The sequence below is a fragment of the Rhodanobacter sp. TND4EL1 genome, assembly GCF_054061035.1.
Genome location: NZ_JBSSDT010000002.1, coordinates 113,890 through 168,436 on the forward strand (window position 1 = coordinate 113,890; position 54,547 = coordinate 168,436).

General features: G+C 64.5%; 58 protein-coding genes (2 of these 58 running past the window's edge). 43 read left to right on the forward strand and 15 right to left on the reverse strand.

The annotated features are described in order from the left end of the window. From ACVWWQ_RS07120 to ACVWWQ_RS07135, 4 genes are all read right to left on the reverse strand, one after another. Positions 1-170 carry the 5' portion of a hypothetical protein gene (locus ACVWWQ_RS07120; protein WP_099653373.1) on the reverse strand. It extends 163 nt beyond the left edge of the window, so 170 of the gene's 333 nt are visible here — the first part of the coding sequence; the start codon lies at positions 168-170; its stop codon lies beyond the left edge, outside the window. A gap of 86 nt (positions 171-256) precedes the next feature. Further along, the gene (locus tag ACVWWQ_RS07125; protein WP_133948472.1) at positions 257-925 is read right to left on the reverse strand and encodes a glutathione S-transferase; all 669 of its coding nucleotides are present in this window, start codon (positions 923-925) and stop codon (positions 257-259) included. A 68-nt stretch (positions 926-993) separates the two neighbouring features. Further along, positions 994-1,911, reverse strand: coding sequence for an arginine deiminase-related protein (locus tag ACVWWQ_RS07130; RefSeq protein ID WP_133948469.1), 918 nt, complete (start codon positions 1,909-1,911; stop codon positions 994-996). A 29-nt stretch (positions 1,912-1,940) separates the two neighbouring features. After that, the gene (locus tag ACVWWQ_RS07135; RefSeq protein ID WP_133948467.1) at positions 1,941-3,206 is read right to left on the reverse strand and encodes an MFS transporter; all 1,266 of its coding nucleotides are present in this window, start codon (positions 3,204-3,206) and stop codon (positions 1,941-1,943) included. A 146-nt stretch (positions 3,207-3,352) separates the two neighbouring features. Here ACVWWQ_RS07135 and ACVWWQ_RS07140 point away from each other — a divergent pair, with 146 nt between their 5' ends. From ACVWWQ_RS07140 to ACVWWQ_RS07150, 3 genes are all read left to right on the forward strand, one after another. Further along, complete coding sequence (locus ACVWWQ_RS07140) at positions 3,353-3,655, forward strand: DUF3247 family protein (RefSeq protein ID WP_133948465.1); 303 nt, start codon at positions 3,353-3,355, stop codon at positions 3,653-3,655. A 111-nt stretch (positions 3,656-3,766) separates the two neighbouring features. Beyond that, the gene (locus tag ACVWWQ_RS07145) at positions 3,767-4,507 is read left to right on the forward strand and encodes a hypothetical protein (protein ID WP_133948463.1); all 741 of its coding nucleotides are present in this window, start codon (positions 3,767-3,769) and stop codon (positions 4,505-4,507) included. A 104-nt stretch (positions 4,508-4,611) separates the two neighbouring features. Then, on the forward strand, positions 4,612-5,088 hold the full coding sequence (locus tag ACVWWQ_RS07150) for a DUF6491 family protein (protein ID WP_133948461.1): 477 nt from the start codon (positions 4,612-4,614) through the stop codon (positions 5,086-5,088). A 25-nt stretch (positions 5,089-5,113) separates the two neighbouring features. Here ACVWWQ_RS07150 and ACVWWQ_RS07155 read toward each other — a convergent pair whose 3' ends face one another. Then, the gene (locus ACVWWQ_RS07155; protein ID WP_099653371.1) at positions 5,114-5,530 is read right to left on the reverse strand and encodes a universal stress protein; all 417 of its coding nucleotides are present in this window, start codon (positions 5,528-5,530) and stop codon (positions 5,114-5,116) included. Positions 5,531-5,788: 258 nt separating this feature from the next. Here ACVWWQ_RS07155 and ACVWWQ_RS07160 point away from each other — a divergent pair, with 258 nt between their 5' ends. The 8 genes from ACVWWQ_RS07160 to ACVWWQ_RS07195 all read left to right on the forward strand — a co-directional run bounded on the left by ACVWWQ_RS07160 (position 5,789) and on the right by ACVWWQ_RS07195 (position 10,590). Further along, the gene (locus ACVWWQ_RS07160) at positions 5,789-6,247 is read left to right on the forward strand and encodes a hypothetical protein (protein WP_099652911.1); all 459 of its coding nucleotides are present in this window, start codon (positions 5,789-5,791) and stop codon (positions 6,245-6,247) included. A gap of 100 nt (positions 6,248-6,347) precedes the next feature. After that, a complete protein-coding gene (locus ACVWWQ_RS07165; RefSeq protein ID WP_133948459.1) occupies positions 6,348-6,881 on the forward strand; it encodes a peroxiredoxin in 534 nt (177 codons plus the stop codon). Further along, positions 6,881-7,354, forward strand: coding sequence for a sensor histidine kinase (locus tag ACVWWQ_RS07170; protein WP_133948457.1), 474 nt, complete (start codon positions 6,881-6,883; stop codon positions 7,352-7,354). Before ACVWWQ_RS07165 ends, ACVWWQ_RS07170 begins: the two co-directional genes overlap by 1 nt. Before the next feature lie 109 nt (positions 7,355-7,463). Next, positions 7,464-8,216 (forward strand): DUF2884 family protein, encoded by a 753-nt coding sequence (locus tag ACVWWQ_RS07175; protein ID WP_133948454.1) that lies wholly within the window; start codon positions 7,464-7,466, stop codon positions 8,214-8,216. Between the two features lie 89 nt (positions 8,217-8,305). Continuing rightward, positions 8,306-8,881 carry a DUF924 family protein gene (locus tag ACVWWQ_RS07180; protein ID WP_133948452.1) on the forward strand — a complete coding sequence of 192 codons (576 nt, stop codon included), beginning with the start codon at positions 8,306-8,308 and terminating at the stop codon, positions 8,879-8,881. Between the two features lie 27 nt (positions 8,882-8,908). Continuing rightward, positions 8,909-9,181, forward strand: coding sequence for a DUF2845 domain-containing protein (locus ACVWWQ_RS07185; RefSeq protein ID WP_099652906.1), 273 nt, complete (start codon positions 8,909-8,911; stop codon positions 9,179-9,181). 38 nt (positions 9,182-9,219) lie between these two features. Beyond that, positions 9,220-9,528, forward strand: coding sequence for a DUF2845 domain-containing protein (locus ACVWWQ_RS07190; protein ID WP_099652905.1), 309 nt, complete (start codon positions 9,220-9,222; stop codon positions 9,526-9,528). A 210-nt stretch (positions 9,529-9,738) separates the two neighbouring features. Next, complete coding sequence (locus ACVWWQ_RS07195; protein ID WP_133948450.1) at positions 9,739-10,590, forward strand: mechanosensitive ion channel domain-containing protein; 852 nt, start codon at positions 9,739-9,741, stop codon at positions 10,588-10,590. A gap of 25 nt (positions 10,591-10,615) precedes the next feature. Here ACVWWQ_RS07195 and ACVWWQ_RS07200 read toward each other — a convergent pair whose 3' ends face one another. Both ACVWWQ_RS07200 and ACVWWQ_RS07205 read right to left on the reverse strand, forming a co-directional pair. Further along, positions 10,616-14,203 carry a M1 family aminopeptidase gene (locus tag ACVWWQ_RS07200; protein ID WP_133948448.1) on the reverse strand — a complete coding sequence of 1,196 codons (3,588 nt, stop codon included), beginning with the start codon at positions 14,201-14,203 and terminating at the stop codon, positions 10,616-10,618. Positions 14,204-14,308: 105 nt separating this feature from the next. Next, positions 14,309-15,193, reverse strand: coding sequence for an ABC transporter ATP-binding protein (locus tag ACVWWQ_RS07205; protein WP_099652902.1), 885 nt, complete (start codon positions 15,191-15,193; stop codon positions 14,309-14,311). 226 nt (positions 15,194-15,419) lie between these two features. On the opposite strand from ACVWWQ_RS07205, the gene aceF reads away from it, so the two are divergent. The 4 genes from aceF (at position 15,420) to ACVWWQ_RS07225 (ending at position 20,294) form a co-directional block, all read left to right on the forward strand. Beyond that, positions 15,420-16,796, forward strand: a complete 1,377-nt coding sequence (gene aceF, locus ACVWWQ_RS07210; RefSeq protein WP_133948446.1) for a dihydrolipoyllysine-residue acetyltransferase — start codon at positions 15,420-15,422, stop codon at positions 16,794-16,796. A 62-nt stretch (positions 16,797-16,858) separates the two neighbouring features. Further along, the gene (locus ACVWWQ_RS07215) at positions 16,859-17,884 is read left to right on the forward strand and encodes a mechanosensitive ion channel family protein (RefSeq protein WP_457383345.1); all 1,026 of its coding nucleotides are present in this window, start codon (positions 16,859-16,861) and stop codon (positions 17,882-17,884) included. A 27-nt stretch (positions 17,885-17,911) separates the two neighbouring features. Further along, the gene (lpdA, locus tag ACVWWQ_RS07220) at positions 17,912-19,759 is read left to right on the forward strand and encodes a dihydrolipoyl dehydrogenase (protein WP_133948444.1); all 1,848 of its coding nucleotides are present in this window, start codon (positions 17,912-17,914) and stop codon (positions 19,757-19,759) included. A 187-nt stretch (positions 19,760-19,946) separates the two neighbouring features. Beyond that, the gene (locus ACVWWQ_RS07225) at positions 19,947-20,294 is read left to right on the forward strand and encodes a glycine zipper 2TM domain-containing protein (protein WP_133948442.1); all 348 of its coding nucleotides are present in this window, start codon (positions 19,947-19,949) and stop codon (positions 20,292-20,294) included. A gap of 167 nt (positions 20,295-20,461) precedes the next feature. On the opposite strand, the gene ACVWWQ_RS07230 is transcribed toward ACVWWQ_RS07225, so the two are convergent. Next, the gene (locus ACVWWQ_RS07230; protein WP_133948440.1) at positions 20,462-20,965 is read right to left on the reverse strand and encodes a Spy/CpxP family protein refolding chaperone; all 504 of its coding nucleotides are present in this window, start codon (positions 20,963-20,965) and stop codon (positions 20,462-20,464) included. 134 nt (positions 20,966-21,099) lie between these two features. On the opposite strand from ACVWWQ_RS07230, the gene ACVWWQ_RS07235 reads away from it, so the two are divergent. The 3 genes from ACVWWQ_RS07235 to ACVWWQ_RS07245 all read left to right on the forward strand — a co-directional run bounded on the left by ACVWWQ_RS07235 (position 21,100) and on the right by ACVWWQ_RS07245 (position 24,052). Then, complete coding sequence (locus tag ACVWWQ_RS07235) at positions 21,100-21,801, forward strand: response regulator transcription factor (RefSeq protein ID WP_133948438.1); 702 nt, start codon at positions 21,100-21,102, stop codon at positions 21,799-21,801. Continuing rightward, the gene (locus ACVWWQ_RS07240) at positions 21,798-23,153 is read left to right on the forward strand and encodes a sensor histidine kinase (RefSeq protein WP_133948436.1); all 1,356 of its coding nucleotides are present in this window, start codon (positions 21,798-21,800) and stop codon (positions 23,151-23,153) included. Before ACVWWQ_RS07235 ends, ACVWWQ_RS07240 begins: the two co-directional genes overlap by 4 nt. A 113-nt stretch (positions 23,154-23,266) precedes the next feature. After that, the gene (locus tag ACVWWQ_RS07245) at positions 23,267-24,052 is read left to right on the forward strand and encodes a hypothetical protein (protein ID WP_133948434.1); all 786 of its coding nucleotides are present in this window, start codon (positions 23,267-23,269) and stop codon (positions 24,050-24,052) included. 241 nt (positions 24,053-24,293) lie between these two features. Here the strand turns inward: ACVWWQ_RS07245 and ACVWWQ_RS07250 are convergent, their stop codons facing one another. Continuing rightward, on the reverse strand, positions 24,294-24,665 hold the full coding sequence (locus ACVWWQ_RS07250; protein WP_099652894.1) for a YciI family protein: 372 nt from the start codon (positions 24,663-24,665) through the stop codon (positions 24,294-24,296). 155 nt (positions 24,666-24,820) lie between these two features. Between ACVWWQ_RS07250 and dapB the strand changes: the two genes are divergently transcribed. Beyond that, complete coding sequence (gene dapB / locus ACVWWQ_RS07255; protein WP_133948432.1) at positions 24,821-25,621, forward strand: 4-hydroxy-tetrahydrodipicolinate reductase; 801 nt, start codon at positions 24,821-24,823, stop codon at positions 25,619-25,621. Between the two features lie 4 nt (positions 25,622-25,625). On the opposite strand, the gene ACVWWQ_RS07260 is transcribed toward dapB, so the two are convergent. Continuing rightward, positions 25,626-26,105, reverse strand: coding sequence for a hypothetical protein (locus ACVWWQ_RS07260; RefSeq protein ID WP_133948430.1), 480 nt, complete (start codon positions 26,103-26,105; stop codon positions 25,626-25,628). Further along, entirely contained in the window at positions 26,102-26,683 is a 582-nt protein-coding gene (locus ACVWWQ_RS07265; RefSeq protein ID WP_133948427.1) for a sigma-70 family RNA polymerase sigma factor, read from the reverse strand. The genes ACVWWQ_RS07260 and ACVWWQ_RS07265 overlap by 4 nt, the downstream gene beginning before the upstream one ends. A gap of 117 nt (positions 26,684-26,800) precedes the next feature. Here ACVWWQ_RS07265 and ACVWWQ_RS07270 point away from each other — a divergent pair, with 117 nt between their 5' ends. Both ACVWWQ_RS07270 and ACVWWQ_RS07275 read left to right on the forward strand, forming a co-directional pair. Then, complete coding sequence (locus tag ACVWWQ_RS07270; protein ID WP_099652885.1) at positions 26,801-27,127, forward strand: DUF6249 domain-containing protein; 327 nt, start codon at positions 26,801-26,803, stop codon at positions 27,125-27,127. A 60-nt stretch (positions 27,128-27,187) separates the two neighbouring features. Beyond that, positions 27,188-27,817, forward strand: coding sequence for a trimeric intracellular cation channel family protein (locus ACVWWQ_RS07275; RefSeq protein WP_133948425.1), 630 nt, complete (start codon positions 27,188-27,190; stop codon positions 27,815-27,817). A 35-nt stretch (positions 27,818-27,852) separates the two neighbouring features. On the opposite strand, the gene ACVWWQ_RS07280 is transcribed toward ACVWWQ_RS07275, so the two are convergent. Then, positions 27,853-28,548 (reverse strand): double zinc ribbon domain-containing protein, encoded by a 696-nt coding sequence (locus ACVWWQ_RS07280; protein ID WP_133948422.1) that lies wholly within the window; start codon positions 28,546-28,548, stop codon positions 27,853-27,855. Continuing rightward, a complete protein-coding gene (locus ACVWWQ_RS07285) occupies positions 28,545-29,537 on the reverse strand; it encodes an OmpA family protein (RefSeq protein ID WP_133948420.1) in 993 nt (330 codons plus the stop codon). The genes ACVWWQ_RS07280 and ACVWWQ_RS07285 overlap by 4 nt, the downstream gene beginning before the upstream one ends. 128 nt (positions 29,538-29,665) lie before the next feature. Here ACVWWQ_RS07285 and ACVWWQ_RS07290 point away from each other — a divergent pair, with 128 nt between their 5' ends. From ACVWWQ_RS07290 to ACVWWQ_RS07360, 15 genes are all read left to right on the forward strand, one after another. Next, positions 29,666-30,190: a hypothetical protein gene (locus ACVWWQ_RS07290; protein ID WP_457383346.1), complete on the forward strand. Its 525-nt coding sequence runs from the start codon at positions 29,666-29,668 to the stop codon at positions 30,188-30,190. 122 nt (positions 30,191-30,312) lie between these two features. Next, positions 30,313-31,896, forward strand: coding sequence for a pilus assembly protein TadG-related protein (locus tag ACVWWQ_RS07295; RefSeq protein WP_166669708.1), 1,584 nt, complete (start codon positions 30,313-30,315; stop codon positions 31,894-31,896). Positions 31,897-31,949: 53 nt separating this feature from the next. Beyond that, positions 31,950-32,912 carry a hypothetical protein gene (locus ACVWWQ_RS07300; RefSeq protein WP_133948416.1) on the forward strand — a complete coding sequence of 321 codons (963 nt, stop codon included), beginning with the start codon at positions 31,950-31,952 and terminating at the stop codon, positions 32,910-32,912. A gap of 62 nt (positions 32,913-32,974) precedes the next feature. Further along, positions 32,975-33,847: a TadE/TadG family type IV pilus assembly protein gene (locus ACVWWQ_RS07305; RefSeq protein ID WP_457383347.1), complete on the forward strand. Its 873-nt coding sequence runs from the start codon at positions 32,975-32,977 to the stop codon at positions 33,845-33,847. Next, positions 33,837-34,499: a hypothetical protein gene (locus ACVWWQ_RS07310; RefSeq protein ID WP_133948412.1), complete on the forward strand. Its 663-nt coding sequence runs from the start codon at positions 33,837-33,839 to the stop codon at positions 34,497-34,499. The genes ACVWWQ_RS07305 and ACVWWQ_RS07310 overlap by 11 nt, the downstream gene beginning before the upstream one ends. Continuing rightward, complete coding sequence (locus ACVWWQ_RS07315; protein ID WP_457383348.1) at positions 34,496-34,723, forward strand: hypothetical protein; 228 nt, start codon at positions 34,496-34,498, stop codon at positions 34,721-34,723. Before ACVWWQ_RS07310 ends, ACVWWQ_RS07315 begins: the two co-directional genes overlap by 4 nt. 5 nt (positions 34,724-34,728) lie before the next feature. Then, a complete protein-coding gene (cpaB, locus tag ACVWWQ_RS07320) occupies positions 34,729-35,514 on the forward strand; it encodes a Flp pilus assembly protein CpaB (RefSeq protein WP_133948410.1) in 786 nt (261 codons plus the stop codon). A 113-nt stretch (positions 35,515-35,627) separates the two neighbouring features. Further along, positions 35,628-36,869, forward strand: a complete 1,242-nt coding sequence (locus ACVWWQ_RS07325) for a type II and III secretion system protein family protein (protein ID WP_457383349.1) — start codon at positions 35,628-35,630, stop codon at positions 36,867-36,869. Positions 36,870-36,878: 9 nt separating this feature from the next. Then, positions 36,879-38,600 carry an ATPase, T2SS/T4P/T4SS family gene (locus ACVWWQ_RS07330; protein WP_208321578.1) on the forward strand — a complete coding sequence of 574 codons (1,722 nt, stop codon included), beginning with the start codon at positions 36,879-36,881 and terminating at the stop codon, positions 38,598-38,600. Further along, on the forward strand, positions 38,597-39,445 hold the full coding sequence (locus tag ACVWWQ_RS07335; RefSeq protein ID WP_133948406.1) for a type II secretion system F family protein: 849 nt from the start codon (positions 38,597-38,599) through the stop codon (positions 39,443-39,445). The genes ACVWWQ_RS07330 and ACVWWQ_RS07335 overlap by 4 nt, the downstream gene beginning before the upstream one ends. Further along, entirely contained in the window at positions 39,442-40,332 is an 891-nt protein-coding gene (locus ACVWWQ_RS07340) for a type II secretion system F family protein (RefSeq protein WP_133948404.1), read from the forward strand. Before ACVWWQ_RS07335 ends, ACVWWQ_RS07340 begins: the two co-directional genes overlap by 4 nt. A 35-nt stretch (positions 40,333-40,367) precedes the next feature. Further along, positions 40,368-40,682, forward strand: a complete 315-nt coding sequence (locus ACVWWQ_RS07345) for a DUF192 domain-containing protein (RefSeq protein ID WP_457383405.1) — start codon at positions 40,368-40,370, stop codon at positions 40,680-40,682. Then, a complete protein-coding gene (locus ACVWWQ_RS07350; RefSeq protein WP_099652871.1) occupies positions 40,667-41,185 on the forward strand; it encodes a tetratricopeptide repeat protein in 519 nt (172 codons plus the stop codon). The genes ACVWWQ_RS07345 and ACVWWQ_RS07350 overlap by 16 nt, the downstream gene beginning before the upstream one ends. After that, the gene (locus ACVWWQ_RS07355) at positions 41,182-41,847 is read left to right on the forward strand and encodes a TadE family protein (RefSeq protein WP_133948400.1); all 666 of its coding nucleotides are present in this window, start codon (positions 41,182-41,184) and stop codon (positions 41,845-41,847) included. Before ACVWWQ_RS07350 ends, ACVWWQ_RS07355 begins: the two co-directional genes overlap by 4 nt. Beyond that, positions 41,844-42,494, forward strand: coding sequence for a LolA-like protein (locus ACVWWQ_RS07360; protein WP_133948398.1), 651 nt, complete (start codon positions 41,844-41,846; stop codon positions 42,492-42,494). Before ACVWWQ_RS07355 ends, ACVWWQ_RS07360 begins: the two co-directional genes overlap by 4 nt. A gap of 12 nt (positions 42,495-42,506) precedes the next feature. Here the strand turns inward: ACVWWQ_RS07360 and dinB are convergent, their stop codons facing one another. Beyond that, complete coding sequence (dinB, locus tag ACVWWQ_RS07365; RefSeq protein ID WP_133948396.1) at positions 42,507-43,595, reverse strand: DNA polymerase IV; 1,089 nt, start codon at positions 43,593-43,595, stop codon at positions 42,507-42,509. Positions 43,596-43,906: 311 nt separating this feature from the next. Here dinB and ACVWWQ_RS07370 point away from each other — a divergent pair, with 311 nt between their 5' ends. Further along, the gene (locus ACVWWQ_RS07370; protein WP_133948394.1) at positions 43,907-44,599 is read left to right on the forward strand and encodes a hypothetical protein; all 693 of its coding nucleotides are present in this window, start codon (positions 43,907-43,909) and stop codon (positions 44,597-44,599) included. Between the two features lie 88 nt (positions 44,600-44,687). On the opposite strand, the gene ACVWWQ_RS07375 is transcribed toward ACVWWQ_RS07370, so the two are convergent. After that, positions 44,688-45,593 carry an ATP-grasp domain-containing protein gene (locus ACVWWQ_RS07375; RefSeq protein WP_133948392.1) on the reverse strand — a complete coding sequence of 302 codons (906 nt, stop codon included), beginning with the start codon at positions 45,591-45,593 and terminating at the stop codon, positions 44,688-44,690. Positions 45,594-45,805: 212 nt separating this feature from the next. On the opposite strand from ACVWWQ_RS07375, the gene ACVWWQ_RS07380 reads away from it, so the two are divergent. From ACVWWQ_RS07380 to ACVWWQ_RS07405, 6 genes are all read left to right on the forward strand, one after another. Further along, positions 45,806-47,143 carry an amino acid permease gene (locus ACVWWQ_RS07380; RefSeq protein ID WP_099653366.1) on the forward strand — a complete coding sequence of 446 codons (1,338 nt, stop codon included), beginning with the start codon at positions 45,806-45,808 and terminating at the stop codon, positions 47,141-47,143. A gap of 37 nt (positions 47,144-47,180) precedes the next feature. After that, positions 47,181-49,307, forward strand: coding sequence for an alpha-amylase family protein (locus tag ACVWWQ_RS07385; protein ID WP_133948390.1), 2,127 nt, complete (start codon positions 47,181-47,183; stop codon positions 49,305-49,307). Positions 49,308-49,609: 302 nt separating this feature from the next. Then, positions 49,610-50,230, forward strand: a complete 621-nt coding sequence (gene lexA / locus ACVWWQ_RS07390) for a transcriptional repressor LexA (protein ID WP_099653365.1) — start codon at positions 49,610-49,612, stop codon at positions 50,228-50,230. Further along, complete coding sequence (gene imuA / locus ACVWWQ_RS07395; protein WP_133948389.1) at positions 50,230-50,853, forward strand: translesion DNA synthesis-associated protein ImuA; 624 nt, start codon at positions 50,230-50,232, stop codon at positions 50,851-50,853. The genes lexA and imuA overlap by 1 nt, the downstream gene beginning before the upstream one ends. Positions 50,854-50,865: 12 nt before the next feature. Continuing rightward, a complete protein-coding gene (locus ACVWWQ_RS07400; RefSeq protein ID WP_133948387.1) occupies positions 50,866-52,266 on the forward strand; it encodes a Y-family DNA polymerase in 1,401 nt (466 codons plus the stop codon). Then, positions 52,263-54,547: the 5' portion of an error-prone DNA polymerase gene (locus tag ACVWWQ_RS07405; protein WP_133948385.1), read on the forward strand. It continues 793 nt past the right edge of the window; only the first 2,285 of its 3,078 coding nucleotides appear in the window; it begins with the start codon at positions 52,263-52,265; its stop codon lies beyond the right edge, outside the window. Before ACVWWQ_RS07400 ends, ACVWWQ_RS07405 begins: the two co-directional genes overlap by 4 nt.

Consider the following 54,547-nt stretch of genomic DNA (forward strand, 5'->3'; position numbering starts at 1 on the left):
AGCTGCCGGCTGTAGTCGCGGCGCTTGTCGAAGCGCTGCCGGATATTGCGGCGTCCACGCTCCAGCAGATCCTGTGCGCTGCTGGTGGCGCCGTCGGCGTAATAGCGAGCCCGCTCGCCGGCCCGCTCGGCGGTGTCCTGCAGCTGGCGTCCAATATCGTGTTTGCGCATGGTCATCTCCTTGGCGTCTGAGCACTCAGGCTGGCAGCGACGCCGTGAGTGATGCGTAAACGGAACACTCAGCCATCGGCTTGCGTTCAGCCAAGTTTGTACTCGCCGCCCTTTTCCAGCGCGCGCCGGTAGGCTGGGCGGGCGTGGATGCGCTGCAGGAACGCGCTCAGCCGTGGATGGCTGGCATCGAGCCCGCCGCGTGCCGCGAACGCTTCCAGCGGAAAGCTCAGCTGGATGTCGGCGGCACCGAAGGCGTCACCGACGAACCATTCGCTGTCGGCCAGTTCGCCTTCGAGGTAGTCCAGGTGCAGTCGCAGCTGCGGGTCGATGAACGTGCGCATCACCTTGTGCGCGATGCTTTTGGCAATCGGCTTGACGAAAAACGGCGCCGGCGCGGTTTCCACCCGGCGAAACACCAGCTTCATCAGCAACGGCGGCATCGCCGAGCCTTCCGCGTAGTGCAGCCAGTAATTGCAGCGCAGCCGTGCCGGCGTGCCATGCGCAGGAATCAGCGCGCCGGCGCCGTAGCGGTCGGCAAGGTATTCGATGATGGCGCCGGACTCGGCCAGCACCAGTTCGCCGTCGGTGATCACCGGCGACTTGCCCAGCGGATGCACGCGCTTGAGTTCCGGGGGCGCCAGCATGGTCTTCGGATCGCGCTGGTAACGCTTGATCTCGTAGGGGACGCCGAGCTCTTCGAGCAGCCACAGGATACGCTGCGAGCGCGAGTTGTTCAGATGATGGACGGTGATCATGCGGGCTTCCGTGATGCTGGAGGGGTGACGTCATGCGTCGCCATGCCGGGGTTTACGAAAATCGGGGCTCAATAGATCTCACCCACGCAGCAGCGCAGGCTGCCGCCAGCCTTCTCGATTTCCCCCAGCTCCACCGAACCCAGCGCAAAACCGTATTGACGCAGTGCTTCGACCTGTTCCGGTCGCAGCGACGTGGCGGCGCGGGCGCTCATCCACACGCGATCGTCGGACAAGGTGATCGCATTGCCGGCAAAATCCTGCTTCTGCTCCGGGCTCAGCCAGACCGCGCGACCACCGCAGGCGCTGGCGATCGCCTGCGCGGCTGCCGGGTCCCGAAGTCCGTCCGCCGCGATGATTACCGCGCGGCTGGCCAGCAGGGTCAGGACCACGTTCGTGTGGTACTCGCCCTCGGCCAGCTCGAAGCAGAACATCAGGCGCAGGTTGAAGGCCTTCAACATGGCTTGAGCGCCGGCCATGTCGCAGCGCTCGCTGAGCCCGCAATAGCCCACGCCGCGTGCCCGGTCGATGATCAGCGAGCCGGTCAGTTCGGCGACCAGATCCTCGCAGCCGGACAGATCGATCTCGTCGTAACCCAGCACGTCGCCGAAAAAGTCTCGGATGTCGGTGCGGGTTGCCTCGCGCTGGCGCACCGGGTGGCGCATGCGGCCCACGATCAAGCGGCCTGGCGCCGTGGCGAACACGTTGTTCGGAAACACCGCGTCGGGCGTGGCCGGATCGCCGGGAAACGTAATCACCGGCAAGTCGGCTCGCAAGGCCTGCGCCAAGGCACTGTGCTGGGCCAGCGCCTTCAACGGATCGACGGCCAGATCCATGTCCATGTAACGGTTGTCGCGTGCGGATTCCGCCGCCAGGCTGAACTCGGCCGGTGCCACCAGATAAGCCGCCCGCGCCGTTGCCGAGGCGTCAGGAAGGGGCGGCAGCCTGGCGAAGGCTTCGAGGAATTCGTTCGGCGAGGTGGTGATCACGCAACGCTCCGGTGGTGGCTGTTCGGGTCTCAAAGGATAGCGGGCGGTGAACTTTCCGTCGTGTTTGCTTCCACGTACAACTTCTGACGTCGGCGCAGGCCCGGAAACATGCCCATCCACAAGCCGACCACCATCAGGGTGCCGATACCGCCGACCAGGGTCGCGCCGACCGCGCCCAGCCATGCGGCCAGCATGCCCGACTCGAATTCACCCAGCTGGTTCGAAGTGTTGATGAAGATCGCGTTGACCGCACTGACCCGCCCGCGCATGTCGTCCGGCGTATCCAGTTGCACCAGTGAGCCGCGGATCACCATGCTGACCATGTCGAACGCACCGAGGGCGAACAGCGCAAGCAGCGACAGCCACAGCAGGGTGGACACGGCAAAGACCAGGGTGGCCAGACCAAATCCGGCCACGGAGGCGAACATGATCCTGCCGACATGCCGCTGCATCGCGTGTCGCGCCAGCCACACCGACATCAGCAGCGCGCCCATCGCCGGCGCCGCCCGCAGCAGGCCCAGACCCCAGGGGCCGGTATGCAGGATGTCCTTGGCGAAAATCGGCAGCAAGGCGGTGGCGCCGCCCAGCAGCACGGCGAACAGATCCAGCGAGATCACGCCCAGCACGTCAGGGCGGCGACGGATGAAATGCACGCCGGCGAACATGGTTTTCAACGTCGCTGGCTCGCGCTTCGGTGGTGCGTGCTCGTAACGCAGCCTTGCCATCAGGGTGATCGAGACCAGGTACAACCCCGCGCAGGTCGCATACACCACACCGGGGCCCGCTACATACAGAAAGCCGCCAAGTGCCGGGCCCATGATCATCGCCGCCTGACCCGCCGAACCGTTCACCGCCATCGCCCGCGGCAGCACCTCGGCAGGCACCAGGGCGGGCAGCATTGACTGCAGCGCGGGAAATTCAAACGCCTTGGCGATGCCGATGACGAACACCAGCAGCAGGATCCCGGCCTCGTGGATGCCATGCGCCAGGCTGAGTCCGGCCAGTATCGCGATGGCGATCCATTCGGCCACCTGGCCGAGCAGCACGATGCGACGCCGTTCGAACTGGTCGGCGACATGGCCGGCCGGCAGCGCCAGCAGCACCGAGGGGATGAACTGCACCAGGCCAATCAGGCCCAGGTCGAAGGCCCGTCCGGTGAGGGCGTAAATCTGCCAGCCGACCGCGACGGACAACATCTGGAAGCCGAAGCCCGAGGCGATCCGGGCGAACCAGAACGCGACGAAGGCAGGGTGTCGCCGCAGCGAATCCGCGGCGAGATTGCGGGGGAGAGGCATGGCTTGTCCTTGCGGGGCGGTCATTATCCGGCCATCCCGTACCCGTGGGAAAGCATTGCCGATTCAGCCGGCAGAGGCCGAATTGACGCCGTCTTGCCACTTTGCAGCCTAGCGTCGACGGTAACTTCGTGCGGGAGACCAGGGCGATGAGTCGTCAGGCGGAACGGGTTTACACCGACAAAAGCAGCATTCGTCACATTGAAGCACTGGTGGACGAATTGCCTGCCAACGGGCACGTGGTACTGCTGCTCAAGGATGGCAGCAGCTGCGACGGCGTGGTGAGCACGCGCCCCAATGTGCAGGTCTTTCGCGATGGCGCCGATCAGGAGGGGATCAACGCCACCGTGCAGCTGGAGCGTCCCGATGCGCCTGACTGGCATCGCCGGGTCTGGCTGGACCAGATCGTGCGAGTGGAACATCTCGATTCGACGATGGCCAGCGAGAATTGAAGGAGTCGAACCCGTGCTGAAGGTGCCGCCCAGGTGCCGCGCAACGGTTGCGTGGCGGGCGTGCAAGGCGACAAGCTTCGGTATCCGACTTTCCTTGAAGGCAAGGTACGCATGAAATTTTCCAGCTTCCATCAGGCCGCGCTCGCGGCTGCGGTTGCCGCGCTTCTCGTGGCGTGCTCCGGCCCCGCCGGGGCGCCGGCGCAAGATGCGGGCAAACCAGCCGTGTCGGCCCAGTCGGCGGACGCGGCGCGCAACCTCGATACCTATCGCCAGCTGCTGCGAATTCACAACGACGAGATGTCCGTGACTTTGGGCAAGGACATCGTCAAACGCTTCCCTGACAGTGACGCAGCGAGGGAGGTGCAGCAGACCTTGCCCGACATCGAGAAGCGTTACACCGCAGCGAGCGAGAAGAACCGCCTTGAACGACTGTGGCTGTATCAGGTGTCGCCGATGGCCGGTGGCACGCAGTCCACGGCCACCATCGACAACAGCAAGCCGGCAACCGGCGACCGGGTGCGATTGGTACTGCGTCGGCACACGAGCTGGGGCCAGAGCGTCTTCCTCTATGGCAGCAAGCCGGGCTTCGTGTGTCGTGGCAATTGCAGCATCGCCACCGTCGTCGATGGGCGTCCGGTTTCCATCAAGGCCTTTGCGCCTTCCACCGGCGAGCCGGCGTTGATGATCCGCGACGACAAGGCGTTCATCGCCATGCTGGGCAAGGCGAAGAAAGTCAGCATGGACGTCACCCTGGTCGACGGGGAGAAAAAGCAGACGCTGGTCTATGAAGTGGCCGGCTTCGACCCGGCGAAGTGGGTGACGGTAGCCAAGAGCAAGCCAGGCAAGAAATAGCCCGACCGGGCAGCCTGGCTGCCCGATGAATTGGGCAGCCTCCCACGGTCATCCGTGGCGCCGCCGATGCGTTGGGAGGATCGTGTCCCACGGAGGATCGCACCATGAACCCGTCATCCCTTGTCCCGCTCGGCGCGCTGATGCTGGCGTTGTCGAGCGCCGGCTGCTCGAGCGTGCCGTACGCGCAACGCATGTCGCAACGTCAGTCGGCCTATGTGGCGGCGGCGGGCGCGCCCGTCCACAGCTTTCGCTTTTTCAGCCTGTATTCGTGGGAGCCGCTGAGCGACACCGAGCTGGCCGTCTATACACGGCCGAACGAAGCCTGGTTGCTTGATCTGGGCGGGTGTCAGGACCTGATGTTCACCAACACCATCGGCCTCACCTCGAACCTCCATCAGGTGATGGTCGGCTTTGACCAGGTGCTTGCCGGGCGGCGAAACTTCCCCTGCACCATCACCGGCATCCGCCCGGTCGACGTCAAGAGTCTGAAGGTCGCCCAGGAAAAGCAGCGGAAGATCGAGGCTGCCGCGCGCGCCGAACGGCCGGCCGCCAAACACGCCGAGGTGCCGCGGAGCGGGTGATGGTTCGCGGCGGGGTTGACCCCGCTCAGCGCACCACGGTCACCGGCACGTGGGCGCGCGCCAGCACATTGCCGGACACCGAACCCAGCAGCCATCGGGCAAGTGCTCCGCGTTCGGTGTGACCGATCACGATGTGGTCGATGCCGTGTTGCTCGACCTGGCTCAGCAGCACGTCTCCGGGGCTGCCATAGGCCAGTTCCACGTCGACCATGTGGTCGGCATCCGGGACGATCGAGCGCAGTTCCTGCAGCAATTCCTGCACGCGCAGGGTGCCGGAGTCGGCCATCATCAGTGCGGACATGTCAGCGCCGCCTTCGGTCACCTGCAATACGGACACCACGCGAACCCGACCGCCGGCGCAGCGTGCCAGATCGACCGCGAACTGGAAGGCGCGCTGTGACACTTCCGAGCCGTCGTAACCCACCAGCGAATGCTTCACCATCATGTTCCTTTGTGCTGCACGGCCACGGCGCCGTGGCATCGAGTCTAGGCACGCACGCGCTTCGCTCACAAGCCCGGTGGATGGGTTTTCATGCTGCGAGGCGAAGTATTCGGGAATCTGAATGGGCAGTCATTCATCTGCACGCCTTTATCACGTCGCACTGCACAAGATTCATCGCATCGCACTGATGGCGGCCCGATTCGGGGCTGACAAGGCAGTGCGTCTCAACCGTTGTTCGTACACTCAAGGAGATGAATCATGATCAAGCGTACTTTTGGAATGGCTGCTCTGGTAATGGCCTGCGCGGGCGCCATGACCGTCCTTCCGACGAGCAGTGCACAGGCGGCCGAGGCCACTGTCAAATGCGACCTGGTCTACAACCTGTCCGGCTGGTCGCTGATCTACAAGCATGCTGAAGGCACCGGCATGGTCACCTGCAGCAACGGCCAGAGCTCAAAGGTCAAAATCGCCGTGGTCGGCGGTGGCCTGACGGCGGGCAAGTACCACATCGACAACGGCAAGGGTGAGATCACCAAGGTGCACGGCATTGCCGACGTCTTCGGTGACTACGCCCAGGCGGGTGCCGAGGCGGGCGTGGTCAAGAGCTCGACCGCTCAGGTGCTGACCAAGGGCACCACCTCGCTGGCTCTGGCCGGCACCGGTGAAGGCGTGAACCTGGGCATTTCGGTGGGCAAGTTCACCATCAGCAAGCGCTGAGTACGGTCATTGCCGGATAGAAGGAAGGGCGCCGTCGGCGCCCTTCCTTTTTCGTGCGCGTAAACTGCGGCATTGACCTACTCGATTGGAGAATCTGGCCATGCGCCGTCTTGCCTTTCTGCTCGCCCTGACGGGCTTGTTCGCCATGACCTCGCCGGCGGCTTTTGCCGCCATGCCTCAAACCGGCGATGTGGCACCGGCATTCCGCTTGCAGGACCAGAACGGTCACTGGCGAGCACCGGCAGATTTCCGCGGCACCTGGCTGGTCATGTATTTCTATCCGAAGGACTTTACGCCCGGATGTACCACCGAGGTCTGCACCTTCCGCGATAACATCGCGACCCTGCGCAAGGCCGGTGCCCGGGTCATCGGTGTCAGCCTTGATGACGTGAAGTCCCACGCCGAGTTTGCGCAGAAATACCACGTGCCTTTCCCGCTGCTCGCCGACGAGAATCGTCAGGCGGCAACGCGCTATGGCGTGCTCGATTCGCACGCCGGCGCCCACTACGCGAAGCGCACCACCTTCCTGATCGACCCGCAGGGGCGGATCGCCAAGGTCTATGCGGATGTCGATCCCGGGAAGAACTCGGCCCAGGTGTTGGCCGATCTGGCCAGCCTGAAGGCAGCGCGCTGATGTCGTCGGCAACGGGAGGCGCGGCGTCGGCCAGCCGGCGTTTTGCCGTGTGGGCTATCGGTCCATGGGTGTTGTTGCTGCTGGCTGCGCTCGGCTCGGTGCAATACCTGCGGCATGGCGAATATGTCTATCTCGCGGCGGCCTTGCTGGTCATCGTGGTCTGCGCCGGTTGCATCCTGCGGCAGGCCTGGTCGAGACCGGCGATGCAGGTATTGGCGGTGCTGCTGGCGGCGTGGTCGCTGGTGACCGCGGTGCTGATGTTGCAGCAGTGGGGCGATTTTGCTATCGCCCGTCAGCACGCGCTGGCGCAGCCGCAGATGGGTGAAGTGGCGCTGTGGATGATCGAACGCGCCAAACGCACGTGGCAGGTCGGGATCGCACTGAAACTGCTGGCCGTGCCGGCGCTGCTGTGGCTCGCCTGGCGGCTTGGTCGACCTTCCGTTCGCCTGCAGTTTCGCTCGCGTCCGAACTGAGCGGCGGCGTCTACGGTTGATGCATGTTCCCGTTGTTGCCGTCCGGTGTTCAGCAACGGTTGGCTCACTGGCGGTTATCGCTTGATCCATCGCTTCCAGGAAGGCATCCATGCCAATCCGCACCGTTTTCGCGCTGTTGCTGTCTCTCTCCGCCACCTGCGCGGTCCATGCCCAGGATCTGGCATCGACCTGCCATGCCAGCAGCAGTTATGACGTCACCCTGAAACGCGGCAGCGTCATGTTCGATCGGCCCTCGCCGGCGCCATTTCATGTGGAGCTGCAGCAAGGCGTGCTGCGCACCGATGGCGTGGCGGTGAAATTGAACGCCGAAAATCAGGACCGAATGACTCTGTTTGAGCGGGAGTTGCGCGATCTGGCCCCTCGCGTTCGCACGGTGGCACGCAACGGCGTGGACATCGCGGCGCAAGCCTTTCGGGCCGAGGCCGACGGCATGGGGCTCAGCGCGGACACCCGTGCGGAGTTGCAGCGGCGACTGGACACGCATGCCGCGGAACTGAAACGCCGCATCTCGAGCAGCCAGAGCACACACGACTGGCAGGGCGACGCCGCCAATCAGGCGATGAGCCAGATCGCGGGCGACCTGTTGCCGTTGCTGGCGGCCGACCTCGGCCAGCAAGCCATCAATGCGGCGCTGTCCGGCGACCTGCAGACCGCGGCCGCATTGCGCGATCGTGCCGCCGACTTGACCACCGACCTGCAGCCACGATTGCAAGCGCGGATGCAGGTATTGCGGCCGCAGATCGAGGCGTTATGTCCCTCGATCCAGCGACTGGCGTCGTTGCAGCAAGGCGTTCGCGACAACCATGGGCAGCCACTGAACCTGCTGCAGGTCGGTCACTGAATCGCGCACGGGGATCATCTGTCCGCGTGGTTGCACTGTCCTCATTCGGGCAGGCATAGTCCAAGGTCCCCGTCGCCGATGGATGAACCGTGCAAACCACCGCCCAGGATATCCTCGATTTCTGGTTCGCCGAGGCGAACGCGGCGCACTGGTTTGTTGCCAGTCCCGCCTTGGACGCGCAAATTCGTGAGCATTTCGGTGCGGCGATGCAGGCCGCGGCGAACGGACGGCTGGACGACTGGGTGGCGACGCCATCCGGTTGGCTGGCCCTGCTGATCCTGCTCGACCAGTTCCCGCGCAACGTCTATCGGGATGACCCGCGTGCCTGGGCCACCGACCCCGCTGCGCAGCGCATGGCGTTGTCAGGTTTGGCCCGTGGTGATGACCGGCAACTTCCCGCCATCCAGCGGGTATTCGCCTACCTGCCGCTGGAGCACGCGGAGGATCGCGCGCTGCAGCAACGGTCGGTGGCATTGTTCGAGGCGCTGCAACGGGAGGCAGCTGTCGAGCAGCGCCAGCAGTTCGACAATTTCCTGGATTATGCTCGGCGTCATCGCGAGGTGATCGATCGCTTCGGGCGGTTTCCCCATCGCAACGCCGTGCTCGATCGCGCTGATACGCCGGAAGAAGCGACTTATCTGACTCAGCCCGGCGCCGGCTTCTGACAGCAGATTCCCCACGGAGTTACCACCATGCGCACACTCATTCTTTCCCTGTTGCTGGTTTTCAGTGCGACCGCGCAGGCCGGCCAGACTCTGCGCATAGGTCAGCAGGTGCTGACCGTGGGCGATACCGCGACACGCGCCATGGCACTGCTCGGCACGCCGGGTTACAGGGAGCCGCTGGAAAACAAATTCGGCGCACGCGTGGGTGAGCAGTGGCAATACGCCCGTGAGGGCGGCCATGTGATCGTGCTGACGATCATCAATGGCAAAGTCGGTGATATCGACGACCGGCGCCAGTAACCGTCAGCAAACCGAACCATCAGACCAGGGAGCAGGTCATGCGTATTCTTCTTGTTGTGGCGTTGTTCGCCATCAGTGCCGCGGTGCAGGCATCCAGCACCTTGCGCGTCGGCAATCAGGTGCTGGTTGCCGGCGACAGCCGTGAGCGGGTCGTGGATCTGCTGGGCAAACCAAGCTCGAAAACCCATGCACGCAAGTCGCGCAGTCGCGGCAGTCGCCGCGGCGGCGTGCGAGTGGTGGATCGCAACGAGGGCGGCGAGCGGTGGCGCTACCGGCGCGATGGCCATGTCACCGTGGTGACTCTCGTGGATGGCAAGGTTACCGACATCGAGGACGACCGGCTCTGACGCGAATGGCGCTTGCTTGGGGACCGCCATGCTCGCGAGGGTGCCATTCGACAGCGACGTGGTGCGAGCGCAATGACGGTTGTGGCAGGCGCGACTTGCAGCGATCGCCTGCAGGATTGCCCTGTCCTGGCGCAGCGGCGTCGTGCAGATATCACGCAGGGTTCCCGGCGGTTTGTTAGGCTCGTGGGGTTTTCCGCCTGAGTTCAAGTGATGCAAGATTTCCTCGACAAGCTGCTCGGTACCGCGCTGTCCGCCAGCGTGATTCATGCCGGGCTGAACCTTCTTTTTGCCTTGCTCATCCTGCTGGTGGGGATCTGGGTGGCGGCGCGGCTGGCCAACTTCAGTCGCCGCGCGCTGCAGCGCGCGAGCGTGGACGACACGCTCAGTGGCTTCCTGCGCAACCTGATCTACGGCGTGCTCGTGGCGATGCTGATCGTGATGGCGCTGACCCGTGCCGGAGTGCCTTCGGCGCCGCTGGTCGCTGCGCTTGGTGCCGGTGGACTGGCGATCGGGCTGGCGCTGCAGGGCTCGCTGAGCAATCTGGCCTGGGGCGTCTTGCTGGTGATCTTTCGGCCATTCCGGGTCGGTGATTTCGTCACCGCCGGTGGTATCGACGGCACGGTGCAGAGCATCAACCTGATGCATACCCTGCTGTTGTTGCCGGATGGCCGCGAGGCGGTGGTGCCAAATGGCAAGGTCGGCGCCGACGCGATCGTCAACTACAACCGTCGCGGCACGCGGCGCTTCGAGTTTAAGCTGGGCATCGGCTACAAGGACGACATCGGCGCGGCGATGGCCGAAATCCGGCGCCTGTTCGACGCCGACCCACGCATCCTCAAGAACCCCGAGCCCGGCGTGTGGACGGTCGGGCTCGGCGAGAACTCGGTGGACCTGGTGGTACGCGCGTGGACGGCCACCGGCGATTTCTGGGCCGCACAAACGGACTTGCTGCGTGCGATCCGTGAACACTTCGACGCCGCCGGCATCAGCCTGCCCGCACCGCGCCGCGAATTGACCATCGTCCAGGGCGTCGTGCCGGGAACGGCATCCCGGCAGTCCTGACTTCCGCTCGGCGACCGCGCCGGCCCTATGGCAACGTGACCCCGCGGCGGTTGTCGGTGGAGACCTTGTCGATCAACTCGTTGTAAGGGTCCACGCCCGCCACCGCGGGCTTGCCGTCGACCACCACGGTGATCGTGCTGTCGCCATCGGTCAGCACGCGCTTCTGCAGATACAGCGGCTTGCCGTCCCTGCCGCCGCCGGGCGAGGCGGCGAACACGCCGATCTCGATCGGGATGTCGGGCCTGGCCGCGGTTTCCTTGCCGGCGCCGTCCACGTAGACCTTGCCGGCATGCACCTTCAGGGTCACTGCGTATTTGCCATCCGGCAGCTTCTTCGCGGTCGCGTCGGTGATGCGGTTGTCGAACAGGGTGATCTTCCAGAAGAAGTCATCCAGCATCGACTTCCATGGCGGCCCGGCCGTCTGGTTCAGCGCGTCCATGAATTCCCTCGACGTGGTGTAGGGTGGTTGCTGGAAGCCCTTGTCGATCAGGAATTGCTTCAGCATCGCGTTGAGCCTTGCTTCACCGATGTAATCCTGCAGCGCGTAGAAGATCAGCGAGCCCTTGCGATAGTGGATGTACGGCTGGTTCTCCACCTTCGCCAGCGGCTCTTCGGCCAGCGTCTCGGTGGCGCGGCCGACCAGGTAGGCATCCAGTTCGTATTTCAGGAACTTGTGCATCTGGTCGGCGCCGTACTTGTGCTTCATCACCATCAGCGAGGAGTACTGCGCCAGCGACTCGCTGAGCATGGTCGAGCCCTGCATGTTGGCGCCGATCACGCGATGCGCCCACCACTGGTGCGCCACTTCATGCGCGGTGACATCGTAGACGTAGTCGAGTTTGGAGGTGTCGCGCAGGTCGGCGATGAAGCCGATCGATTCGGAGAACGGGATGGTGTTGGCGAACGATTGCGCGAATGCCGCGTAGCCCGGGAACTCCAGGATGCGCAGCTGCTTGAACTGGTACGGCGTGTAGTTGGCGTCGTAGTAGTCCAGCGAATCCTTCGCGCTCTCGATCATCCGGTCCACGTTCCAGGCGTGCGCCGGGTTGTAGTACACCGAGATGTCCACGCCCTTCCACGCGACGTGCTTCACCTCGTAGCGTGCGGACAGGAAGGCGAAGAAGTTCAGCATCGGCTTCTGCATGGTGTAGTGGAAATAGCGCCGGCCATTGGCCGTCCATTCCTTCTGCAGCATGCCCGGCGCCAGGGCGATCTGGTCAGCGGCGGTGGAAACGGTGGTGTCGAAGCTGATCCAGTCCGCGTCGTTGCTGATGTAGGTATTCGCGCGCGCCTTTTCGTCGCCGAGCTTTGGCATGCGCGGCACGTCGCCCTTGAGACCGTATTTGCGGCGGTCGTTGCGATCGGTGATCTGGTACTGCGTCTGGTAACCGAACTGCGGCAACATGCCGTTGTTGAAGAACGTGCCGTTGTGGACGAGGAAAGTGGCACCGGTATCGTTGGTGAAGCCCTTGGGGGCGTATTCCAGATCAAAGTCGAAATCCATCGACGCGCCCGGTGCCAGCGGGGTCTTCAGGCGATAGATCGTGAAGCCGAGATCCTTGTCTTCGCTGACCGTGTCATGCGGCGCGAATTGCAGCGACTTCACGGTGAATTCGTCGGTGAAGTTCACATACAGTTCGCTGATCGGCGCGTCGTGCTTGTTGACCAAGGTGTAGTGGGCGCGGATATCCAGCGTGCGCTGGTACGGATGGATGTCCACGTCGGCCTTGACCGCAGTGATGCGCGGTTGCGGCAGGTCCTTGTACTTCGCGTATTTCTTTTCGTAGTCGGCGCGTTGCTGTGTTTTCGCGGTGCTGTTGCGATAGGTATTGAGCACGTTGGTGTTGTAGTAGATCCACGCGCCGCTGCCGAGAAAACCGAGTGCGGCCAGCACCAGCACGATCAGGACGGGTGGCCGCAGCCTTGCCCGTGCCTCACGCATGCGGTCGCGCCATGCGTCGTCGGTGCCGCGAGTCCAGAACAGCGCGGCCAGCACCAGCAGCACGATGGCGCAGAAACCCCAGTAGCCGTCGAACCACAGCGCGCCGGTGAGGAAGTGGCCAAAGCCGTTCATGTCCGAATACGGCACGGTGGGACCGCTGCCGTAGTTGTACAGGTTGTGGTCCCAGTGCAACAGGCTGAGCCCGATCGAGCTTGCCGCCACCCACAGAATGCTGAGCAGGTAGCCGAGAAACTTGTTGTTCGACATCACCTGCAGGAACAGCGCCAGGACCGCGATCAGCACGAACGGGATCGCGTTCAGCGCCAGCATGCCCAGGTAAAGCCCGGGCTCCAGGTGGGTATAACCATGCGCCAGCTGCCAGCCGATGCCGACCACGGCGCCGACCAGCAGCATCAGCACGATGACCGCCAGCAGCGCACCGAACCTCGCCATCAAGGGCACCCAGTCGGGCACCGGGAAGGCATCGGTGACTTCCGCCGAGTGCTGGCTGCGTTCGCGCCACACCAGTTCGCCGGCGTAGAAGATCACGATGATGATCAGCGGCAGGCTGAAACTGCCATTGATCGCGGTCAGCACCTGATGCGTCACCGGCCACACCGGCGTGCCATAGACCAGTCCGGATGACATCAGCGAGACCAGCATCACCACCAGCGACAGCGCCAGCAATACCAGCAAGGCCACGCCACGAACGATGCCCAGCGTGTCGAACACGAATTGCGCGCGCAGCTGCTGCAAGTGGGCGCGCCACCCGTGGCCGGTGGTGACTTGCGGCAGGAGCAGGGCGGCGGTGCTGGTCGATGGCCGCAGCATCGGCGGTTCGGCGCGCTTCTTGCGCCGCGGCAGCTGCAGGCCCTCGCGGGTCGGCCGGAACAACAGGTACGCGGCGACCAGCATCAGCAGCGAAACGCCGAGCCACAGCAATCGATTGAACAGCAGCACGCCATCCAGCGCAGGCAGCATGTGGTTGGTCTGTTCGGACGACCAGTAACGGGTGACCAGGCCCAGCGTACGGCCGCCGAACGGATCCAGCATCGCGGCGATCGTGTGGCTGTCGATATTGCGGCTGAGATAACCCGCCACGCCCTGCAGCACGAAATAGGCGATCACGCCGATATAAGTGGCCAGCAGTGAGCGCGTGGTGGTGGCCAGCAGAAACAGCAGCGCGGCCATGAACAGCATGTTCGGTATCACCATCACCCCGAGCGACCAGGCGTAGCCGTGCCAGCTGGCCGGACCGACGCGCGCGGCATCGAGCCACGGCATCGCACCGCCCAGGGCCAGGCCCAGCGCGCAGATCAGCATGATCGCCAGCGCGGCCAGGTAGCCCGCGGCGAAGCGACCGCCCAGATAGGCGCCGCGACTCATCGGCGTGCTGAAGAACAGCTCCGAGGTGCGATGGTCAAAGTCGCGCAGGGCGGCGCCGGCGACGAAGATCGTGATCAGGAAGATGCTCAACACGGTCAGCACGGCAAGCAGGCGCACGATCACCAGCGGTGCATTGCGCAACACGTTGCCGCTGGCACCGCCGACGATCACCATGTCGGTGCTGGCAAACGCGAACGCCAGTGCGCCGAAGGCGGCGGCTACGATCCAGAACAATGGCGCCTTCAACTGCTGGCGCAACTCGAAGCGAAGTATCTCGAAGAACATCGGTGATCCCGGCTGGTGTAGGAGCGCACCCTGTGCGCGATGCCCTGGTCATGTAGCGCGCGAACCAGTGTGCGCAGGCGGCGCTCTGCGAAATTCGAGGTACGTTCAGGCGGCTTTGGTGGTGGCCTGCGCGCGCAGGCGGCCGAAGTAGACGTCTTCCAGGTCCGGGGTGGTTGCTTCGAAGCCCTCCTCCGGCAGCGAATCGGCCAGGACGTGCAGCAGGGTGCGGCCGCCGGCGAGGCGGGTCGACAGGATGTTCATGCGGGCGCGATAGCCGTCCAGGGCGGCTTTGTCGATGCTGCGTCGCCAGACGCGTCCTTCCAGTGAGCGGATCGCTTCGGCCGGTTCGCCGGTGAGCAGCACCTGGCCCTGGCCGATGATCGCCATGCGCGAGCACAGGTCGGTGACGTCCTCGACGATATGCGTGGACAGGATCACCACCATCCGCTCGCCCAGTTCGGCCAGCAGGTTCAGGAAGCGGTTGCGCTCTTCGGGGTCGAGTCCGGCGGTGGGTTCGTCGACGATGATCAGGCGCGGTTCGCCGATCAGCGCCTGGGCAATGCCGAAACGCTGGCGCATGCCACCGGAGTAGGTGCCCAGCTTGCGCTTGCGCACATCCCACAGGTTGACCTGACGCAGCAGGGCCTCGACCAAGTCGCGTCGCTCGGTTTTCACGGTGACGCCTTTGAGCACGGCGAAGTGGTCCAGCATCGCCTCGGCCGACACCTTCGGGTACACGCCGAATTCCTGCGGCAGGTAGCCAAGCAGCCGGCGGGTGGCCTGCTTGTCGGCACGCAGGTCCATCTGGTCCAGGGTGATCGTGCCCGTGTCCGGATCCTGCAGCGTGGCGATCGTGCGCATCAGCGAGGACTTGCCAGCGCCATTGGGACCCAGCAGTCCGAACATGCCGTTGGGAATGTCGAGCGACACCCCGCGCAAGGCCTTCACGCCATTGGCATAGGTTTTGGACAGGTCGCGTATCGTCAGCATGGGTTCCTTCCGGTGCCGCCTGGAGCGGCATGAACGTGGGATCAGACTAAGGTAGAAGGCGGCACCGCGCGTGCGCTCAAGGTCATGGATACGCCCGCGCATGGTGCCCTTCGAAGCCTCGAAGTTACACGATCCGGCATACGCAAGGGCCGCCCCTTCGCTATGATTGGCCTCTTGTATGCAGCCGCCATCCCCGAGCGGCGCGCCATAGACAGCAGGAGTCATCATGGCCGACCTCAAAGAAGCCCACGTTCCCGACATCGGCCACGCAGACGTCCCCGTCATCGAAGTACTGGTGAAGGTCGGCGATCGGGTCGAGAAGGAGCAGAGCCTGATCACGCTGGAATCGGACAAGGCGACGATGGAGGTTCCATCGCCCTACGCCGGCATCGTGAAGGAAATGAAGCTGAAGGTCGGCGACGAAGTTTCCGAGGGCGCCGTGATTGCCGTGATCGAAGCCGACGGCGAAGCCACCGCCACGCCCGCCGCTCCCGCCAAGGCAGAGAGCAAGAGTGAGAGTGCTCAGGCTCCCTCCGCACCAGCTCCCGCTCCCGCTCCCGCACCAGCAGCCGCTTCACCGGCCCCTGCTCCGGTGGTCGGTGAGGGCGTGCAGCCGGGCATCGCACCCGAGGGTGATGTGCCGGCGCAGGTACGCCCTCCCGTGGATGCGCGCATCGTGATGCCTGGTGATGCCCCCTATGCCAGCCCGGCCATCCGTGCGTTTGCGCGCGAGCTGGGCGTGGACATCCAGCAGGTGAAGGGCAGCGGCCGCGGTGGGCGCATCCAGCGTGATGACGTGAGCGCCTATGTGAAGCATGCGCTGGCCTCCGGCGCGCGTCCTTCCAGCGGTGCCTCCGCCTCGCTGGGCGGACTCAACCTGCTGCCGTGGCCGAAAGTCGATTTCGCCAAGTTTGGCGAAATCGAAGAGAAACCGCTGTCGCGCATCCAGAAGATTTCCGGCGCGAACCTGGCGCGCAACTGGGCGATGATTCCGCATGTCACCCAGCATGAAGACGCCGACATCACCGAGCTGGAAGCCTTCCGCAAGCAGCTTGGCGCCGAGAACAAGGAGCTCAAGGTCAGCCCGCTGGTGTTCCAGATCAAGGCGGTGGTGGCGGCGCTGAAAGCCTTCCCGCAGTTCAATGCCTCACTCGACGAATCGGGCGAGAAGCTGATCCTGAAGAAGTACTTCCACATCGGCATCGCGGTGGACACGCCCGATGGCCTGGTGGTGCCGGTGATCCGCGATTGCGACAAGAAAGGCCTGCTCGACCTCGCGCGCGAGCTGGGCGAGATTTCCAAGAAGGCGCGCGACAAGAAGCTCGGTCCGGCCGAGATGTCCGGCGGCTGCTTCTCGATCAGCTCGCTCGGCGGTATCGGCGGCACCTACTTCACGCCGATCGTCAACGCGCCGGAAGTGGCCATCCTGGGCGTGTCCAAGGCGGCAGTGAAGCCGGTCTGGAACGGCAAGGAGTTCGCGCCGCGCACCATGCTGCCGATGTCGCTGTCGTATGACCATCGGGTGATCGACGGTGCGCTGGCGGCACGCTTTGCGGCCTTCCTGGCCAGTCAGCTCGGCGACATTCGCCGACTGCTGCTGTAACAGGCGACCCGGTGCAGGCCACTACTGCAGCGGCAGACGCCGGGCGGATGCAGTCCGCTCCGGTGTCTGCCGCCGTCAGCAAGGGCGCCAATCACCTGAATGCCATGCTGGACCAGGGTTTCAGTCTGGGCGGCATCCGGATCACGGTGGGCTCGATTCTTGCGGGCGTACTGCTGTTCATCCTGTTCCTGCTGATCGCCGCCGCGCTCAAGCGCGTGCTGCATCGATATGGCGAACGCAACGCCCACGTCAATCCGTCTTCGCTGTATACGGTGGAGCGACTGCTGCACTACCTGTTGCTGGTGGTGGGCCTGCTTTGGGGCTTGGGCACGGCCGGCATTCCGATTGCCAAGATGACGGTGTTCGCCGGCGCGTTGGGTGTCGGACTGGGCTTTGGCCTGCAAGCCATTTTCAACAATTTCGTGTCCGGCCTGATCCTGCTGTTCGACCGCAGCCTGAAGGTGGGTGACTTCGTGGAACTGGCGTCGGGCGTGCACGGCCATGTGCGCGAAATCCGCATCCGTGCCACCCTGATCAGCACCAATGACGACATCGACATCCTGGTGCCGAATTCCGAATTCGTCACCGGACGGGTGGTCAACTGGACACTGCGCGAAGTGGCGCGTCGGCAGAAGATTCCGTTTCGCGTGCCTTACGGCACCGACAAGGAAAAAGTGAAGCTCGCCGCGCTGGAGGCCGCCGCCGCCGTCCCGTTCACGCTGAGCATGGAAGGCCCGCGCGAACCGCAGGTATGGCTGACCGAGTTCGGCGAGTCCTCGTTTCATTTCTCGCTGGTGGTCTGGCTGAATGCCGAAGCCACCCGACGCGTCGGCGCCGTGATTGCCGCATACAACTGGGCGCTGCACAGCGCGCTTGAAAAGCATGGCATCCACATTCCGTTCCCGCAGCGCGACCTGCATGTGCGCAGTTGGGTCGGTCCCGATGTACGGCAAGCCGACGGAAAAGCCGCCTCGCCCGGCATGCACCCCGCAGACAACGACGCCGCCCGTGATGTCGAGCGCGACATCGCCGAAGCGGCGATGCTCCGCCAACCCTCCCCATCTCCCCAAGATCCGGACGCCCGCTGACGTCCCGCAACACGAAGGAAACACACCATGGCCAACACCATCGAAATCAAGATTCCGGATATCGGCGGGCACGACAACGTGCCGGTGATCGAAGTGCTGGTGAAGGCCGGCGACACGGTGGCGAAGGACCAGAGCCTGATCACCCTGGAGTCCGACAAGGCGACCATGGAGATTCCTTCCACCGCCGCCGGCGTGATCAAGGAACTGAAGCTCAAGGTGGGCGACGAGGTTGCCGAGGGTGCGGTGATTGCCGTGCTGGAAATCGTCGGCGCCGCCGACACAGCATCTCCTTCTCCCCCGCGGGGAGAAGGGCGGGATGAGGGAGCACGGTCGCCGGGCAGCTCCAACGAAGAAGCGAGCAAGAGTAGCCAGCCTCCCGCAAGCCCCGCCTCACCTCAGTCATCTTCCCGTGGGGAAGAGGAGGCAAAGGTGCCGCAGGCGGCATCTTCGTCAGGAAGGGCCGCCGACATTGAATGCAAGCTCGTCGTGCTCGGCTCCGGCCCCGGTGGTTACACCGCGGCGTTCCGTGCGGCCGACCTTGGCGTCGACACCGTGCTGGTCGAGCGCTACGGCAGCCTCGGTGGCGTCTGCCTCAACGTGGGTTGCATCCCGTCCAAGGCGCTGCTGCACGCCGCCGCGGTGATCGACGAGGCGGCGGCGATGGAGGCGCATGGCGTCAGCTTCGGCAAGCCGAAGATCGACATCGACAAGCTGCGCAGCTTCAAGAACAAGGTGGTCGGCCAGCTCACCGGCGGGCTCGCCGCGATGTCGAAGCAGCGCAAGGTGCGCACGGTCGAAGGCAATGGCAGCTTCGTCTCGCCGCACGAACTGGAAGTGCAGACGAAGGACGGCGTGAAGCTGGTCCGTTTCGAGCACGCGATCATCGCCGCCGGCTCGCAGTCAGTGAAGCTGGGCATGTTTCCGTGGGACGACGAGCGCATCCTCGATTCGACCCGCGCGCTGGAAATGAAGGACGTGCCGAAGAAGCTGCTGGTGGTTGGCGGCGGCATCATCGGGCTGGAAATGGCCACGGTATATGCCGCGCTGGGCAGCGAAGTGACCGTGGTCGAGTTCATGGACCAGATCATTCCCGGTGCCGATGCCGACCTCATCAAGCCGCTGGCCAAGCGCCTTGGCAGCCGGCTCAAGGGCATGCATCTGAAGACCAAGGTGGTCAGCGCCAAGGCTGGCAAGAAGGGCATCGAGGTCGGCTACGAGGGCGACAGCATTCCCGAAACCACCCTGTTCGATCGCGTGCTGGTGTCGGTGGGTCGCTCGCCGAACGGCGGCAAGATCGGCGCGGAGAAGGCCGGCGTGGCGGTCTCCGAGCGCGGCTTCATCAACGTCGACTCGCAGATGCGCACGAACGTGCCGCACATCTTCGCGATCGGCGACCTGGTCGGCCAGCCGATGCTGGCGCACAAGGCCACGCATGAGGCGAAGGTCGCGGCCGAAGTGGTCGCCGGCCACAAGAGCCATTTCGACGCGCGGGTGATTCCGTCGGTGGCCTATACCGATCCGGAAATCGCCTGGGTCGGCGTGACCGAACGCGAGGCGAAGGAAAAGGGCCTGAAGGTCGGCGTGGGCAAGTTCCCCTGGGCGGCCAGTGGGCGGGCGATCGGCATCGACCGCACCGAAGGCTTCACCAAGCTGATTTTCGACGAGGCTACCCACCGCGTGGTCGGTGGCGGCATCGTCGGCGTGCATGCCGGCGACCTGATTTCCGAAGTGGCCCTGGCGATCGAGATGGGATCGGAGGCGGCGGACATCGGCCTGACCATCCATCCGCATCCCACGCTCAGCGAGTCGGTCGGCATGGCCGCGGAAATTTACGAAGGCACGATCACCGATCTGTACATGCCGAAAAAGAAATAGGCGGCGGAGAAGGCACATTGAAAGCCCGGACATGATCCGGGCTTTTTGTATCCCGCGTGACCGGGCACCGTCATGCAGCGAGCGCGGTGTCCGGTCTGTTCCGCATCATGAACAATGGCGGGCGACTTGACCGGTCCGTCACGTTTCTCCGGGTATCTATGGCAATCACCAAGACGGAGAAAACCGCATGAACAAATCATTGATGCTGATGGCCTCGCTGGCCTTGACCGTATCCGCACTCGGCACGATGCCTACGCCAGCGCAGGCACAGGGACGCCACCATCGCGTGGTCTGCGAGAACGTGCGAGTCAAGCACAACGGATCGAAGGATGATCACCGCATCATTGGCACCGGCCTTGGTGCAGTCGCGGGTGGGCTGCTTGGCCATCAGGTGGGCGGCGGCAAGGGCAAGACCCTGGCAACGGTAGGCGGTGCGGTGGCTGGTGGCTATGTCGGCAATCGCGTGCAGAAAAACGCGCAGAACAAGAAAACCTACTACACCACCGAACGTCGCTGTCACAACGTCTACGATTGATCGCTCCGGCCGAACGGATGCCACCGCCATGCCCCACCGATCCGGAATGAGTCGATCCGGCAGATTGGCAAATCGTTGTCCCGGAACATGGAAAGGAAGCGCACAAAAAGAAGCCCGGGTCATCCCGGGCTTCCCGTTGACAGGCGCCAGCAACGAGCGCTGACGAATTACTTGGCGGACGGCTGCGGGTGCTCCGCCCGGAACTGCTTCCACTGGGCGCGACGAGCCTGCGACTGGGCCTTGAACGTGGCGGCCTGTGCCTGCTGGGCCGGCGTCAGCACGGCGTAGATCTGCGCGCGCAGGTTCGCCATCTGCTGCACCCGCACCTGGGTCGCCTGACCTTCGGCCTGGGCCAGGCGGCTGGCAGCAGCCTGGTAACCGACCTGGTTCGGCGTCATCGCCTCGAACGCACTGCGCTGTTTCCGCAGCGCTTCGCGCGCCGGCTTGTTCTGTTCACGGCTGGTGCTGACGAGCTGCTTGACGCTGGCTTTCTGTGTGTCGCTGAGGTTGAGCTTGCCCAGCATCATCATCTGGCCGTGGCCGCGATGACCATGTCCGCCATGGCCGAAATCGCCATGTCCGGCGCCGCCGGCAGGTGCGGCCAGTGCCACGGAGCTGCCAATGGCCAATGCCGAGGCCAGAGCCAGGCCGAGGAGAGTGTTCTTGCGCATGACGTGTACCTCTGTGGGGGGGGGAGTTGTACGCCATCATTTGACGACATCGCTGCGTATATGTTCTTTGCGTATAGGTAAAGATCGGTAAAGAACGTGGTATCCCGCCGACGACACCGTATTGAATGGTCGCCATGCAGACTCCGAATCCCCCTCGCATCCTGATTGCCGACGACGACCGCGCGTTGTGCCGCCTGCTGGCCGACTACCTGCAGCGCGAGGGCTTCGTGGTGGACCTGGCGCACGATGGTGACACCGCACTGGCACGGTTGCGCAACACCGCCGAACGGCCCGACCTGCTGATCCTCGACGTGATGATGCCCGGCCGCGACGGGCTGGAAACCCTGCGCGAACTGCGCATGCAACATCGCCTGCCGGTGATCATGCTGTCCGCGCGCGGCGAACCGGTGGACCGGGTGATCGGGCTGGAGCTGGGTGCCGACGACTACCTGGCCAAGCCCTGTCTTCCGCGCGAATTGCTGGCGCGGGTGCGCGCGCAACTGCGCCGCAACGCGCCGCCCACTGCGGGCGTGGTGCAGGTCGGTAACCTGCAACTGTTTCCGGGCGAACGGCGCGCCCAAGTGGGCGAGCAGGACCTCGCGCTGACCGGCGCCGAATTCCTGCTGCTGCTTGGCCTTGCCCAGCGTGCGGGCGAACTGGTCGACAAGGCCAGCCTGACCCGGCAGGCGCTGGGCCGCGAGCTGGAGCGTTTCGACCGCAGCATCGACGTGCACGTCAGTCGGCTGCGCCACAAGCTGACCGAGGCCTCGCCGGACGCACCGCGTATCGATTCGGTGCGTGGTTCCGGCTACGTGCTGGTGGCGGCCGCCTCATGAAGCCGATCCGCACCTCGCTGTATTGGCGGCTGCTGGTCGGCTTCTGCGTGGCCAACCTGCTGGTGCTGGTGCTCGGCGGCCTGTTCGCGCGGCGCTTCGTCGAATTCACCACCACGGTGGAAATCAATTGGGCGGCATTGGCACAGGATGCCGATCAGGCCTACGAAAGCGGCGGCCGGGAAGCACTGGCGCAGTGGGTGGCGCAGCAGCGCCAGCAAGGGGTGGAAGCAACCTTGCTGGAACACGGCGAGATGCTCTATCCGATCCGGCTTGGCGGCGCGGTGCGCGCACAATTGCCTTCGCTGCTGGCGTCCGACCGCAGCGTGGTGATGCAACCGCGGCCAAGCTTCTACCTCGCCTTCCAGCAGGTCAGCGGCGACGATGGCCACGCCCGCCAGTTGCTGGCGATGAGCCGCTCGCACACGCGCCTGCGCCCGCAGACCCGCGAAAAGATCTATCTAGCCATGCAGCTGTTGTTGTCGCTGGTGTTCATCGGACTGGTCGGCTGGTGGGTGGCGCGCAGCGTGGCCCGTCCGGTCGAGGCACTGCGACGTGCCACCCGGCGCATGGCCGATGGCGAGTTGTCGGCCCGGGTCGGCAAGCAGGGCGGCATGGCCCATGACGAACTAGCCCAGCTGGCCGGCGACTTCGACGTCATGGCCGGCCGGATCGAGGCGCTGGTTGCCCACGACCGTGGCGTGCTGCAAGACCTTTCCCATGAACTGCGCTCACCGCTGGCGCGGTTGCAGTTGATCCTCGACCTGGCCCGCCGCAGCGACGACCCGGCCGAAGCCGCCCCGTACTTTCAGCAAGCCGAGCAGGAGATCGACCGGCTCGACCGCATGCTCGGCGAGATGCTGGCGCTGTCGCGAATGGAAGGCGGCCTGCCAGGCATGGACAGCGAGCAGGTGGAGCTTGCCGAGGTGGTGCAGGACTGCCTGGAGCAATCGCGCCTGGATGCGGACGCACAACAGGTAGACCTGCAGCTGAGCTGTGTCGATTCGGCGGTGGTGTCGGGCAACCATCTGCTGCTGGAGCGCGCACTGGACAACCTGCTCACCAACGCGATCAAGTTCAGTCCCGTCGGCGGCACGGTCGAGGTGGATCTGCGCATTGATGATCAGCGGTTTGCCGAGATCTGCGTGCGCGATCACGGGCCGGGCGTGCCAGAGCAGGAACTGGCGCAGCTGTTCCGGCCGTTCTTCCGTGGCAGCAACGCGGGGCGTGCCGAGGGGCACGGACTGGGCTTGGCGATCGTGGATCGCGTGGTGCGGGTGCACGGCGGCACGATTGCGGTGCGTAATGCGGAGGGTGGCGGCCTGGCGATTCGGGTGCGATTGCCGTTGGCGTGATGGTGTCGAGCTAGGCTTCAAAATTCCCCATTGCCATCACCTCATCACCACTTCTACCCGTCTGGTTTGGCGCACAATGCTCCAGGGCATCACTCCGCAGAACGGAAGCCGTCATGAGAACAATTCGCCTGGTCGGAGTGTTGGCGCTGTTGTGCCTGGCTGGCGCGGCGGTCTCAGGTACCACCGAAGCTCCCAAGGAGCGACTGGTCAAATCAATCGAGCTCCAGGCGTTCTTTCATACCGCGCACCCGTGGCAGGCACGGATCTACGAGCCTGCCGGCCAAAGTGCAGAATTTGGTCATCGGCCCATGCGCGCGTGTTTTGTGAAGCAACAGGGTGCGGTCGGCACTCACGCCGAATGTATGGCGTTGTTCAGCGATGCAGCACTGCCTGACGGGACTGTTCTTCCATTGCAGAATTTCGACAGCGCAGATCTGGAGGTTCTGCCCAGCCCGGATGGGGGACCAGGTAGACCATCCTTGGTGGTTCGCGCCTCGTTCAGTGGCGGCGGCCCCGGCCGGCTGAACGGCCTCTTTGTGTGGACCGACACCAGCCGCGATCACCAAGGGCAGTTCACTCAGACATTCAAGTCCGTCGTGAGCCAGGCAGGTGAGCAAAAGTTCGTGAGGAAGGGGCCTCTGGCTGGTGCATTTGTAGAGTTTGAGCAAGTCTATGAGGGTGACGAGGCCAACATGGAATCGCCCGTGCGTTATCAAATGGCCATCTACGAGCCTGCGCCCCTGGGCTATGTGAAGGTCCTCAGCGTACTCAGCGAAAAGCGCTACCCCAGCAACCACACGCGCGACGGTTTGCCCAACGCCATTGCTACGCTCACCCCGGCGATGAGCCGGGTGCTGAAGGCGGTCTACCCTCAAGGCGTGTCCGCGTTGCAGCAGTAAGAAGGTACGCGCCGCCTTGTTGAAGCATGGGCAACCAGCCGTCGAAAGCGGACGCCTGCCAACCCCTGAAACAGGTCGCCAAGAGACATCGAACAACGCTTCGGCAATCGACGAATCAGCGGGCAACAACCAACCATCGCTGACCGGCCGGAAGCGGATACGGCCCCGGTGACTCGCGAGGCGGTGAGATGTTTGTGGAGGACGAGGTGTCAACGCCTGCTTGAGGCTGTCGTCCAGGCCTTCATCGGGTCAGGTAGAAATCCATGGGGATGAGCTCGACGGCCCATCCGCCTTCCTCGCCCAAGGTGGCGGCCGGGTGCATGGAGGCGATGCGCAGCGCCTCGTCGTGGCTGTCCGCCTCGATAATGAACAGGCCGCCCACCACTTCTTTCGACTCGGTGTAAGGCCCGTCGCTCACATGCGTCTTGCCGCCGCGCGGGCGAAGCGTCCTCCAGTTGTCCAGGTCGCCAAGTGACGCGGAAACCAGCACCTTGCCGGTGGCACGCATCTTCTCGTCCAGCGCCGGGCATTGGCTCACCAGGGCCTTGACGTCGTCGGGCGCCATCGTTGCGAACTTTTCGGGGGTGAAGTAGGCCAGGCCGAGGTATTTCATGTGAAGTCCTTGGAGGTGGGGATGTACTGACGACGAAGCTTGTGTTCGGAGATCGACAATGCGCGGGGGAGTTTTCCGTGGAGGTCGCTGCGGGCCGACGGCAGGCACGGGCAAGAGCGTACTCTGGGCCACTCACCCGATGAAGCGAGGTCGCCATGTCACTCAAGATCTGCGTTGCCGGCGCCACCGGCTGGGCCGGCTCCGAACTCGCGCGCGGCATTGCCGCGGCCGACGATCTCACCCTGGTCGCCGCGGTGGCGCGGCGTCACGCGGGGCAGCGCCTGGGCGAGGTGCTGGGCGAGCCGCGTCTGAGTGCATCGATCTTTGGCAGTGTGGATGAGGCAATGGCGCAGCCGTGCGACGTGCTGGTCGAGTACACCCGCGCGGACAGCGCGAAGGCGAATGTGCTGGCCGCACTGGAACACGGCGTGCATGTGGTGGTGGGAAGCTCGGGCCTGAGTGACGAGGACTATGCGCAGATCAATGCGGTGGCGCGCGAGCGTGGCTTGGGCGTACTGGCCTGCGGCAACTTTGCGTTGACCGCGGTGCTGCTGATCAAGTTTGCCGAGATGGCGGCGAAGCTCATTCCGCAGTGGGAGCTCATCGACTATGCGTCGGCTGGCAAGCCGGACGCACCCAGCGGCACGGTGCGCGAACTGGCCGGTCGGCTGGGCAGGGTGCGCCAGCCGCAACTGCAGGTGCCGATCGCCGACACCGTCGGCATGCCGGAAACGCGCGGCGGCACGCTGGCCGGCAGTCAGGTGCACGCGGTGCGCTTGCCGGGGTTCGTGCTCGGTGCAGAGGCGATCTTCGGCATGCCGGACCAGACACTGACTCTGCGCCACAACGCCGGCAGCAGTGCCACGCCTTATGTGGAGGGCGCGCTTCTGGCGATCCGCAGGGTATCCGGCCTGGTCGGGCTGCATCGCGGCCTGGATGCAGTGATCGAGTGGTAGCGGCTCAGTCGTGCCGCGGATGCGCGTGACGTTGCCATAGTCCCAGCAACCAGGAGATACCGAGGCAGCCGGCCAGGGCCGCCAGCCAGCGAATGGCCGGGGCCTGCGGATGGGGCAGCAATTCGCCGAAAGCGGGCAACCACGTGCCGCCGTAGATCATGATGACGGCGACGGCGGCGATGCCCAGCACCGATACCAGTGCGCGCACCAGATGGAGTTCGAACGAGGCAGCCGACGGCGCTGACACCAAAGGCGCCGCGCCGACCCGTGCGGCCAGCTGTTGCGCGAAATCCGCCGGCAGCGACTCCGGCAGCGGTCGGCGCAGGTTGCGCGCGATCAGACGATAGCGCTGGCTTCGCGCGTCATCACCGGCGGGATCCAGATGCAGTCGCTCCCGTCGCATGGCGGTTTCCTGTGCCAGCCATTCGTGCTCCCGTGCGCTGTCATCGAAAGCGGGGATGTGGTCTTCGTCGTGCGGAATCATGCGGCAACTCCTGTCCGTGTTTCGAGCGCGTCGCGCAGGCGCAGGCGCGAGCGGAACAGATGGCTCTTGATCGTGCCGGTGGCCAGCCCGGTGATCCGGGCGATCTCCGGGATCGGGGTTTCTTCAAGGTAATACAAGGTCAGCAAGGTGCGCTGCAAGGGCGGCAGGGCCTCGATCGCTTCGTGCAGATGCCGCGCGGTTTCCTCGTCCACGCAGGCTGCTTCCAGATCAAAGCCGTCGCCGATGTTCTCGACCCGGTCCATGCCGTCGTTGTCGCTGCCCGGGTCGACCAGCGGTATGCGCTTGTGCTGCAAATGGCGCAACGCGATGGTGAAGGCGATCCGGCCGATCCATGACTTCAGCGCGCTTTCGTAACGATATTGATGCAGATACTGGTGCACACGCAGGAAGGTGTCCTGGCACAACTCGCGCGCGTCCTCGGGGTTACGCACCATGCGCTGGATGATGTGCCAGCACAGGCCCTGATGTTCGCGCACCAGGCGTTCGAACGCGCCTGGCCGGTTGGCCAGTACGGCGTCGACCAGGTCGCGGTCGGGACTGCTGCGGATGTCATCCATGGGGCAAGGGATACGCGCAGGCGGGAAACGGTTGCAACCAGCTTGGTGCAACCGTTCGCTGAATGCCCGTATCCAAGGTCATGAAGGTTCACCATCCCGCCACTCGAGGAATATCCCATGAATTTCGAAATACTGATCCCGATCACCCTGTTCATCTGTATTGCCTATGCGATCAAGGTCGTGGTCGATGCGCGGGTACGCCGCCAGATGGTCGCCAGCGGCGGATCGGAGGAGTTGGTCAACTCGGTGCTGCGCGACGAGGAACAGCGCCGGCGCCATTCCTCCCTGCGCTGGGGCATCGTGCTGTTGTCGGTGGGCGTCGGCTTCGGCTTGATCCAGTGGTTTGGCTGGCAGGAAGTCACCCCCGGGCTGATCGCCGTGCTGGCGTTGACGACCGGCCTGGGCAACCTGGCGTTCTTCGCGATCTCGCGCAAACTCGCCTGAAGCTGGTTCAATAGCGGGTATTCGCCGCGTCGACGGCATGCCCGCAGGTGAGCCGGCAGCGTGAATGAGCAACTGTTGTTCAACCTGGTCGACCTAGCCGGCACCTTCGCGTTCGCGATCAGCGGCGCCACTGCAGCCCGGCGCTGCAATCTCGATCTGTTCGGCATCCTGGCGATTGCCTACATCACCGCCTGCGGCGGCGGCATTGCGCGCGACGTGTGCATTGGTGCCATTCCGCCGGCGGGCTTGTCGGACTGGCGCTACCTCGCCACCGCAGTGATTGCCGCCCTGCTCACCATCCTGGCCTATCCGTGGGTGGAGCGGCTGACCTATCCGGTGCGGCTGTTCGATGCGATGGGGTTGGGCCTGTTTGCGGTGTACGGCGCGCACAAGGCGCTGCTGTTCGGCCACAACGCGGAGGTGGCGATCCTGCTGGGCATGGTCACGGCGATCGGCGGTGGCATGGCGCGCGACGTGTTGCTGGCCCGCGTGTCGATCGTGCTGCAGCAGGAGATCTACGCGATGGCGGCGCTTTCCGCCGCAGCGCTGTCAGTGGTTGGCGAATACTGGCAATGGCCCGCGGTATGGGCGACGTGGCTGCCGATCGTGTTGTGTTTCGTGCTGCGCTTTCTGTCGCTGCACTTTCACTGGAACCTGCCGCGGTTCGGCCGCGAGCGCGATTCGGGCTGAGGGGAATGTTTCAGCCCGGATAGGGTGGGAATGCCTCAGCCTGTCGTCGTCAACCCGCATTCCGGGCAGAAGTGGCTGTTGGCCGGCAAGGTCGCATGGCAGCCCTTGCAGGTCGCTGGCATGCCCAGCTGCTGGCCGCATTGCGGGCAGAACTTGCCGCCATGTGATTCGGCGTGGCAGGCGGGGCACACCAGCTGGCGTGCGCTCGACACATCGATTTCCTGTGCCTGGGCCACACCACTGGCGCGGGCGCTTTCCGTGGCGGCTTGCACGGTGCCCTCGTGGCGTGCGGCCTGCACTTCGCTGGCCAGATCCGGTGCGCAATCGCGACACAGACCGCTGTCGGTACTCCAGCAGCTGTCGCAGGTGTAATGGTGGCAGCGTGCGCAGCGATGAAAGTGGGTTTGCGCGGCCCGGATGGCCTGCCGGAAAGCCGCATCACGCGAAGTCCCCCAGCCAGCCTGGGCAAATCCCTCGGCAGCACGGTCAAGACTGCTTCCCACATTTCCCAGCAAACCGCCGATCAGATTGCCTGCTTGTTGCATCCAGCCCGATGCCTGTCCACTGCGGTAAGGGTCGAACGGCGAGCGCCAGGTGTCGTTGCAGCACTCGCAATAGAACTCGAACTGGAAGCCCGCGCCGGTGCCGCTCGGCTGGCACAGGTCGCGGTAATTGTCGGAAAAGTGCAGGGCGTCGCCGATCGGGGAAGTGCCTTCCGCCTCGATGCTCATTGCTCGACCAACTCGACTCGGCGGTTGCGCGCCTTGCCGTCCGGATCACGGTTGCTTGCCACCGGCGCGTAGGAGGCCAATCCCTTTGCGCCAAGTCGATCGGCTGCAATACCGTAATTCGTGGTCAGGGCCTTGACCACCGCTTCGGCACGCCGCTGCGAGAGAGCAGCGTTGTGCGCGACGGTGCCGCTGTTGTCGGTATGGCCGACGATGTAGACCTTCAGCGCCGGCTGTGTCTTCAGCAGCGTCGCCATTTCCGCAAGGGTCCCGGCGGAACTCTTTTCGAGCACCGCACTGTCGCTGCCGAAGTGGATGCCATAGAGCGCGATATGCCCGCTCTTGGCCAAACCCTGGCTCATGGCTTTCGCATCGACGATGACCTGGCCGGTTCCCATGGCCTTGGCTTCGACAATTTGCAGCAGGACACCCACGGGCTCCTGCTCATTCTGGCTCACCAGAAGCGAAAGGTTGATGTCCCCCTCGGGGCGCTTGAGATGCGCGGTGAGCGACTGCACGTTGCCACCCGCCGCCTCCAGCGAGGAAACCATCAGATTGCGGTTGCCACGCATCCGGTCGAGTAATGGCTCGATGAGCGCGGCGCTGAAATCGAAGCCGCCACAACCCGCGTCACCGCTGCATTGGAAGCGGGTCTGGAATCCGGCCGCCTTGAGCGCCTGCGCGAAATTTCGGTATACCTCGATGGCGCTCTTGCCCTTTGGCCCGGCATAGGCGAGGCGGGTGATCCGACCTTCCACATCTTCACTCTTGGCGAAGCGGCTCGGCTTGCCGGCATCCTCGCGTGCCAGTGGCAGCGTGGCGCGACCGTAGTCCTCTTGCGAATAGCCCACGATGATCGAGCCGGCGAAACGCGATACGGCTGGATGGTCGTGACTGCCGGCCACATCGTGGTCCGGCAGTTCGGAGGCGGTTGCCGATATGCACGAGAAAACCAGCAGGAAGGCGAGCGAGCGCGACAGAAGCCTGTGCATGTGTCGGTATTCTCCAAGCATCAATTGGAAGATCGGGAAACATAGCAAATCATTCGACAGCCATGTCGCGATCGCGAATCAGACGGCCATATCCGTTCAGCCTGAGCGGTGAAAGAGGCGCCTTCAGGATGTCTTTTGTGATTGGTTTCTCAAAACGGGTCGTCCGCAGGCTGACATTCACAAACCTGCAGCACTCGTTCGGTAAGTTCGTTCGGCAGGAGCGGCACTGCCAAGGTGACATCGATTGGCTTTTGTTCCTGAATGATGCGTGGTCGATGTTGACTGACCAGGGGGCGCGTCACCTTCCATTGAAGTCTGTCTGGGTCGTCCTTGTCGACGACACCATCACTTTCGAAAAGGGGCACCTCATGAAAACTCGCTTCATTCGCAATGCAGGGATCCGGGTCCGCCAGCGCGGCCAGGGCATGACCGAGTACATCATCATTACCGCGCTCATCGCGATCGCCGCCATTGCGGCCGTCACCTATTTCGGTGGCACTGCCCGCGCGCAGATTGGCGGCATGGCCAAGGAGCTCTCCGGCCAGAGTGCGAAGACCGACATCAATCGGGCGAAAAACCAGGGCAACAAGGCCCACTCCGAGGGCACCAAGGACAAAACCCTCAACAGCTACGACAACGACACGGCCAAGTAATCACACCTGCCTGGGGCTGATGAGCCGAGTGCGGCTTCGCCGCATTCGTGTGGGTTTCCGCGCATGCCCGCAGCGATGCAGGCATGCGTGGTGATCCGGTTTTTCCGCGGGAGGGAGGTGCAATGGCCGAGTCGAATGTCGGCGCAGCGGCGCTGTCGCGTGATCGGTTGCGGCCGTCATGCACGGTCGTGCGCGGCGAGCAGCGAGGGCAGGCGTTGGTGCTGGCGATCGTGGCTCTGCTGGTGCTGTGCATCGGCGTGATCGTGGTGTTCAACACCGGCCAAGCGGTGTCGAAAAAAGTCGAGCTCGTCAACGCTGCCGACGCCGCGGCTTACAGCGCGGCCGTGCAGCAAGCCCGCGCCTACAACCTCGTCGCCTACATGAATCGCGCCGAAGTCGCCAACGAAGTGGCCGTGGCGCAGATGACCAGCTGGTATGCGTGGACGAATTTCACGCTGCGCGGTACTGACAATTTCAAGGACGCGGTGCAGGCCATCGCGATCATCTTCGATATCAGCATTGTCGGCGCCGAGGTGGGCGCCGCATTGCAGGAAGTGGTCACCGCGCTCAATGAAGTGAAGACGGTGGTGAAGACGATTCGCGACGGCATGCAGGTCGCTTTCTCGGCCGGGGTGACTGCCGTCGCGGGGATCAATAAGGCCTACTCCATCGCGTCGCGCGCGATCGCCACGGTGGAGTCGCAGGAGGCGCTGAAGCTGGTGCCCGAAGTGGTCAAGCGCAACACCGATGGCAAGGCGAAAATCGGTGCCCGCGGCTATGCGTTGCTGGAGCAGGGTGCCTTGCAGGCACGTTCCTACGTGACTCATTACACCATTCCCTCATCCGGCCGACGCGATGCCGGGGCGGACCGTTTTGCCAACGTGGTGATGGAGGCGCGCGACGATTTTTCACGTGAACGCAATGGCGGTATCGGTCCCCTGCACAAGCGTGGCGGCACCGATCTTGTCGATTACACCCATTGGGTGGGCGTGGATACCCTCAACGTGAAGATCGGCTGGCTGGGCGTCAATGAACCGCTGGCCTGGGGCGGCGCGGCGGCGGTGAACAGCATGTCGCGTTCGTTCCGTTCCGTGGCCAATCCGGGCTTCAATGGCGGCCGGGGCTGGGATTCGCCCTATGAGATCGATCGCGGCCACTACCAGCGCTATGCCGGTGGCATCGACAACGGCAAGGCTGGAAAGAACGTCCTCAACTCCCCCGCGATCGGAGGCTCCAGCAAGGCGTGGCTGAGAAATTACGCGCCCGCGACCACGCCCGGCCTGCAGCCCTACGACGACATCGCCGAGAACAAGGCGACCGTGCCGTATGACAACGATCGCAGTGCATCGCAGAACGGCGTCAAGGTGATGGATGTGGGGCCGGTGTTCACCGTACTGGTCGAGCAACCGATGAACACGGTACGCACCAGCGACAACGTGGACGGCATTGGCGGGCCACCCGATTTTTCGGCACCCGACAAGACGATTGCCAACGACATGACCGCGTTGTCGTCGGCACAGGTGTACTTCAGCCGTCCGCGAGGATTTGGTCTTTTTGACAACGTGATCAGTCCGTCCAGCCGCGAAATGGGCAGCTTGTTCAGCCCCTACTGGCAGGCGCGGCTTGTCGATACCCCATGCACCACCCGCCACGAAGTCGCTGTCGCCTATGGCGCAGTGGCGCCCTGCGTGCCCGGCAAATCCTGATGTAAGCACCCGTAGCAACCAGTCACCAGACACTTCAGTGGAAAAAGCAGACGATGAACCAAACAAAAAAGGCACGGAGCGACATTGCGCAGGGACAGCCTGTCGGACGCCGTCATGGCCGCGCCGGGAGTCAGGCGCGGCACCTCTCCGTGGCGTTGTACGCCGTCCTGTTGGCGAGCGTGCCGCTGGCCGGTTGCTCCGCCGGCGCTGGCGGGGCTGAAGCGAAGACGGACGCTGCGAATCTTGCGCTGAAGACACCCCCGATTCATGTCAGGCAAACCAGTGTCCTGCTGCACCAGGGCGTGCCGGCGGCGGAGCACCTCTACCAGGAGGCGCTGGCCCGTTGTCGTGCCGGTTCGATGCCGGTAACACCGCTGCCGGAAAGCGTGGTGGCCAAGTTGGGCCATACCTATCTCGACACCTGGTACGACGGTGCCCGCATGGCCACCAAGGCCGACCGCTGGGATTTCAAGAGCGCCGATGGCGCCGCTCCAGGCTGCGTGTTCGAGCCCATGCACGAGTCGAGGTTGAGCATCATCGAACCCGGCTCGGCCACGGTGGTGGACCTGATCAAGGGCACGGCGACCCGCGAGCCGTCGAAGGGCGTGAGGCGCGAAATCGCCGCGCAGGATGACAAACCGGCTGGCGCCGATACCGCGCAGGACGACGAGAAATTGCGTGCCGCCGTCATGGGCGAGCTGCAGAAACAGGGGCAGGGCGATCTGATGGCAAAGACGGAAGGTGAGTCGACGATGGCCGGCCAGCCCTGCGTGCGATTCAGCAGCAGTCAGGGCGAAGCGTGCGTGTGGAGTGGCGGCAAGAAGTGGGGCTTCGTTACCGATACCGCGGCAAGTGCCGATCGCATGGATGCGCCCGGCGACAACATCACCTTGTCGAACAAGCCGGCCAATGGCGAGGGTGTCCAGCTGACGACCGATGCCATGACGGTGGGTGCGCCGATCGACGGCAAGGTATTCGCGGTGCCTGCCAACGTTGCCATTGCGCCAGCGGGCTAGCGCAGCCCACGGAGACCACGATGACCCGTTCGGCTCAATCGCGACATTCACGCCGGAGTGCCTTGGCACCGTCCGTCAGTGGGCGCTGTCAGCGTGGACAAAGCCTGGTCGAGATGGCCGTGGCCTGCATCGTGCTGGTACCTCTTGCGGCCGGCGTGATGCTGCTGGGGCAATACATCCACATCAAGCAACAGACCCAGGCGGCGGCGCGTCAGGCCGCCTGGGCCGCCACCGTCGATCCGGCGCTGATCAACGCGGGCTTGCCGACCACGTCCGCCGTGCAGAGCGCGGTGCGCGCGCGGCAGTTCGCTGACGCGCACGCACCGATCAAGTCCGCCGCGAAGGCGCCGGCTTCCTTTGGCGACACGATGTTGACCACCTTTGCCAACCAGGCGTTGTTGAAAACATCCGACGTGTCATTGAGTGTATACAAACAGGAGATCGCACCGACGTTTCTGGATCGCGCACTCGGTCCCGTCGCCAAGGCGGCCAAGTCACTGGGCAATCTGCCGCCCAACCCGAAGGGCTTCGTCACTGCCGAAGTGCATGCGCGGCCGCAGAAGCTGAAGGCGGCCGACGGACAGGCCCTGGCCTTCCTCGATCCGCTGGACACCGCGCAACTGGATTTTTCCGCGCGCACCGTGCTGCTGGCCGATACCTGGGCGGCGACAGGCGGTGGCGAAACCAGGGAAGGCGAAGTGGCATCGGGCGCCATGTACAACCGCACGGTACGCGAAGTGATCCGACCGTTGGTGCCCACTGGCGGCCTCGGCGACAAGGCGGATGAGGTGGTCAGCGACGTGCTCAACGTGCTTGGGAAAATCCCCATCGTCAACGAGCTGTTTACGCCGAACCTGGACAAATTCCAGCTCGGACGCACGACGCCCGACGCGGTCCCGGCAGACAAGCTGACGAGGTATCGGAATGGCCGTTAGGCGTGGCGCCCTTCTGCTGGTTGCCGCCGTGCTTCCCGGACTTGCCAGTGCCGGTGCGTGGCCACAGCCAACGTTGCCGGCCGGCACGCAGGCAGCCGAGGTTTCCCGGCATATCGTCTTCAATGGGCTGGACATGCACGCCCAGGTGTTCAAGTCGTCGCAGAGCCAGGCCCAGGTGGTCGCTTTCTACCGAAAGCTGTGGGACGGCAAGGTGGTGGTGAACTCGATGGGCGCCGCGCAGGTGATTGGCCACAAGGAAGGCGATTACTACGTCACCGTGCAGGTCAGCGAGGCCGGCAGCGGAAGCAAGGGCAACATCGGGATCGTCGATATTGCCGGCGCGCCGAAACGTTACGAGCCCGGGAAGGGCCTGCCGCGGCCGATGGGCACCAAGGTGTTCAACGATATCGCCTATCCCGATGACCCCACGCCTGGGCGCACCGTGGCCATGCGCAATCGCCTTTCCACACGCCAGAACGAGGCCTACTTCCGCGAGCGTCTGGCTGCCGATGGCTGGAAGCCGGCGGATCAGAACCGCTGCGCGTCCGAAAACTGCGTCCTGCGCTACGTGCGCGGGGATAGCAGGATGACGCTGGTCATGACCCCGGCCGACGGGCAGTCGCAAGTGATGATCAACCTGATGAATCCATGAGCGGCGGGGTGATGAACATGTCCGGCAAGGGGAAAGACCGACGCGCTCCCGGCGCGCTGCGCCCGGCTCGCCAGCGCGGCAGCGCCTTGATCGAATACACCGTGGTGGTGCTGCTTCTGGTGACCGTGCTGCTGGCCAACCCCAACGTCATCCGCGAGCTGGCCGATGCGCTGCGCGACGCCTACACCAGCTTTGTCTACGCACTCTCGATATCCTGGATCTGAATCGAATGGAACGACGCATACCTGCAGTCAACCGCAACTTCCTCTACCTGGGCGGCGCCATCCTGCTTGGCATCGTGGCGAGCCTGATGGCCGTCCATTACATCAACAAGCAGGTGGCTGCGCGCACCCGGACCGTACCCACCGAGACCCGTCAGATCGTGGTGCCGGTGCACGACCTGGAAAAGGGCGCGAGCATCAGCCAGGACGACATCGCCGTACGCGAGATACCGGCCGAGTTCGTGCCAGCCGATGCGCTGACTCCCGACAATTACGAGGACTACCTCGGCCAGGTGCTTCGCGTGCCACTGACCAGGGGCGCACCCATCGGTGGCAGCGCGGTGGATCGGGTGACTGACCATTTCTCCAACGTGATCGAGCCGGGCAAAGTGGCGTATTCGATCCAGGTCGACGAGTCCAATTCGGTCTCGGGCCTGATCGTGCCCGGGGATCACCTCGACATCATGTTGCTGCTCGACGGCGAGGGCAGCGAACAGATTCGTCCCCTGCTGGGAGACGTGCCCGTGCTGGCCACCGGCAAGCGGGCCAAGGGATTGCGCAGCAGCAATCCGGACGATGAGGACAGCTATTCGAACATCACGCTCGGCCTCGCGCCGAGCGATGCGCAGCGGCTCGGCATGGCGATGAAGGTTGGCGAGCTGCGCGTGATGCTGCGCCCGGCCGGCCACCAGCAGCCATTCGACCTCAAGACGCTGAGCAAGGCGGAGCTGCTGCGGTTGGGCCGGCCGGTGCATGGCAAAGGCATTCAATTCATCATTGGCGGGAACAGTTGAGTATGGAAGCAGGCAAGCATTCTGGCCGGTCGACGGCAGTATTCCTGGCAGTGCTGCTGGTGTGCGCCATCGCATGCGCATGGCCATGGCGCGATGCGAGAGCGACTTCTCCGGTGATCGGTGACTCGGTCAACATGTATGTCGGGCAGGCGTTGGTGCAGAGTGCGCCGGGGGCGCTCAAGCGGGTGGCAGTGGGTGACGGCAAGCTGCTGCAGGTCAAGGCGATCGGCAGTCGCGAACTGGTGTTGATCGCCAATCAGCCGGGCGATACTTCGGTGCAGCTGTGGATGGCGGATGGTTCCCAGCGCAGCGTCAGCGTGCACGTGGTGGTCGGCAACAGCGCCGATGCCGCGGACATGGTGGGCCGTCTGCTGGGCACGGACAGCGCGATCTCGGCGGCCACGGTCGGCGGCCATGTCGTGTTGACCGGCAGCGACCTGTCGCAGGCGGACATGGCGCGCATCGCGGCCATCAAGAAGATCTATCCGCAGGTGCTCGACTTCACCAGCGCCAACGCGGTCGAGATGAAGCCGACCGTGATGATGCGCGTACGCATCATGGAGTTCGACAAGAAGGCGATCAATCAGCTCGGCATCAAGTGGGACAGCATGATCGCCGGGCCCGGCGGCGGCCTGGTACACGACTGGGTCACCAATCCGTACTACCGGATGACGCCGAAGGGCTTCGCCGGCATCGGCGCCGATGGCGGCCCGGCGAACCTGCCGCTGCGGGTACCGGGCACGGCGTCGTATTTCGGCATTGCCACCTCGATTGCCTCGCAGATCAACCTGATGATGCAGGACGGCAGTGCGTGGGAACTGGCCGCGCCACAGCTTTCAGCGCGAAGCGGCGGGGTCGCCGACTTTCTGGTCGGCGGTGAGGTGCCGATACCGATCAGCCAAGGGCTGGGCGAAACCACCGTCGAATACAAGCAGTACGGCATCAAGCTGCATATCGCGCCGGTGGTCAACAGCAAGGGCGACATCTCCACCGACATCGAGACCGAGATCAGCAAGATCGATCCGAGTGTGAATGTCCAGGGCTATCCCGGCTTCATCACGCGCCGCGCCAGTGCGCAGCTCAACGTGCATGAGGGCGACACCATCGTCATCTCCGGCCTGGTTGACGCCAGCGCCTCGAAAACCTTCGACAAGGTGCCGGGCCTTGGCGACATCCCCGTGCTCGGTGCGTTGTTCCGCTCGCGGAATTTTCAGCGCAATCGCACGGACCTGGTGATCTTCGTCACCCCGATCGTGATCGATGCCCAGTCGCCGGAGAACCGGGAGTTGATCGAGAAGAGCGATCGCCTGCGCGACGACTTCCGCAAGGTCGCCGGCAAAGACATCGTCGATTGAAGGTGACCCATGTTTGAAGTGTTGATCGAAACCGCCAATCGCGACCCGCGCCAGGTGCGCTGCCTGCACAACGCCTGTGGCATCGGGCGTGGCGAAGACAATCTGGTGATCCTGCAGGGATGGAACATCGGGCGCGAGCACGCGATGTTGAGTGTGCGCAAGGCGGGCGTGTTCATCGAGGTCCTGGGTGGTCGTGCGCCGGTGGTGATCAACGGCTCCAGGGTGCAAGGTGAACATGGCCCGCTGCAGCGTGAGGACGCCGTCATCATCGGGTCGTATCGCCTGCGCGTGCTGGTCGATCAATCCGAAGAGGCGTCGATCAAGGTGCCCCAGCGTGCCGCCAATGCACCGGTACACCTCGACCCGGTGGCTTCCCCGGCCAGTGATTCCGTACCGCCGGCCTTGCCGGTCACCGGATTGCCTGCGGCCTTGCCGCCGTCCACCGACATGCTGGAATGGCGCACCCGCGTGCATCATTCGCTGGTGCGGCAAATGGACCTGCGTCGCGTCGACGTGCGCGGCATGACCGACGACGACCTGCGTCAGAAGACTGCCTCGCTGATCGAGGAGATCATCGATCGGGAGTTTTCCGATGAGCTGCCCAAGACGATCAACCGTCGCCGGCTCGCCAAGCAGGTGCTGGACGAGGCGATCGGCCTCGGACCGCTGGAAGATCTGCTGGCAGATGAGACGGTCACCGAAGTGATGGTCAATTGCTCCGATGACATCTACATCGAGCGCGCCGGCCGCATCGAGAAGTCCGAAGTCATCTTCACCAGTGACAAGGCGGTGCTGGCGGCGATCGAACGCATCGTGGCGCCCTTGGGCCGACGCATCGACGAGAGCTCGCCGATGGTGGATGCGCGACTGTCCGACGGCTCGCGCGTCAACGCGGTCATTCCCCCGGTCGCGCTGCGGGGCCCGAGTCTCAGCATCCGAAAATTCAGCAGGCGCAAACTGAGTGGCGATGACCTGCTGCAATACGGCTCGGTGAACCAGCAGATGCTGGAGTTCATGCAGGTGGCGGTGCGGGAGCGGCGCAACATCGTGGTCACCGGCGGTACCGGCTCGGGCAAGACCACGCTGCTGAATATTCTTTCCAATTTCATTCCCGACAACGAGCGCATCGTCACCATCGAGGATGCGGCCGAGCTCAGACTGAGTCAGCCCAATCTGGTGTCGATGGAGGCCCGTCCGGCGAACCTCGAGGGCAAGGGTCTGATCACCATTCGCGACCTCGTGCGCAACTCGTTGCGCATGCGCCCGGATCGCATCGTGGTGGGCGAGTGCCGTGGTGGCGAGGCGCTGGACATGCTGCAGGCCATGAACACCGGTCACGAGGGGTCGCTGACCACCGCGCACGCCAACTCGCCGCGCGATGCGCTGTCGCGCCTGGAGGTGATGGTGATGATGTCAGGCATGGACCTGCCGATGACGGTGGTGCGCGAGCAGATCGCCTCGGCGATCGACCTGATCATCCATCAGCGACGTTTTCCGTGCGGCTCGCGCAAGATCACCCATATCTCGGAGATCACCGGCATCGAAAGCGGCACGATCCAGGCACAGGATCTTTTCACCTTTCGTGCCCGCGACCAGGGTGGCCCCGGCGGCAAGGTGCGCGGGGAATACGCCGCGACCGGCGCGGTTCCGGAGTTCTACGAGGAGCTGGCTGATCGGGGCGTCCCGGTTGATCTGTCGATCTTCAAGATCAATGAGGACGGTCGCGGATGAGCCTGGTTCCCATCGCGATCGTGGTGTTTCTTTCCGTCTCTGCCGTGGGCTATCTGATCGCGCGGAGTTCGACCGTGTTCTGGGGGCGTTACCAGGAAACGTTCACCGAGCAGGCCCGCTTCAATCTGGCGGACATGTTCATGTTCATGGACGAACGGCATCTGTTCCGCATCAATGCGGCGGCCATGGTGCTGGTGCCCCTGCTGGTGTGGTTCCTCAGTGGCAACCCGTTGCTGGCCATCGTCACCCTGGTGCTGATCCTGGTGCTGCCGAAGAAAATCTATCGGTGGCTGCGGCAACGCCGCATCCTCCAGATCCAGCAGCAATTGCCCGACGGCCTGATGATGGTGGCAGGCAGCATGCGGGCCGGCCTTGGTTTCACGCCGGCACTGGAAAGTCTGGCACGCGATGTGGAGCCACCGTTGGCGCAGGAGTTTGCACTGCTGCTGCGTGAGCAGCGCATGGGCGTGAAACTGGAGGAGGCGCTGGAGCACTTCAATGACCGCGTACCGATCCAGGACGTGACGTTGTTTGTTTCGGCGGTGGGCATTTCCCGCGAGGTGGGCGGCAATCTTGCCGAAAGCATGGCATCGCTGGCCGACACGCTGCGTCGGCGCCTGATCATGGAAGGCAAGGTGAATTCGTTGACGGCACAAGGCCGCTTGCAAGGCATCGTGATGGCGATGATGCCGGTGGGCCTGATCGGCTTTCTCAGTTTCGCCTATCCCGACACGATGCACGAGATGTATCACTCCTACGTCGGTTGGGCGGTGATCACCGTGGCGGCAGTGATGGAGTATCTCGGCTATCGCATGTGCCGCAAGATCACGAGTATCGACATATGAGTCCGGTCGTCATCCTGCTTGCCGTGGCCATGGGCGGTGGCGTCGGTTTCGCGTTCTGGGGCGTCTACGGGCTGATGCGCGAGGTGCCCAAGGCCGATCGCAATTTCCACGACCCGCTGCCGCTCGGATTGCGCATGATCTGGCCGCTGGTCAATGCGGCCACGCACGTACTGGCGCCCAAGCTCAGTGCGGACAAGCTTGAGAAGGCGCACCGGAAACTGCAGACCGCAGGCCAGGATTTCGTGTTGAGTCCGGAACAACTTTACGGACTGCGCGTGGTGGGCGCCGGTATCGTCGCTGCCTTTTTCTGGCTGGTGCTGAGCATGCTCGACAAGCACGGCTGGCTGCTCTACGGCAGTGCGATGTTCTTCGGTGCCGCTGCCGGCTGGTTCTATCCCAGCCTGTGGCTGGGTGAGCGACGCAGCAAGCGGCGCCGATTGGTGATCAAGGACCTGCCGGTGTATCTGGACTTCATCACCATGGCGGTGGAAGCCGGCTTGAATATCACCGGCGGCATCGAGCAGGCCACCCAGAAGGGGCCGGCCGGACCGCTGCGGCAGGAGTTCACTCGCCTGCTGCGCGACATCCGCTCGGGGCTGCCGCGGGCCGAGGCGCTCAAGCGGATGTCGGAGCGCATGGAGATGTCGCAGATTTCGAGTTTCACCGGCACCTTGATCCAGGCCGATCGGGTCGGTGCCAGTCTCGGCAGCACGCTGCGCGCGCAGGCCGGGCAGCGCCGCGAAGAACGTTTTCTGCGGGCGGAGAAACTGGCGCTGGAAGCACCAGTGAAAATGATGCTGCCGCTGGTGTTGTTCTTCTTCCCGCTGATCTTCCTGATGCTGGGCTACTTCATCTACCTGCGCATGCGGCAGGAGGGAATCTTTTGAGACAGGGCCGGATTGTTCGCGAGGGGCAGACGATTGTGCCGCGGGTATGGCGGGCAGACCGGCCTTGGAGCCGGTTGCGTGGGCTGCTGGCGCGGCCACCGCTGCGCGGCGAGGCGATGGAGGCCTTGTGGCTGACGCCATGCGGCGGCGTGCACACCTTCGGCATGGCATATCCGCTGGACGTGGTCTTTCTGGATCGCGGCGGCCGCGTGCTGGAGTGCAACGAAAACCTGCCGCCACGGCGGATGCGCCAGTGCACCGGTGCCCGGCACACGGTGGAGCTGGCGCCGGGCGGCATCGCCGCGATGATGCCCGTGCGTGGCGAGGAGTGGACATGGCTGGCCAGCTGAATCGCGTCGCTGTTCTGTCGGCCGGGTTGTCACTGGCCGTGGTCCTGGTTGGCTGTGCATCGTCGGGGCCGAAACATCTGAAAGCGACCCTTGCGCGCCAGCAGCAAGCGGAGCACGCGTACGCCAGCGGCAATCTGGCGCAGGCCCTGGCGGATTACCAGGCTTTGACCCATGACATGCCACGGCACGCCGACTACTGGTTCCGGCTTGGCAATGTGCGGGTGCGGATGCAGCAGCCGGACGAGGCGGCCGATGCGTATCGGCAGGCGCTGCAGCTGTCGCCCGGTCATGCCAAGGCCTGGCACAACCTGGGCATTGTCCGGTTGCGGCAGGCGGAGGCCGCCTTTGGCCAGAGCGCGCGATATGCCGTTGGCGTGGATGCGCCGCTGCAGCAGCAGAGCGCGCAGATGGCTGACGGCATCGGACAGCTCGCTGCCCCGGCAGAAGCATCCGATCCGGCGTCCGGAGAGGCTGGCTTGGGCGGCAGCGGGCAGCGGCCATGAAACGCAAGGTGACATCTCGCGCGCAGCATGGTCAGGCATTGGTCGAGACGTGTGTGGTGATTCTGGTGTTCGGCGTGTTTCTGCTGGGCATTCTGCAATCGATCCTGTTTTACCGGGTCAAGACCACAGTCGATTACGCGGCGCTGGAAGCTGCCCGGAACGGCGCCACCCACAACGCGAAGATGAGCGCGATGCGGGTTGGCCTGGCGCGTGGATTGATGCCGTTGTACGCGCACAAGGTCGGCAAGGGCGAGGCTACCAAGGCCTATGCCGAGGCGATCCTGGCGGCCAACAATCCGCTGGTCAGCGACATCGAGGTCATCAGCCCGACCAAGGCGGCGTTCGCCGATTGGAAGGAGCGCCAGTTTGATGGCGTCGAGGCGATTCCGAATGACAGCCTGGCATTCCGTTCGTCGTCACCCGGCACACGCAGCGGACTGACCGTGCAGGATGCGAATGTGCTGAAGGTCCGCGTGGTTTACGGTTACAAGATGATTGTGCCGGTGATCGACAAGCTCGTCATCGCGATTTTCCGTGAGTCGTTCTACAGCGGCTTGAGTGCGCAGGAGATCGCCATGCTGGAAAGCGGTCGCCTGCCCATCGTGAGCCAGGCGATGGTGCGCATGCAGACCCCGATCCGTGACGCCGGCGTGCTGCCTTGAACAGCCTGCCTGCCACGGTGATGTGCATGGTCTTTGCGCTGCTGGGGTCCGTTGCGCATGCCACCGACATGCCTGACGTGAAAATCGATGCCGTACTGGAAGGTGGCGGCATCGGCATGTCGGCGCGGCGCGCCGGCGTCGCTGGGGAAACGATCTGGATCAAGGGCGACAAGGCGCGGGTGGACTTCGACGCCGGCGCAGGTCGCCGCGGCCGCATCCTGCGAGGCGGCGGCCATGCGTGGTTGCTGATGTCCACGTCGAGCCGGGCCTTGCCGGCCGATCATGTGCGGATGGGGGCGATCACCCGGCTGGATGTGCGAAAGCCGTGCTGGAACCTCGGCTTCCCCTGTACGCCGGTTGAGAACCGACGCATCGCCGGTCGCTTGGCGCATGGCTGGCGATATCATCATGCCGGCCATGCCGGACCTGATGGCACCGACAGCGGTGTGCTCTGGATCGATGCCGAATACGGCCTGCTGCTCGCGTTCAATGCAAAAGATGCTGCCGAGCAAACGCATCGCATGGAAACCACGGCCATCGTCTTCGGTCCCCTTCCCGACGATGCCTTCGCCTTGCCGGAGAGTATTCGCCTGGAGGTGAAGAAGGCTGACTCCCGCGCCGATGATCTGCGTCGCCAGGCCCACTGATGGTTGCGGCGGTCAGGCAAACAGGTCGGACTGTGCCTGGTAGCTGTCGCGGTCGACGAAGCCGGACAAGCCCACGCCGACCAGCCGATAGCGGCTACCGGCAGGACGTTCCACCCGGTCGCGCAGGGCGCAGGCGATGTCACCCAGTTGGGCGGCCGACATGGGTCGTTGCCCGGGCGTCAGGCTGCGCGTCAGCGTCTGGAAATCACCGGTTTTGAGTTTCAGCACCACCGTGCGTGCCACCCGGTCGCGTTCGCGCAGATAGCCGGCCCAGGCCTTTTCCGCGAGCTGGCGGATGTGCGGCTCCAGATCCTCGAGCAGAAGATCGTGCTCGAAAGTATCTTCGGCAGAAATCTGCAAGGTGGGGCGCTCCGGCTGTACCGCATGTTCGTCGATTCCGTGCGCCAACTCGTGCAGGCGCCTGCCCCAGCGGCCAAAACGCTGCTCCAGTTCGGCTTGGGCGAACGCGCGCAACTCACCGATCGTGGCAATCCCGAGTCCGCCGAGCTTCGCCTCCATCACCTTGCCCACACCGGGCAGGCGGCCGACCTTGAGCGGGGTGAGAAAGGCTTCGACCTGGTGGGGGCGCACCACGAACAAGCCGTCGGGCTTGCGGAAGTCGGAGGCGATCTTGGCCAGGAACTTGTTCGGCGCCACGCCGGCCGATGCGGTCAATCGGGTTTCCTCCCGGATCGCCGCTCGTATGGCCTCGGCGGTGGCGGTGGCCGAGGGCAGGCCGGTCTTGGTCACGGTGACGTCGAGATAGGCTTCGTCCAGTGACAGCGGCTCGATCAGATCGGTATGTCGCGCGAAGATCTCGCGGATCTGCCGCGATACCGCCTTGTAGCGCACGAAGTCCGGTGGCACGAAGACCAGTTGCGGGCACAAACGCTCCGCGCTGATCGCCGGCATCGCCGAGCGCACGCCGAACACGCGGGCTTCGTAGCTCGCCGCGCACACCACCGAGCGCGCGCCACGCCATGCCACGGCAACCGGCTTGCCGCGCAAGGAGGGATCATCGCGCTGCTCGACCGACGCGTAGAACGCGTCCATGTCGACATGCAGAATCTTGCGGGGTGGGGCGGGCACGCGAACAACCATGGGGGAAGGTGACAGGTCCATTCTAGAGGTGAGCGATGCCAGGCAGTGTCAGTTGTCATGGCCCGGGGTTTTGGCGGCTCAGCCGATGGCGCCTGCTTTCCTTGTGCGACAAGCGGCTGGCAGTGTTGAAGGTGTTCATGCCGTCAGTGCTTCGTCCGGTGGGCGTGAGTCTGCACCTGATCGAGCAACAGGACGGAATGATGAAATGGCCGCCTCGATCTGCTTTACGATTCAGGCCGGGGAGTGAATCACAATGCGGCACCCCGGGCTTCCCCCACGCAGGGTGCGGTGCCTGTTTGTCTTGGAGTGATATGAAACGTTTCCATCGCCATGTCGGCATGGCCTTGTTGGCGACATGCCTGTATGTCGCCGCTGGTGCTGCGGGTTCCGTGACTGCGGCGGCCTTGTCCAAGGCGCCGGACCAGGGCGCCGTCGAAGCCTTCACCCGGCACGCCGAGTTGAATTTTGCGGATCTTGGCGAGGGTGAAAAAACGCCGGTTTCGGACAGGATTCTGGACGGGTTCGAGGCGGCGCCGAGCCTGCTGGTTACGCCGGATGGATCGTCCATCCGCTGGGGCTTCAAGTATCAGGAGGCCAGCCTGCAGTCGGTGGTCATCAACGCACCATCCGGAGAGCCCGCACTGCTTGCGGCGGTTGACGGGGTGAGTCGGCTGACTCGCCGGTCGAGGCCGCCGATTGATGAACTGGCGTCCTACCGGGAGGCGGTAAAGCGCACTGGTATGGCGCCGTCCGTGACGATTTTTGTTCACGACGAAGGCAGTCTTCGCGCCTACCTTCCGTTGTTGAAACGCTGGTTGCAGGCCAATCTGATGGGATTCAACATCGACTGCAGCAAACCGGGTCTGGCGCATGCCTGCACGTTCGCCGAGCAAGTGGCGATACCTGCCACGGCGCATGTCATTGCAGCCGACGGCCGCCTGCGCCGCATCGAGATGCCGGACGTCAAGGCATCTTCGATATCGTTGTCATGGTTCGTTCAATAACGCATCCGATCGACGCCGATCGGGAAGCGGACTTCAACCGCGTAGCCGTGAAGCGAACGCCGCTTCGGCGTGATTTTCGCCGGCCGGGTCAGCCCATCCTTGCCCGGTTCGCCGCCGCGTGGCGCGCGGCAACTTCGCGCGCCAGTCGTCGGGCGGCGGGTGGATGGATGGCCAAATGCAGGAACGGCTCGATGAATTCCAGTTCCATGATAAGGAAGCGCCCCTTGCTGACCACGCCGTCAACGCGCACATAAGCGTGGTTGCCGTACCCGAGCGCGGCCGCAGCGTCGAGTGCTTTCGTGGCGGCGGCCAGGATGGCCGGGGTGGGCTGCGCCGGTTCGGCACTGCCGCCATGCTCGCCCTGCACGCGATAGTCGCCAATGGCGGGTCGCTTGATCACCGCATGGCTGAATTCGCCAGCGAAATACAGTAGCGACCATTCGCCCTCGCTGACCACTTCGGGCACGAACGGTTGCACCAAATAATCGAGCCCGCGCGGCAGTTGCCTCAGCGCGGTAGTGAACTCCGCATCGCCGGTGCGGCCACGCAACGTGTGCCAGGCCCCGCCGCTGATCGCCGGTTTGACCACCACCTGCTGCCCCGGCATGGTCGCCAACACGTCAGGCAGTGTGGCGGCACTGGCCCATCGGATCGGGATGATGGCTACATCACGCTCAGCCAGTTCCAGCAAGTAGCGCTTGTTGCTGTTCCAGCGCAGCAGGGCGCTGTCGTTGATGGTGGGCACGCCCAGTTGGTCGAGCCGGTCCAGCCATGCGAGAAAGTCGGCGTGGTGCTTGAAGTAATCCCAGATGGTGCGGATCAGCACGGCGTCGAACGCCGACCAATCCACGGCCGGGTCATTCCACACGCACACCACTGGCATCAGGCCGCAGCATGCGAGTTCGGACGCCAGTGGCGCGTCGTCGGGCTGGACCGACGGATAGTCGCAAGCGGTGGCAAGGGCGATCCTGCCGGTGGTTGCATGGGTGGGCATGGCGACGTCTCCTGCTGACAAATGGAACGCCCAGCCAGGGATGCGCACAGCGAGCGTGGCGGTCGGCATGTGCCGGTACGCAGGTCGCGTCGCCGGCAACAGTCTTCCGGCGCGCCGCAAGCTTGTCAATTTGTCCGGTGGTGATGGGGTGTGGATAACGTCATGCCATGCGGCGCTGGCAGAAACGGTACCGACAATGGCATGGTGTCGCCATGCCTATCGAACCTGCCAATGCCTATGCCCGTCGCCTGAACACCTGGGACGCCGCGATGATCGTCATCGGCGGTGTGATCGGAGCAGGCATTTTCCTTACCCCGGCCACCGTGGCGCGCAGTACTTCCTCCGGGGCGGAGGTGCTGGTGTTGTGGGTGATCGGTGGCTTGCTCACCCTGGCCGGCGTGCTGTGTTATGCCGAACTGGGTTCGCGGCGTCCGCAGGCTGGCGGCATCTATGTCTATCTGCGCGAGGCCTTCGGCCTGCTGCCCGGCTTCCTGTTCGGCTGGACCATGGCGCTGATCAATTACCCCGGCAGCGTGGCCGCCGTGGCGACCATGTTCGCCGAATACCTGTGCACCGCGTTGGGCCTGTCGTCGCAGGTCTACGTGAAGCCGGTGGCGGTGGGCGCGATCGTGTTCATCGTCGGCATCAACCTGTTCGGCATTCGTGCCGGCGCCTGGATGCAGAACATCTTCACCGTATTGAAGCTGGCGGCGGTGGCGCTGCTGGTGATCAGCGGCCTGGTGCTGGCGCATGGTCAGCCGGGGAGTGCGTTGGCGGTGGATACCGTCCACCCGGTGTCCTCCTGGGCCTTTGCCGGCGCCTTGCTGCCCGTGCTGTTCACCTATGGCGGGTTTCATTATCTCAATGACCTGGCCGGTGAGGTGCGCAACCCACAACGTACCTTGCCGCGTGCGCTGGGCATGGGCATGGTCGGCGTGGTGGTCTGTTACGTGCTGGTCAACTACGCCTACCTCGCCGGGCTCGGCCACGCCGGCCTCGCCGAGAGCGTGGCGCCCGCGGCCGACCTGATGCGGCGGCTGTTCGGTGACGCCGGCGCCACCGTGATCGCGATCGGCATCGCTTGCTCCACCTTCGGCTATTGCAGCATCGCGATCGCCGGCGGCGCGCGCGTGCTGCAGACAATGGGTGCCGACGGTGTGTTCTTCCGTGCCGCCGGTCGCGTCGATGCGCGCACACGCGCACCGCAGATCGCGCTGGCGTTGCTGGGCGCGTGGGCGGCGGTGCTCACTTATTCGGGCAGCTTCAACCAGTTGCTCAACTACACCACGGTCGGCGAGTGGATCGGCCATGTGTTTGGTATCGGCACGCTGTTCTGGTACCGCAAACACTTCATCGACCAGCCGGCGCCGTACCGCGTGCCGTTCTACCCGTTGCTGCCGCTGATCTTCGTGATCACCGTGTTTGGCGTGATCGTGGCCAGCGCCATCCATGCTCCGGGCGATGCCGGCATGAGCCTGCTGATCATCGCGCTGGGCGTGCCGGTGTATTACGGCTGGCAATACTGGATGCGTCGTCACCCGGTGGCCTAGCCGTGTCTGCGCGCTCGTTTGCGCGAGGAATCCCTTGATGACGTTCCGTGCGTGGTCCTGGTTGTGGTGCCTGTGCAGCCTGACGGCCTGCCACGCGGCCGCCCCGGATGGACTGGATCTGGCGAATCCGGGGGCGGCGGATCGGGTCCGCCTGGAACAGGTGCAGCGTGTCGGCAACGCCGAGCGTGCCAGTGATGGCGTGGCGCAGCAGGCTTATGCGTTCCAGCCAGCGGCACATCCGTGGATCGTGATCACCCCGGCGGACGCGGCTTGGAACTGGTCGGGCCAGCGCGAAGTGCGCGTGCGCGTGCAAAACGCCATGCCGTGGGCGGTGACGCTGGAGGTGGAAATCGATGGCGGCGGACAGCGACTTCAGGCCAGCGTCGGGGTGCCGGCCGGGCCGCCGCAGACACTGGTGATTCCGCTGCATGCGACCTCTCCACGCGACCAGGGCATGCAGGTGGGCCCGCCCATGCCGTTTGACGACCACGGCCAGCCAACCCTGCTGGCGACTACCGTGCGAGGCACGCTGGATCTGCGCCAGGTCCGTGCGATCCGCCTCGGCATTCCGGCGCCCCAGGCAGTGCAAACGCTGCGCTTTGGCCGGGTGGAAGCGGTATCTGCAGCGACGGCGCTGCGCGATGCGTATGCCGGTATCGTTGACCGTTACGGGCAATACACACGCGGGCAATGGCCGGAAAAGATCGACTCCGATAGCGCACTGCGCGCGGCAGAGGTGGCCGCGCCGCTGGCGGCGAAGCCGGCCGACGCGGATCGCTATGGCGGACGTCTGGACGGCCAGGCCCAACAGCGGACCGGCTGGTTTCATACGCAAAAGCAGGGTGGCCGCTGGCAACTGGTGACACCCGATGGCCACTCGTTCTTTTCGCTGGGCGTGAATGCGGTGACGGCCGACGGCGGGCACAGTTATGTCGCGGGTCGCGAGTTCATGTTCAACGATTTGCCGCCGGATAGTGGCGCGTGGGCGGCGTTTTACGGCAACGGTGACAACCGCGACAAGAATCAGGGCGCCAGCCAGGGCATCGGCTACAACCATGGCCTCTGGTTCGATTTTCATGCGGCGAACCTGTACCGCGTCGACGGCAAGGATTGGCTGGATGCGTGGCGCGCACGCACGCTGAATCGATTGCGGGCATGGGGCTTCAACACCATCGGCAACTGGAGTGATCCCGTTCTCGGCCAGGCGCATCGCCTGCCTTACACGCGTTCGATCAACATCGCCGGCGATTACGCCAATGTCGCCAGCGGCTTCGATTACTGGGGCCGCATGCCTGATCCGTTCGATCCGCGCTTCGTGCAGGCGACGGAGGCGGCGGTGGTGAAAGCGAGCGGCGACGTACACGAGGATCCCTGGCTGATCGGCTATTTCGCGGACAACGAACTGGCGTGGGCCGGTGTTGGTCCGCAAGGACGCTGGGGGCTTGCCGTCGGCACGCTTGCCGGCGACGCGAAGAGCCCGGCCAAGCAGGCGTTCATCGCCATGCTGCGCAAGAAGTACGTGGCGCCGGAAACCCTGTCCGCGGCATGGGGCATCGCGCTGGATTCATGGAGTGCGCTGAACGTCACCGGCTTCCACGCCCCCGCGCCGAGCGAAGCGCACCCGGGTATTGCCGCCGACTACAGCACCTGGCTGCGCGACTACGCCGACACCTACTTCCGCACTGTCGCTGACGCGATCCACCGCCACGACCCGCATCACCTGTTCCTCGGCGGTCGTTTTGCGGTGAATACGCCCGAGGCCGTCGCGGCCTGCGCGCAGTTCTGCGACGTGGTCAGCTTCAACGTCTATGCCGACCTGCCGCAACATGGTTTCGACGCCGCGGCGATGCATCAGCTCGACAAGCCGGTGCTGATCAGCGAATTCCATTTCGGTTCGGATGACCGCGGTCCGTTTGGCAAAGGCGTGGTGTCGGTGTGGAACGAGCAGCAGCGTGGCGAGGCGTATGCGCGCTTCATCGCGGCAGCGGCTGCCAATCCCGATCTCGTCGGCGCGCACTGGTTCGAGTACATCGACCAGCCGGTAACTGGACGGCTGCTTGACGGTGAGAACAGCCATATCGGCTTGGTCGGCATCACCGATATTCCGTTCGGCGGGTTTGTCGAGGCGGTGCGTGCGGCCAATCTGAAAGCGGTTCAGCCGTAGCGCCAGCACAGGGATCTGCCCCACGCCGCGCGGGCATCCATAAAAAAACCCGCAGAGGGGGATCTGCGGGTTTCGGGGGTATCCATCTTGATCGCGTGGAGGAGGAGGGGAAGCCTCGCCACGCAGTGGGATCGATGTCTCACGACATGGTGTTAATGTACCGCACGGTTTGTTAATGCCGCGTAACTGAGGCGTGACCTGATCGGAACCATGTGTTGACGGCTACGCCGTGCTGGGGTCTCGCCAGCGCCGGGCAATCACGGGGCTGTATTTTCACCACAAAAGGTGAAAACATGGCGACCATGAGCCTGCAGCTGACCTCCCGCCAATCCAACATCCTCGACTTCATCCGTGACCGGCTGGAACACGCTGGCCAAGCGCCCACGCTGGAGGAGATCGGTCAGGCGATGGGGCTGCCCAACGTCAGCGCGGTGCTCAAGCACGTGCGGTCGCTGGAGGCCAAGGGGCGGCTGGTGATCGAGCCGAATCGGTCACGTGGCATCCGGCTGCTGAATTCCACTGACGCGCTGGAGGCGGACACCATGGAACTGCCGCTGGTGGGCCGCATCGCTGCTGGCGAACCGCTGTTTTCCGAAGCACGGGTCGAGCGCACGCTGCGGGTGTCGCGCTGGCTGTTTCGCCTGCCGCCGGATTATCTGGTGCGGGTGGTCGGTGATTCGATGCGTGATGAAGGCATCCTCGATCAGGACCTGGTCGGCGTGCACGCCACGCCAGTGGCGCGGCATGGCCAGGTGGTGGCGGCGCGGGTGGGCGATGACCGGTTCACCATCAAGCGGCTGCACTGGCAGGGCGAGGTGATCCGCTTGTTGCCCAACAGCCCGGGCTTTCAGCCGATCGATCCGGACCCTACCGAAGACTTCGCCATCGAAGGTCTGTTCGCCGGTTTGTTGAGGGGCAGCTGATGAGTGCGGTAGTGCCGCTGTCGTCGTTGCTGGACGCGCGTCAGGTATGGCGTGGACGTGCCGTGCCGGCGTCCACTGGCGAACAGCCTACCGGCTGGGCCGCGCTGGATGCAGTCCTGCCCACGGGCGGCTGGCCCGAGGCCTCGCTGTCGGAAATCCTGCTGCCGCTGGATGGCGTGGGCGAATTGCAGCTGGTGCTGCCGACGCTGGCCCGGCTCAGCCACGGCCAGCGGCCGGTGGTATTGGTGACCCCGCCGTATGCGCCGTGCGTCGCTGGCTGGCGCCAGCATGGCGTGGACATGCGTCGGGTCGAGATCGTCATGGCGGCCGAGGGCGATGTGCTGTGGGCGATGGAGCAGTGCCTGCGGTCGGGCAGCTGCGCGGCGGTGCTGGCCTGGCCGTGGCAGGCGGATGATCGGGCATTGCGCCGCTTGCAGGTGGCGGCCGATGGTGGGCGCGCGTTGGCATTTGCGTTCCGCGACCGGCGACACTTGGGCAATGCCTCACCCGCGGCCTTGCGGCTGGAACTGGAAGCGCGGCCACGCCATCAGGTGTGGGTACGCAAATGCCGTGGTGGCGCCGTGCCCGAGCAGCCGGTGGCGCTATCGCGCGCCCTGCATTGATGGTGGGCGCCGATGTTGTGGGCCTGCATTTTGTTGCCACGGTTGGCACTGGACGGTGTCCTTCGGCGTCGCCCGGGCGAAGGCCCGCTGGTGCTGGTGGCCGGTGCCGCGAATGCGCGGACCATCGTGGCGGCAAATGCGTCCGCGCGCGAGGCCGGCCTGCGCGTGGGGCAACGGCTGAACGCGGCGCAGGCCCTGCTGGCGCATTTCGAGGCGTTGCCGTACGAGCCTGAGCTGGTCGATCGCTGGCATCATTTTCTGGCCGCGGTGGCGTATCGCTACAGTTCCGAGGTGAGCCTGCTGCCGCATGCGATCGTGCTGGAGGTTAGTCGCAGCCTCAGTCTGTTCGGTTCGTGGCCGCGGCTGGAAAGCCTGTTGCGTGCCGAGCTTGATGCGCTGGGTTTTCGTCATCGGATCAGTGCCGCGCCGACCGCGCATGCAGCGTATGTGCTGGCGGGCGTCAGCGATGGCCAGGCCGTACTGGGTCACGAGCATCTGCGTCACGCGCTGCAGCGCATCCCGCTGCAGAAAAGCCGCTTGCCCGCCGCCGCGGTGGACGCCTTGCCCGGCATGGGCATCCGCACTTTGGGTCAATTGCTGAGCCTGCCACGCGATGGCCTGCGTCGGCGCTTCGGAACCGACTTGCTGCTGGCGCTGGATCGGTTGACCGGCGAGGCGCCCGCCGGTCTGGATGCGTATCGGCCACCGGACAGCTTCGACCTGCGCATCGAGTTGCAGCACGAGGTGGAGAACATCGCCGCGCTGATCTTTCCGTTGCGGCGCATGACCGGCGATCTGGCCGCCTATCTGGCCGGCCGCGATGGCGGCGTGCAGCGTTTCCTGTTGCGGCTGGAACACCGCGAGGGACATACCGACGTGATGGTGGGGCTGCTCGCGCCCGAGCGCGAGGCCGGCATGTTGTTCGAACTGGCACGCGGCCGGCTGGAACAGGTGCAGTTGCCCGAGCCGGTGCTGGTCATGCGACTGATCGCGCGCGACCTGCCTGCCTTCGTGCCGGCCGGACGCGACCTGTTCGACGAGCGCCCGGCGAATGCTTTGCCGATCGAGCAACTGCGCGAGCGCCTGCGTGCGCGGCTGGGGGATCGCGCCGTGCATCAGCTGGGCAGCACCACCGATCCGCGCCCCGAACTGGCGCAGAAGGTGATGGTCCAGGACGATGGTCGGCAGGAGCCGTCGCCCCGGCCGACCTGGTTGCTTGACCGCCCCATCCCGATACGCGGTCCCGCACCGCAGATCCTCGCCGGCCCCGAGCGCCTGGAAACCGGCTGGTGGGATGGTGGCGAAGTGTGTCGCGACTACTACGTGGTGGAGACGTCGCAGGGCCAGCGCGCGTGGGCGTTTTGTGCACCGGGCGAACAGGCTGGCTGGATGCTGCAGGGCTGGTTTGCATGAACGCGTATGCCGAGCTGCATTGCCTGTCGAACTTCTCGTTCGGCCGCGGCGCGTCCAGTGCGCGCGAGTTGTTCGAGCGGGCGAAGGCCTGCGGTTACAGCGCACTGGCGATCACCGACGAATGCTCGCTGGCCGGCATCGTGCGTGCGCTGGAAGCCTCGCGCGAAACCGGCTTGAAGCTGATCGTCGGTGCCGAATTCCAGCTCGAGGACGGCCCGAAGCTGGTGCTGTTGTGCGAAACGAAGAAGGGTTATATCGGCTTGAGTGAATTGATCACGCGCGGCCGGCGCGCGGCGGACAAGGGCACCTATCGCCTGCATCGCGCGGACCTTGAGCACGGTGTGCCGGAGACGTTGGCGTTGTGGCTGCCCGAGCGCATTCCGGATATCGCCCATGGTCGCTGGATGCAGGCCATCTTCGGTGATCGGGCATGGCTGGCGGTGGAGTTGCATCACGGCCCGGACGATGCACAACGATTGCGCGAGCTGGAGATTCTCGGACGGAGCTTGCAGCTGCCTCTGGTCGCTGCCGGTGACGTGCACATGCACGTGCGGCGTCGGCTGGCGTTGCAGAACACGCTGACCGCGATCCGTCATCGCCTGCCGATCGCCGAGGCGGGCGCGTTGATTTTCCGCAATGGCGAGCGTCACCTGCGTCGACGCGATGCGCTGGGCACGATCTATCCCGCCGCGCTGATGCTCGAAGCCGCCGCCATTGCGGCGCGATGCTCGTTCAGCATGGACGAATTGAACTACCGCTATCCGGCCGAGCTGGTGCCGGAAGGTCACAGTGGCATCAGCTGGCTGCGTCATCTCACCGAAGAAGGCATGCAATGGCGCTGGCCGGATGGCGTGCCGGAAAAAGTCAGCGCGCAAATCGCGCATGAGCTGGCGTTGATCGAGGAGCTGCAATACGAGTCGTATTTCCTCACCGTGCACGACATCGTGCGCTTCGCGCGCAGTCAGCAAATCCTTTGCCAAGGCCGTGGCTCGGCCGCCAATTCCGCCGTGTGTTTCGCGCTCGGTGTGACCGAGGTCGATCCCGCGCGGATGAACCTGCTGGTCGAGCGCTTCATCAGCAAGGAGCGCAACGAGCCGCCCGACATTGACGTGGATTTCGAGCACGAACGACGCGAGGAAGTGATCCAGTACATCTACAGGAAATACGGTCGCGAGCGGGCGGCGCTGGCGGCCACGGTGATCTGCTATCGCGGCAAGAGCGCGGTGCGTGACGTGGCCAAGGCGCTGGGCCTGCCACTGGACCAAGTCGATCAACTGAGCGGCCTGTTCACGCGCTGGAGTGGCGAGACCCCGCTGGATGATCTGTTGCGCGAGCACGGCTTCGATCCGGATGCCGCAGTGATGCGCCGGGTGATGCGGCTCACCCACGAACTGATCGGCATGCCGCGGCATCTGTCTCAGCACGTCGGTGGCTTCGTGATCAGCGATGCGCCGCTGAGCGAACTGGTGCCAGTGGAGAATGCGGCGATGCCCGACCGCACGATCATCCAGTGGGACAAGGACGACCTGGACACGATGCGGCTGCTCAAGGTCGATTGCCTGGCGCTGGGCATGTTGAGTTGCGTGCGTCGTTGCCTGGACCTGCTGCGCGCGCATCGCGGCCAGGACTACAGCATGGCCACGTTGCCGGCGGAAGACCCGGCGACTTACCGCATGATCCAGCGCGCCGACACCATCGGCGTATTCCAGATCGAGAGCCGGGCGCAGATGGCGATGCTGCCGCGGCATCGGCCGGAGAATTTCTACGACCTGGTGATCCAGGTGGCGATCGTGCGGCCCGGCCCGATCCAGGGCGACATGGTGCACCCGTATCTGCGTCGGCGCCGCGGCGAGGAGCCGGTGGACTATCCGTCGGAGGATCTGAAAGCGGTGTTCGAACGCACGCTGGGCGTGCCATTGTTCCAGGAGCAGGTGATGAAGCTGGCGATCGTGGCGGCAGGCTATACGGCTGGCGAAGCCGACCAGTTGCGCCGCGCGATGGCCGCGTGGAAACGCCACGGCGGGATGGAACACCATCGCGAGCGGATCATGACGGGTATGCTCGAGCGCGGTTATACGGCCGAGTTCGCGGCGCGTCTGTTCGAGCAGATCAAGGGTTTCGGCAGTTACGGTTTTCCCGAAAGCCACGCCGCCAGTTTTGCCGGCATCGTCTATGCCAGTTGCTGGCTGAAATGCCACGAGCCAGCCGCGTTCGCCTGCGCCTTGTTGAACGCGCAGCCGATGGGTTTCTACGGGCCCAGCCAGATCGTGCAGGATGCGCA

Bases quoted from the DNA above. Each gene is read 5' to 3' on its own strand.
- aceF (WP_133948446.1), top strand. From the start codon at position 15,420: ATGGCCGACCTCAAAGAAGCCCACGTTCCCGACATCGGCCACGCAGAC.
- ACVWWQ_RS07165 (WP_133948459.1), top strand. From the start codon at position 6,348: ATGCGCCGTCTTGCCTTTCTGCTCGCCCTGACGGGCTTGTTCGCCATG.
- ACVWWQ_RS07150 (WP_133948461.1), top strand. From the start codon at position 4,612: ATGAACCCGTCATCCCTTGTCCCGCTCGGCGCGCTGATGCTGGCGTTG.
- ACVWWQ_RS07265 (WP_133948427.1), bottom strand. From the start codon at position 26,683: ATGGATGACATCCGCAGCAGTCCCGACCGCGACCTGGTCGACGCCGTA.
- ACVWWQ_RS07175 (WP_133948454.1), top strand. From the start codon at position 7,464: ATGCCAATCCGCACCGTTTTCGCGCTGTTGCTGTCTCTCTCCGCCACC.
- ACVWWQ_RS07310 (WP_133948412.1), top strand. From the start codon at position 33,837: ATGGCCGTTAGGCGTGGCGCCCTTCTGCTGGTTGCCGCCGTGCTTCCC.
- ACVWWQ_RS07350 (WP_099652871.1), top strand. From the start codon at position 40,667: ATGGCTGGCCAGCTGAATCGCGTCGCTGTTCTGTCGGCCGGGTTGTCA.
- ACVWWQ_RS07315 (WP_457383348.1), top strand. From the start codon at position 34,496: ATGAGCGGCGGGGTGATGAACATGTCCGGCAAGGGGAAAGACCGACGC.
- ACVWWQ_RS07250 (WP_099652894.1), bottom strand. From the start codon at position 24,665: ATGAAATACCTCGGCCTGGCCTACTTCACCCCCGAAAAGTTCGCAACG.
- ACVWWQ_RS07380 (WP_099653366.1), top strand. From the start codon at position 45,806: ATGCCTATCGAACCTGCCAATGCCTATGCCCGTCGCCTGAACACCTGG.
- ACVWWQ_RS07260 (WP_133948430.1), bottom strand. From the start codon at position 26,105: ATGATTCCGCACGACGAAGACCACATCCCCGCTTTCGATGACAGCGCA.
- ACVWWQ_RS07170 (WP_133948457.1), top strand. From the start codon at position 6,881: ATGTCGTCGGCAACGGGAGGCGCGGCGTCGGCCAGCCGGCGTTTTGCC.
- ACVWWQ_RS07285 (WP_133948420.1), bottom strand. From the start codon at position 29,537: ATGCACAGGCTTCTGTCGCGCTCGCTCGCCTTCCTGCTGGTTTTCTCG.
- ACVWWQ_RS07155 (WP_099653371.1), bottom strand. From the start codon at position 5,530: ATGGTGAAGCATTCGCTGGTGGGTTACGACGGCTCGGAAGTGTCACAG.
- ACVWWQ_RS07270 (WP_099652885.1), top strand. From the start codon at position 26,801: ATGAATTTCGAAATACTGATCCCGATCACCCTGTTCATCTGTATTGCC.
- ACVWWQ_RS07280 (WP_133948422.1), bottom strand. From the start codon at position 28,548: ATGAGCATCGAGGCGGAAGGCACTTCCCCGATCGGCGACGCCCTGCAC.
- ACVWWQ_RS07400 (WP_133948387.1), top strand. From the start codon at position 50,866: ATGTTGTGGGCCTGCATTTTGTTGCCACGGTTGGCACTGGACGGTGTC.
- ACVWWQ_RS07295 (WP_166669708.1), top strand. From the start codon at position 30,313: ATGGCCGAGTCGAATGTCGGCGCAGCGGCGCTGTCGCGTGATCGGTTG.
- ACVWWQ_RS07335 (WP_133948406.1), top strand. From the start codon at position 38,597: ATGAGCCTGGTTCCCATCGCGATCGTGGTGTTTCTTTCCGTCTCTGCC.
- ACVWWQ_RS07385 (WP_133948390.1), top strand. From the start codon at position 47,181: ATGACGTTCCGTGCGTGGTCCTGGTTGTGGTGCCTGTGCAGCCTGACG.
- dapB (WP_133948432.1), top strand. From the start codon at position 24,821: ATGTCACTCAAGATCTGCGTTGCCGGCGCCACCGGCTGGGCCGGCTCC.
- ACVWWQ_RS07195 (WP_133948450.1), top strand. From the start codon at position 9,739: ATGCAAGATTTCCTCGACAAGCTGCTCGGTACCGCGCTGTCCGCCAGC.
- ACVWWQ_RS07125 (WP_133948472.1), bottom strand. From the start codon at position 925: ATGATCACCGTCCATCATCTGAACAACTCGCGCTCGCAGCGTATCCTG.
- ACVWWQ_RS07240 (WP_133948436.1), top strand. From the start codon at position 21,798: ATGAAGCCGATCCGCACCTCGCTGTATTGGCGGCTGCTGGTCGGCTTC.
- ACVWWQ_RS07290 (WP_457383346.1), top strand. From the start codon at position 29,666: ATGTCTTTTGTGATTGGTTTCTCAAAACGGGTCGTCCGCAGGCTGACA.
- cpaB (WP_133948410.1), top strand. From the start codon at position 34,729: ATGGAACGACGCATACCTGCAGTCAACCGCAACTTCCTCTACCTGGGC.
- ACVWWQ_RS07230 (WP_133948440.1), bottom strand. From the start codon at position 20,965: ATGCGCAAGAACACTCTCCTCGGCCTGGCTCTGGCCTCGGCATTGGCC.
- lexA (WP_099653365.1), top strand. From the start codon at position 49,610: ATGAGCCTGCAGCTGACCTCCCGCCAATCCAACATCCTCGACTTCATC.
- dinB (WP_133948396.1), bottom strand. From the start codon at position 43,595: ATGGTTGTTCGCGTGCCCGCCCCACCCCGCAAGATTCTGCATGTCGAC.
- ACVWWQ_RS07205 (WP_099652902.1), bottom strand. From the start codon at position 15,193: ATGCTGACGATACGCGACCTGTCCAAAACCTATGCCAATGGCGTGAAG.
- ACVWWQ_RS07370 (WP_133948394.1), top strand. From the start codon at position 43,907: ATGAAACGTTTCCATCGCCATGTCGGCATGGCCTTGTTGGCGACATGC.
- ACVWWQ_RS07375 (WP_133948392.1), bottom strand. From the start codon at position 45,593: ATGCCCACCCATGCAACCACCGGCAGGATCGCCCTTGCCACCGCTTGC.
- ACVWWQ_RS07185 (WP_099652906.1), top strand. From the start codon at position 8,909: ATGCGCACACTCATTCTTTCCCTGTTGCTGGTTTTCAGTGCGACCGCG.
- ACVWWQ_RS07300 (WP_133948416.1), top strand. From the start codon at position 31,950: ATGAACCAAACAAAAAAGGCACGGAGCGACATTGCGCAGGGACAGCCT.
- ACVWWQ_RS07140 (WP_133948465.1), top strand. From the start codon at position 3,353: ATGAGTCGTCAGGCGGAACGGGTTTACACCGACAAAAGCAGCATTCGT.
- ACVWWQ_RS07135 (WP_133948467.1), bottom strand. From the start codon at position 3,206: ATGCCTCTCCCCCGCAATCTCGCCGCGGATTCGCTGCGGCGACACCCT.
- ACVWWQ_RS07200 (WP_133948448.1), bottom strand. From the start codon at position 14,203: ATGTTCTTCGAGATACTTCGCTTCGAGTTGCGCCAGCAGTTGAAGGCG.
- imuA (WP_133948389.1), top strand. From the start codon at position 50,230: ATGAGTGCGGTAGTGCCGCTGTCGTCGTTGCTGGACGCGCGTCAGGTA.
- ACVWWQ_RS07160 (WP_099652911.1), top strand. From the start codon at position 5,789: ATGATCAAGCGTACTTTTGGAATGGCTGCTCTGGTAATGGCCTGCGCG.
- lpdA (WP_133948444.1), top strand. From the start codon at position 17,912: ATGGCCAACACCATCGAAATCAAGATTCCGGATATCGGCGGGCACGAC.
- ACVWWQ_RS07145 (WP_133948463.1), top strand. From the start codon at position 3,767: ATGAAATTTTCCAGCTTCCATCAGGCCGCGCTCGCGGCTGCGGTTGCC.
- ACVWWQ_RS07225 (WP_133948442.1), top strand. From the start codon at position 19,947: ATGAACAAATCATTGATGCTGATGGCCTCGCTGGCCTTGACCGTATCC.
- ACVWWQ_RS07245 (WP_133948434.1), top strand. From the start codon at position 23,267: ATGAGAACAATTCGCCTGGTCGGAGTGTTGGCGCTGTTGTGCCTGGCT.
- ACVWWQ_RS07190 (WP_099652905.1), top strand. From the start codon at position 9,220: ATGCGTATTCTTCTTGTTGTGGCGTTGTTCGCCATCAGTGCCGCGGTG.
- ACVWWQ_RS07340 (WP_133948404.1), top strand. From the start codon at position 39,442: ATGAGTCCGGTCGTCATCCTGCTTGCCGTGGCCATGGGCGGTGGCGTC.
- ACVWWQ_RS07355 (WP_133948400.1), top strand. From the start codon at position 41,182: ATGAAACGCAAGGTGACATCTCGCGCGCAGCATGGTCAGGCATTGGTC.
- ACVWWQ_RS07235 (WP_133948438.1), top strand. From the start codon at position 21,100: ATGCAGACTCCGAATCCCCCTCGCATCCTGATTGCCGACGACGACCGC.
- ACVWWQ_RS07330 (WP_208321578.1), top strand. From the start codon at position 36,879: ATGTTTGAAGTGTTGATCGAAACCGCCAATCGCGACCCGCGCCAGGTG.